Raw genomic sequence first — 54,152 nt, forward strand, 5'->3', positions numbered from 1 at the left:
AATGTCGCAGGGGGCATCATTTTACATCAAAAAATAAGAATATGTCGGCGCGAACACCGCTATTCCCTTCAAATCGCAGGCTTGTTACTCTTCACATAAATAACATGAACATGTATTGGATATGAGGAATACGATGGAACGGCAAGCAATGTCGCAAGGAATCTCGCATCATGAGCGATCAGATATCCAGGAAAACGCAGAACAACGCGCCACCGCCACCTTCCAACAAAATACCCGCCCAAAAACTTGGGCGGGTTAGTATGCCGCATCTCTTGTGCGACTCTGCATCGACGGGTTTCGTCATCCTTGCACGGATGAGCTCTGTATGACGCTAAAGCCGGGTCCCGGCCCGTGGCGGCAGCGCGTATAACGCGAGCCGCCCTTTTCGTCTCCACCGCCCAAAATCGGGCGATGGTCATTTGTTGTGTGCGAAAATGGACAGCTATTGTTCCAAAATGGTCAATTTATGCGTCCATTCACACCGAACTCGTCGCGCGCGGATCAGCTACAGCCGCTGGTCGCGCCGCATGTGTTGCACTTCATGCAGGTGCCGTTGCGCACCAGGGTGAAGTTGCCGCATTCGCCGCAGGGATCGCCCTCATAGCCCTGCATTTTCGCCTTGGCGCGCTCGTCCATCACCGCCGTGGCCGGGGCTTTGAGACCGGGCGCAGCGGCTTCGGCCATGCCGGTCGCTGCGGTCGTCGGGGACGGGACCGTGGCGCCAAAGCCCGAGAGATCCTGCGGCAGGCGCTTACGCAGATAGCCGGTGGAGGAAATCTCGCGGATCATGTCGAGCGCGCTGTTTTGCTGCTCGTCATCCTGCAATTTGCCTTCCGTCTCACCCGCGCCAAGCTCGGCAAAGGCCGCGCCTTGCGGTTTGACATGCGCCAGATCCGTACGGTCGAGATAGCTCACCGCCAGTTCGCGGAAGATGTAATCGAGGATCGAGGTCGCGTTCTTGATGCTGTCATTGCCCTGCACCATCCCGGCCGGTTCGAACCGGGTGAAGGTGAAGGCCTCGACGAACTCTTCAAGCGGCACGCCGTATTGCAGACCCACGGAGACAGCGATGGCGAAGTTGTTCATCATCGCGCGGAAAGCGGCGCCCTCTTTGTGCATGTCGATGAAGATCTCGCCGAGCGAGCCGTCATTATACTCGCCCGTCCGCAGATAGACCTTATGCCCGCCGACGATCGCTTTCTGGGTGTAGCCCTTGCGGCGCTCCGGCAGTTTCTCGCGGCCTTTGCGAATCTCGCGGATGACGATCTTCTCGGCCAGCGCTTCGGCGCGGGCGGTCGGCGTCGCTTCGAGCAGCTCTTCCGCCTCGTCCTCATCCTCGATCAGCGCGGAGGAGAGCGGCTGGCTCAGTTTCGAGCCGTCGCGGTAGAGCGCATTCGCCTTCACCCCGAGGGACCAGCTGAGCTCATAGGCCGCCTTACAGTCCTCGACGCTGGCGTCATTCGGCATGTTGATCGTCTTGGAGATCGCGCCCGAAATGAAGCTCTGCGCCGCCGCCATCATGGTGATGTGGCTCTCGACCGAGAGATAGCGCTTGCCGATCTTCCCGCAGGGATTGGCGCAATCGAACACCTTGTAATGCTCAGGCTTGAGGCCCGGCGCGCCTTCGAGGGTCATGGTCCCGCAGACATGGTTGTTCGCCTCTTCGATCTGCTGGCGGGTGAAACCCAGATGTTGCAGCAGGTTGAAGGACGGGTCGGTCAGCTTCTCGGCAGGAATGCCAAGGGTGCCGGTGCAGAACTCTTCGCCAAGGGTCCACTGGTTGAACACGAAGCGGATGTCGAAGGCCGTGTCGAGCTTGCTCTCGATCTTGTCGATCTCTTCGGGGCCGAAGCCTTGGGCCGCAAGGGTTGTGTGGTTGATGCCCGGCGCATTGCCCATGGTGCCGTGACCGACCGCATAGCCGATGATCTGCTCGATCTCGCTCTTGCCGTAACCGAGGTTCTCCAGCGCCTGCGGCACGGAGCGGTTGATGATTTTGAAATAGCCGCCACCGGCGAGTTTCTTGAACTTCACCAGCGCGAAGTCCGGCTCGATCCCGGTGGTGTCGCAATCCATGACAAGGCCGATGGTGCCGGTCGGCGCGATCACGGAGACCTGCGCATTGCGGTAGCCATGCTTTTCGCCAAGGGCGAGCGCGTCGTCCCACACCTTATGGGCGAGGTTGATCAGGCTGCCATCGGGGCAGTTGTCGTGATCGAGCGGCACCGGCGGCACGGCGAGCCCTTCATAGCCCGCCTCTTCGCCGAAAGCGGCGCGACGGTGGTTGCGCATGACGCGCAGCATGTGATCGGCGTTTTTCGCATAGCCGGGGAACGGCCCCTGCTCTTTCGCCATCTGCGCCGAGGTCTCGTAAGACGCGCCGGTCAGGATCGCCGTCAGCGCACCGCAGATCGCCCGGCCTTCGTCGCTGTCATAGCCATAGCCCATATTCATCAGAAGGCCGCCGATATTGGCGTAGCCGAGGCCGAGGGTGCGGAACTTATAGCTCAGCTCGGCAATCTTCTGGCTCGGGAACTGCGCCATCAGCACGGAGATTTCCAGCGTCACCGTCCAGAGGCGGGTCGCGTGGATATAGGCTTCCGCGTCGAATTTGCGGTCCTTGTAGAATTGCAGAAGGTTCAGCGAGGCAAGGTTACAAGCCGTGTCGTCGAGGAACATATATTCCGAACACGGGTTGGAGCCGCGGATCTCGCCATCTTCGGGGCAGGTGTGCCAGCTGTTGATCGTGTCGTGGAACTGGATGCCCGGATCGGCGCAAGCCCATGCGGCGTGACCGATCTGGTCCCACAGCTCGCGCGCCTTGACGGTTTTCGAGACTTTGCCATCGGTGCGGCGGATCAGCTCCCAATCGGCATCATCCTTCACCGCTTGCAGGAAGCTGTCGGTCACGCGGACGGAGTTGTTCGAGTTCTGGCCCGACACGGTGCTGTAGGCCTCAGAGTCCCAATCGGTGTCATAGGTTGGGAACTCGATGGAGGTGTAGCCCTGATTGGCATATTGCAGCACGCGGTTGATATAGGTCTCCGGCACCTGATGGCGCTTGGCCGACCGGATCGCGTCTTTCAGCGCTGCGTTTTTCTTCGGATCAATCGCGTCCTCTGCCTTGCCGTCCCATTTGGCGACGGCGGCGAAGAGGCCGTTCAGTTCCTGCTCGTGGATCTTGGAGCCCGCGACGAGGGACGCAACCTTCTGCTCCTCGCGCACCTTCCAGTTGATGAACTGCTCGATATCCGGGTGATCCATATCGCAGATCACCATTTTCGCGGCGCGGCGGGTCGTGCCGCCGGATTTGATCGCGCCCGCGGCCCGGTCGCCAATCTTCAGGAAGGACATCAGACCGGACGAACGCCCGCCACCGGCCAGCGGCTCATTGCCACCCCGGAGCGAGGAGAAGTTCGTGCCCGTGCCCGAGCCGTATTTAAACAAACGCGCCTCGCGGACCCAGAGATCCATGATCCCGCCTTCATTCACCAGATCGTCGGAGATCGACTGGATGAAGCAAGCATGGGGCTGCGGATGCTCATAGGCGGATTTGGAGCGGGTCAGCTTGCCGCTCTCGAAATCCACATAGAAATGCCCCTGCCCCGGCCCGTCGATGCCGTAAGCCCAGTGCAGACCCGTGTTGAACCATTGCGGGGAATTCGGCGCCGCCATCTGTTTGGCGAGCATGTAGCGCATTTCGTCGAAATAGGCGCGCGCATCGGCTTCCGTGGAGAAGTAACCGCCTTTCCAGCCCCAATAGGTCCAGGCCCCGGCCAGACGATCAAAGACATGGCGGGCGTCGGTCTCGCCACCGTAGCGCTGGTCTTCGGGAAGTTTCTTCAGCGCCGCCTCATCAGGCACCGAGCGCCAGAGAAACTCCGGCACACCTTTTTCCTCTACCTTCTTCAGCGCCCGCGCGACGCCCGCCTTGCGGAAATATTTTTGGGCCAGCACATCGGCGGCCACCTGGCTCCATGCGTTCGGAACCTCGAACTCTTTCAGAGCAAAAACGACGGAGCCGTCGGGGTTGCGAATCTCCGAGCTGGTCTTGCGGAATTCGATCTCGCTATAGGCATCGGCCTTCGCCTTGGTAAAACGGCGTTCAATTTTCATGGGTCCCCCGGTCCTTCATAAGACAGCCCTCCGGCCGCGCTCCTCGTTACAAACAGGCGAGCGCCTCGCCCGCTTGTCTTTGCCCTAAATCCTTGTCACTGCTCGCTTTTTAAGCTTTGTTGCTCTTTGCGCGTAACCTACTACATATAGTGGTCGGTCGCAGTGTGGACACAATCTGGCGTAGCCAAACGCGTGTTGCAACAAATTTATTATACTTCGATGTTGTGATTTGGTCTTGAAAATTTGTTATCCCTGAGTCTCGCCCGGCAGGTGATCGGGGGTCAGGTTTCACCCGTTAACTCTATCACCCTTGAAGGCTTGAGCAAAAGCGCAATGATGCAGGTGCGAAAGATTCGAATTTACCGCTTCTTAACCCGCGATGCGACTTCACGACACAGCTTGGCGAGGATGTGCGGAAACCGGCATGGCCGCAGCATCGCGGCCCGATTCCTGTTGCTAGGGCGTTATATTATCCAGTAACTTTTCATGAATATTTGTCAGAGGGAGTGTGTGATGATTGGAAAATGTTCGGCGCTGGTGGCGCTTGGTCTGGTGCTGGCGGCGTGCTCGAGCCCCGAAGCCTATGAGACGGAGCCGGTTGTGGTGAACACCGCCGCAGGCCCCGTGACCTGCCAGCTTTACACCCGCACGCTCCACAGTTGGGACCGCTCCATCGACCGCCCTGAGTCGATGGATGTGGACACCGCCGATGCGATCTGCCGCAAGGAAGGCCGCGAGCGCGGGTAAGTCCTGATGTCATCGTGAAAGCCGCCGGTTCTCCCGGCGGCTTTTTCATGCGCGTCAGGCCGGTGCCGCATTCTGCGCGCTGGTCCGGTTCAGCAAGATCAGCGCGATCAACACCACCGCGCCCGCCGCCTCGACCGGGAAGCTCGGCCAGAAGATCGCAACGATGGCGGGCAGCATCGCAAGGCGCTGCCAAACCGGGATCCGCGCGAAGAGGAAGCCTTCGAGACAGGCCGCGAAACTTGCCAGCGCCAGAATGGCAATGGCGCCGTTCCAGATCACGATATGCAGCGGCCCGCCGGCGATGATCGGCTCGTTATAGACCATGAAAAGCGGGATGAGATAGAGACCCTTGGCGTATTTCCACGCCTGCACGCTCGTCTCCATGGGCTTCGCGCCCGCCACCGCCGCCCCGGCAAATCCGGCGAGCGCCACGGGCGGGGTCACATTGCTGTCCTGCGAATACCAGAAGACGACGAGATGGGAGATCAGCAGCGGGATGCCGAACTCTTCCGTCAGCGCTGGGCCGACGAGGATGATGAGCACGATATAGGCCGCTGTGACCGGGAGGCCGAGGCCAAGCACAAGACTCGCGATCATCACGAGGATCAGCGCCATCAGCAGGTTGCCGCCGGAGAAGGCCAGCATCATCGCGGAGAATTTGAGGCCAAGCCCGGTTAGGCCCACCACGCCAACGATGATGCCCGCGACCGCACAGGCCATGGAGACCGCGACGGCATTGCGCGCACCAAGCTCCAGCGCGGCGAGCATCTGCCCGAGCCCCCGGCGGCACATGGCGATAAAGCCCGAGCTGCCGGAGCCGGAGCGCATCCAATCCCACAGCCCGCGCAGCGCCGCGACCACGACGACCAGCACGATCGCGTAGAACCCGACCCGCATGGGCGAGTAGCCCGCGACCAGCAGCCAGACCAGCGCCACCAATGGCAGCACGAAATGCCAGCCCTCGCGCATGACCTCGCGGACCTTGGGCAGCTCGTCCCCGGTCATGCCGGTCATGCCCTGTTTGACGGCGGCGATATGGACGAGCAGATAGACGACGCCGAAATAGAGGATCGCCGGGAAAATCGAGACCATGACGATGTCGATATAGGGCATCCGGGTGAACTCGCTCATCAGGAACGCGCCCGCGCCCATGAGCGGCGGCATGATCTGCCCGCCCGTGGAGGCGGCGGCCTCAATGCCGCCCGCCTGCGCCGGACGGTAACCGAGTTTCTTCATCAGCGGGATAGTGAAGGCCCCGGTGGTCACCACATTGGCGATGGCCGAGCCAGAGATCGACCCCATCCCGGCACTCGCGATCACCGCCGCTTTCGCCGGGCCGCCGCGTTGGCGACCCGTCGCGGCATAGGCCAGATCAATGAAGAACTTGCCCGCGCCGGTCACTTCAAGAAACGCGCCGAAGAGGACGAAAATAAAGATATAAGTTGCCGCAACGCCAAGGGCGAGACCGTAGATCCCTTCCGCCCCGAGGGTCATCTGGCTCGCCAGCCGGTCCATATCATAGCCGCGGTGATTGAGGATGCCGGGCATATAATCGGCGAGGAACGGCAGGCTCCCGCGTGAGCCGGAGAAGGCGTAGACAATAAAGAACACCCCGATCAGCGTCATCCCGAGGCCAACGGCACGGCGGGCGGCTTCCAGCACGATCAGCGTGGTGATGATGCCGACATTGATGTCGATCTGGCGCGGGATGATCTGGTTGGCGATGGTGTCGATATTCATCGGCAGCCACGCCCCCACAAGGATCGCGCCGAGGATCAGCGGCCCGTCGATCAGCCAGCCGATGAGCCCGCGCGGTTTGCCCCGCCCGGTGACGGGGTAGATCAGAAAACAGAGCGCAAGGATAAAACCGAGATGGATCGGGCGCTGATAGAACAGCCCCAGCGGTTTGATCCCGGCGGCGTAAAGCTGGAAGAACGACAGCGCGATGGCGACGCCGGAAATCAGCAGCAGGATCGCTTTCGGCTGCGCCGGATCGGGCGCGCCGGGACTGGTCAGCTCGGTCTGATCCGGCAGGTCGGTCTGGAGGGCGTCGTCTTGGGTCATGTCAGTCTGTCTCCAGCGCGAGGGTCACGGGGCGATGCTCAGAGGCCGCCGTGAGGGAAAGGGTCACACCCTCCGCGGCGATCCGGTGATCGACGGCGGGGCGTCCGGGCCGCAGCACATAGGCGTTGCCGGGCACAGGCTCGTCGATCTCTTCGATCCAGTAGCCGCCCTGCCCGTCCGAGACCTGCCGCCCGCGCCCCGGAATATGATCGAGCCCGGCGGCGAAATCCGGCAGACGCGCGCGGGTCAGCACCATGGCACCGCCTTGGTTTTCATAGCAATCCTCCACCTCGAAACCCTGCACGGAATGGCGCCAGAGGATGCACCAGCCCGCGCCTTCGGGCATGTCGATCGCGGCGAGCCGCTGCCCGTCATCGAGCGTCACGGTCAGCGCATCGGCGGCCACCGAAGATGCAAAAAGGAGGGCGAGCGCGCCGCCCCCCAGAACGCTGCGCATCAACGCTTACTCGCGCAGATCATCGGGGATCTCGGCCCCGGCTTCCTCGAAATAGCGGATCGCACCGGGATGGAGCGGCACCGGGGTCGCGCTCATGGTGAACTCGACCGTGGTTTCATTCGCCGCCGGGTGGACCGCCTGCATATCCGCCACATTGTCGAACATCGCCTTGGTCACATTATAGGCGACCTCTTCGGGCATTTCGGAGGAGACGGCGAGAACATTCGGGATCCCGATGGTCTGCACATCCTCGGCGATGCCTTCATAGGTGCCGGACGCAATGGTGGTTTCCGCGTAAATCCCGTTCGCCTCAATGGCGTTGGCCCGCTCCTCATCGGTGAGCGAGAGCATCTTCACGTCATTGGTGGTCGCAAGGTTCATGATCGACGAAGTCGGCGCGCCGACGGACCAGAAGCCCGCGTCGATATCACCATTGGCGAGCGCGTCGGCGGTTTCGTTGAAGTTGAGGCGCTGCACTTCGAAATCATCATAAGTGACGCCATTGGCCTCCAGCACGGTCTGCACATTGACCTCGGTGCCCGAGCCCGGTGCGCCGACGGAGACGCGCTTGCCCGCGAGATCGGCGAGCGAGGCGATATCGCTATCGGCTGGCACGACCAGTTGCAGGTTGTTCGCGTAAACCGACGCAATCGCGCGGATCATCGGCAGTTGCTGGCCCTCGAACGGTCCGCTGCCCGCAAAGCTCGCCTCCACCGTATCGGCGAGACCGAAGGCGATATCCGCATCGCCGGTCGCAATCAGGCCCATATTCTCGACCGACGCACCCGTGACTTCCGCCGTGGCTTGATAGCCCTCGACATTGTTGTTGATGACCTCGGCAATCGCGCCGCCCATCGGGTAATAGACGCCGCCCGTGCCGCCCGTCGCGATGGACAGCTGCTCTTGCGCAAAAGCGGGGGCGCCAACCGCAACGAGACCGGTGGCGACAATCATTTTCATCAGTTTCATACATTCCTCCCAGAATCTTATGACCCGAGCCTAGCGGATCATTCGGCAAAAACAATGCCCGCATTTTGGGCGCTTAGCGCCGCGCGGCCCGGAGCGCCGCCACGCCGCTCTGCGCCCGGCGAATAGCGGTTATGCGCAAATACCCCTAGGCCAGGTGGACCCCGCCGACTATCTGACAAAGCGTTAGGGAGGAAACCCAGTAACTGGATCAACGAGGTTTCCATGTCGTATCAAAGCACTATCGTCTCGCTCGACGAGACCATCACCAAGGCCGTCGATGCCTTCGCCGCCGATAAAGGCTTCGGCTTCAACGCTTACGCGCTCAAAATGGAGCGGATCGGGGAGCTGCGCCGCCTGTTCAGCAAGACCGACGCCCAACTGGCCGAGCTGTCCCTGACCCGCGACGCGATCACCGGTCACGTCTTTTCGGACATCGCCGCGTAACATCGCCCCCACCCGGATTTTTTGAACGCCCCCAAGCCTCGGGGGCGTTTTTGCGTTTGGCGGTTAGAAACCCTCTTGACCTGTGAATTGGAACGTTCCAATCTCTCATTAACGAACATAAGGGAGGATTCGATGCCGACACTCGGATGGGGCCTGATCGGGGCCAGCAACATCGCATCGCAATATATGATCGACGCCATCCGGGGCGCAGGCGGCGAGGTCCGCTCGGTGCTGAGTTCCGATAGCGAGCGCGGCGCGGAGTATGCGAAAAATCACGGCATCCCCGGCTCGACCACGGATCTCGACGCCATGCTCGCCGATGACAGCATCGACGTGGTTTATATCAGCACGACCAACGAGAAACATTTCGCGCAAGCCATGGCGGCGATCGCGGCGGGCAAGCATGTTGTTTGTGAGAAGCCGCTCGCCATGACCGCAAAGGACGCGGCGGAGATGGTGCGCAAGGCGGAGGCGGCGGGCGTGACCTTCGCCACCAATCATCACCTTCGCAATGCCGGTTCCCATCAGGCGATCCGCGATCTGATTGCCTCGGGCAAGATCGGCGAGGTGCTGAGTTTCAAGATTCACCACGCCGTCCATCTGCCGGAAAATCTCCGCGGCTGGCGGATCAACAATCCCGAAGCGGGCGGCGGTGTGATCGCGGACATTGTGGTCCATGACGCGGATACCGTGCGCTTCCATCTCGGCGAAGACCCGGTGGAGGTGGTCGCAATGAAAACCAGCGGCGGCATGGGCGAAGGCGTCGAGGACAGCAATATGTCGATCTGGTCCATGCCCTCGGGCGTGATGGTCTCGACACATGAGAGCTTCACCCATCCTTTCGCCAAAACCGGGATCGAGGTGAACGGCACCAAGGGCGTGATCCGCGCGACCAATGTGATGACGCAGGAACCGGCGGGCACGGTGATCCTCACTACTGAGACCGGCGACGAGGAAATCGACTTTCTCGACCATGATCTCTACGGCTTCGCGATGCAAAAATTCACCGACGCGGTGAATGGCACGGGCCGCCCGGCGGCGGATGGGGTGGACGGCGTGAAATCCCTCGCCGTCGCCGAAGCGGTGATGGAAGCGGCCACCAGCGGCCAGCGCACCCGCGTCGATTATCAGGGGTTCTCATGAGCAAGGTCGTCTCTTTCGCCGATGCCGCGTCGCGGATTGAGGATGGCGCGGTCGTCTCCGTCTCCTCCTCCTCGGGCCTCGGTTGCCCCGATGCGATGCTCCGCGCCATTGGCGAGCGGTTCGATGCGGAGGGCCATCCGCGGGATCTCACGACCCTGCACCCGATTGCCGCGGGCGATATGTATGGGATCAAGGGCGTCGATCACATTGCCAAGGATGGGCTTTTGAGCTGCATCATCGCGGGCTCCTACCCTTCCGGGCCGTCCTCCCTGCCGATGCCAGAGATCTGGAAGATGCTGACGGAAAACCGGCTCCGCGCCTATAATGTGCCCTCGGGCATTCTCTTTGACATGCACCGCGATGTGGCGGCGAACCGGCCCGGCGTGCTGACCCGTGTGGGGCTCGACACCTTCGTCGATCCGATCCGCGAGGGCTGCGCGATGAATGACGCCGCTGCCGCGCATCCCATCGTCAGCCGTGTGGAATTTGACGGGCAGGACTGGCTCCACTTCCCCAATATCGTGCCGACTGTCGCCATCATCCGCGCGACCACCGCCGATGAGCATGGCAACCTCACCTATGAACATGAGGGCGCTTATCTCGGCGGTCTCGATCAGGCCATTGCCGTGCGCAACCATGGCGGGCTGGTGATCGCGCAGGTCAAGCGGGTGACGACGCGCGGCTCGCTCCGCCCCCATGATGTGCGCGTGCCGGGCCATCTTGTCGATCTCATCGTGATCGACCCGGACCAGAAACAGACCACCGAAACGCTCCATGACCCCGCGATCTCCGGCGAGATCGACCGGCCTTGGGAGAGCTTTTCGCTCGCCGATCATAATGTCGAGAAGATCATCGCCCGCCGCGCGGCGATGGAGCTTTCCGCCGGGCAAACCGCCAATCTTGGCTTCGGCATCTCCGCCATCGTGCCGCGGATTTTGCTTGAAGAGGGCCATCCGCGCGCCGTCACATGGGTGATCGAGCAAGGCGCGGTCGGCGGCGTCCCCCTGACCGGCTTCGCCTTCGGCTGCGGCTCCAATGCCGATGCGTTCATGCCCTCGCCGAGCCAGTTCACCTATTTTCAGGGGGCGGGGTTCGACATGTCCTTCCTCTCCTTCCTTGAGGTCGATGTGGAAGGGAACGTCAACGTCTCAAAACTCGGCAAGAAACCCTATCTTACCGCAGGGTGCGGCGGCTTTGTCGACATCACCGCCCATGCGAAAAAGATCGTGTTCTCCGGCTATTTCGAAGCGGGCGCGGATCTTGCGCTGACCGACACGGGCCTCACCGTCAAAACCCCTGGGAAATTCACCAAGATGGTGGACAAGGTGGAGCATGTAACCTTCTCGGGCAAACGCGCCATCGAGCAGGGTCAGGATGTGCTTTATGTCACCGAGCGCTGCGTGATCCGGCTGACCCCGGAGGGCCTCGTCGCTACCGAAATCATGCCCGGCATCGACCCGGAGCGCGATATCGTCGCCGCCGCCGGTGGACGTGTGCGGGTGGCAGAAAACGCGGCCACCATGCCGATGGCGCTGCTCGCGCAAGGACCGATGGGGCTGAAACTATGAGCGTGCATCTTAACCGCGACGACCGCCTCGCGATCCTCCATCTCGACAATCCCGGCAAGCTCAATGCTTTCACCGTGGAGATGCTGGACCAGCTCGCCGCCCATTGCGACGCCATCGACCGCGACCCCGATATTCTCGGCGTTCTGCTTACTTCCGAGGGCGAGCGGGCCTTCTGCGCCGGTGCCGACATCACCGCTTGGGGAAAGCTTTCCCCCGACGATTTCGCCCGGATCTGGGTGCGCCACGGCCACCGCGTATTCGACCGTCTCGCGCGGCTCTCGAAACCCACCATCGCCGTGCTGCAAGCCCATGCCTTCGGCGGCGGGCTGGAACTCGCCACGGCCTGCGATATTCGCGTCATGGCCCCGATGGCGACGCTGGCTTTGCCCGAAACGCAGGTCGGGATCGTGCCCGGCTGGTCCGGCACGCAGCGGCTCGCGCGGCTTTTGCCGGAGCCGGTCATCAAGGAAATGGCGCTTTTCGGGCGGCGGCTCGATGCGTCCCGCGCCTGGCATCTCGGCTTTGTCGCCGCCGTCGAGGACGAGCCGCTGGAGACCGCCCGCGAGATTGCCGCGAAACTCAGCGAGACGTCGCCGCGCGCAACGGAAACCGCGAAATATATGATCCATGCCGGGGTGGGCGAGGATCGCGCCGCCATGATCGACGCGCTCGCCAGTGGGATGATTGCGGCGACAGAGGACAAGGCCGAGGGCGTCGCCGCTTTCGCCGCCAAACGCAAACCGGAGTTCAAAGGATAAGCGATGAACGAATTCACAGTCATCACCACCGCCGAGGCGCGCTTGCCGGAGACCCGCACCGGGCGGCATTATATCGACGGCGCTTGGCAGGACAGCGCGGATGGCGAAACCTTCACCCGCGTCTCCCCGTCCCACGGCGTGACGGTCAGCGAGAACGCGCGCGGCGGAAAGGCGGAGGCGGAAGCGGCCATTGCGGCGTCGCGCACAGCGTTTGATGCGGGAGACTGGGCGTTTTCCTCCGGCAAATCCCGCGCCGAGTTGCTCCTCAAAGTCGCCGATCTCATCGACCGGGAGCGCGAACGCATCGCCATGATCGAAGTGCTGGAAAGCGGCAAGCCGATCTCTCAGGCCATGGGCGAGATCGAAGGCGCGGCGGATCTTTGGCGCTACGCCGCCGCCCTCGCCCGCACGCTCCATGGGGAGAGCCACAACAGCCTCGGGCCGGACATGCTCGGGCTGGTGCTGAAGGAGCCGATTGGCGTCGCCTCCATCATCACCCCGTGGAATTTCCCGTTTCTTATCATCAGCCAGAAACTGCCCTTCGCGCTCGCGGCGGGCTGCACGGCGGTGGTGAAACCCTCGGAAATGACGCCCTCGACCACGGTGATCCTCTTCGAACTTCTCGCAGAAGCGGGCCTGCCAGCCGGGGTCGCCAATCTGGTGCTTGGATATGGTGATCCCGTGGGCGAGACCTTCTCGACCCATCCGGAAGTCGACATGGTCACCTTCACCGGCTCCACCGGGGTTGGCAAACGGATCGTCGATGCGGCCTCTGGCACGCTCAAAAAAGTGTCGCTGGAGCTTGGCGGGAAGAACCCGCAGGTGATTTTCCCCGATGCCGATCTCGACGCCGCCGCCGATGCCATTGTCTTCGGCGTCTATTTCAACATGGGCGAATGCTGCAATTCCGGCAGCCGCATCATCGTGCATGAGGATGTGGTCGAGACGCTGACCGAGAAGGTCGTGGCGCTCTCGAAGAAAGTCCCCTTCGGCGATCCGCTCCACAATGACACCCTCGTCGGCGCGATCATTTCGGACGATCACCAGCAAAAGATCGACGGCTATGTGAAGGACGCCGTCGCAGCCGGCGCAACCCTCGCCCTTGGCGGCGCGCCGCTGGAGGAGGATGCGCTCAAGGGCCGGTATTACCAGCCCACCGTCGTCACCAACGTCCGCGCGGATATGCCGATTGCCCGCGAGGAGGTGTTCGGCCCGGTGCTTTCGGTGCTGACCTTCCAAGACTTTGACGAGGCTGTCACTCTTGCGAACAACGCCTCTTACGGCTTGTCGGCTGGGGTGTGGAGTGTTAGCGTTCACACATGTCTGGATTTCGCCCGCAAAGTTCGTGCGGGCACGGTCTGGACAAACACCTGGATGGACGGTTTTTCAGAGCTGCCCTTCGGAGGTGTCAAGGAAAGTGGGCAAGGCCGCGAGCTCGGCCGCTATGGCTTGGAGGAGTTCTTGGAAGTCAAAACCGTTCAGATGCGCATCGGACAGACGCGCAGCGAATGGGTGCCAAGCTGACCACAGACTAACTTACGCAATCAGGGAGGATTATTATGCGTATGTTCAAAACCATGACCGCCACGCTGGCGCTCGCCACCACGGCAAGCTTCGTGCAGGCGCAGGAAGTTGAGGTTCTGCACTGGTGGACCGCTGGCGGCGAGGCCGCGGCGCTCAACGTGCTGAAAGAGGATCTCGAAACGCAAGGCATCACCTGGCAGGATATGCCGGTCGCTGGCGGCGGCGGTGAGCAGGCGATGACCGTGCTGCGCGCCCGTGTGACCTCCGGCAATGCGCCGACCGCCGTGCAGATGCTCGGCTTCGACATCACAGACTGGGCCAGCGAAGGCGTTCTGGCCGATCTCAACGCGATTGCCGAAGAAGGCGGTTGGGGCGATGTGGTGCCCGAAGCGCTTCAGGCCTTCTCCAAATATGAAGATCAGTGGGTGGCCGCGCCGGTCAATGTCCACTCGGTCAACTGGGTCTGGGCCAACAAGGCGGTGCTGGAAGAGAACGGCATCACCCCGCCCGAGACATGGGAAGAGTTTGAATCCGCCCTCGCCACCCTTCAGGAAGCGGGCGTGACCCCGATCGCACAGGGCGGCCAGCCCTGGCAGGAAGCCACCGTGATGGACAGCCTCATCATGGGCGTCGGCGGGCCGGAGTTCTATCAGGCGACGATGATCGACCTCGATCCCGAAGCGCTTGGCTCCGAGCAGATGGTCGAGGCGTTCCGCCGTCTCGGGGTGATCCGCGACAATGTCGATGACAACTTCTCGGGCCGCGACTGGAACCTGGCCACCGCCATGGTCATCAATGGCGAAGCGGCGTTCCAGATCATGGGGGACTGGGCCAAGGGCGAATTCGTCAAGGCCGAGCTGACCCCGGATGAGGATTATCTCTGCTTCCGTATGCCCGGCACGCAGGATCAGGTGATCTTCAATGCCGACCAGTTTGCGATGTTCGATCAGGGCGGCGAAGTCTCGGAAGAGCAAGCAGCGCTCGCCAATGCGATCATGTCGCCGGAATTCCAGTCCGCGTTCAACGTGGTGAAAGGCTCCGTCCCGGCGCGCACCGATGTCAGCGACGAAGCGTTTGACGCTTGCGGCAAGAAAGGCATCGCCGATCTGCAAGCGGCCAATGAGAGCGGCAATGTGTTCGGCTCCATGGCGCATGGCTACGGCGCACCGGCTTCGGTGAAGAACGCTTACTATGACGCGGTCACGGCCTTCTTCAACAGCGATATGGACCCGGAAACCGCGGCCGAAGAGCTGGTGTCGGCCATCGAGATCGCCCAGTAATCTTCGCTCCATAAAAACGGCGCGGGCGGCGTGTCACATGCCGCCCCACCCCATAACAATAAAATCTATGGGAGGACGTTATGGCCGCTGACACCAGCGCCGATTTCCGCACGCGACTGCAAGGCTGGCTCCCCAAGCTCGTGCTTGCCCCGTCATTCGCGCTCATCCTGTTTTTCGTTTACGGATTCATCCTCTACACGGTCTATCTGTCCTTCACCGGAAGCCGGATGCTGCCGAGTTACGACTGGGTGGGCCTCAAGAATTACACCAATCTTTTCAAGCTCAGTCACTGGGATGTGGCGATCGCCAATCTGGGGATCTTCGCCCTCCTCTATATCCTGATCTGCACGGTGCTGGGGCTCGGCCTCGCCATCCTGCTCGACCAGAAGATCCGCGGCGAGAATGTGCTGCGTCCGATCTATCTCTACCCGATGGCGCTTTCCTTCATCGTGACCGGGACCGCATGGAAATGGTTCCTCGATCCCGGCATTGGGCTGGAGAACACCATGCAGATGTGGGGCTGGGAAAGCTTCACTTTCAACTGGATCAAGGATCGCGAAATGGCGATCTATACGGTCGTCATTGCGGCTGTCTGGCAAAGCTCCGGCTTCGTGATGGCGATGTTCCTCGCGGGCCTGCGCGGCATCGACAACGAGATGCTCAAAGCAGCGCAGATGGACGGGGCGAGCAGCTTCCAGATGTATCGCCGGATCATCATCCCGCAACTGCGCCCGGCGTTCCTCTCGGCCTTCGTGATCCTCTGCCACCTCGCGATCAAGACCTATGACCTCGTGATCGCGCTGACCGGCGGCGGTCCCGGACGGGCGACCGAAGTGCCCGCGACCTTCATGTATAGCTACACCTTCGCGCGCAACCAGATGGGCATCGGTGCGGCCTCGGCCGTGATCATGCTCATGACCATCGCCGCGATCATGGTGCCCTATCTCTATTCCGAGCTGAAGGAGCGTAACTGATGTCAGTAGCCTCCCAAGATAACGCCATCAGCAGCACGTCGAAGATCACCCGGACCTTTATCTATCTTGTCCTCCTGCTCTTCGCGCTCTTCTACCTGCTGCCGCTCTTCGTAATGTTGGTGAACTCGGTCAAACCGCTCGATGAAATCACCAGCGGCAACATGATCGCCCTGCCCCAAACCTGGACCTTCGCCCCATGGAAAAGCGCATGGAACGAGGCGCAGGTCGGGGTCGAGGCCACGGGGCTTGCGCCCTATTTCTGGAACTCGATCAAAATGGTCGTCCCCGCCGTGGCGCTCTCGACGCTGCTTGGCGCGCTCAACGGCTATGTGCTGACGAAATGGAGCTTCAAGGGCGACAAGATCGTGTTCGGCCTGATGCTCTTTGCCTGCTTCATCCCCTTCCAGATCGTCCTCATCCCCATGGCCCGCGTGCTTGGCACCATCGGCCTTGCAGGGACGACATGGGGTCTGGTGCTGGTCCATCTCGTCTACGGCCTCGGCTTCACCACGCTCTATTTCCGCAACTACTACGCGGCTTTTCCGACAGAGCTGGTGCGCGCTGCGCAGATCGACGGGGCCGGGTTCTTCCGCATCTTCTGGCGGATCCTGCTCCCCTCCTCGGGGCCGATCATCGTCGTCTCGGTCATCTGGCAATTCACCAATATCTGGAACGACTTTCTCTTCGGCGCGTCCTTTGCCGATCAGGACAGCACGCCAATGACCGTCGCGCTCAACAATCTCGTGCAAAGCTCGACCGGGGTGAAGGAATACAACGTCCATTTCGCGGGCGCGATCCTCGCCGCCGCGCCGACGCTTCTCGTCTATATCGTCGCGGGCCGCTACTTCGTGCGCGGTCTGATGGCCGGTTCAGTAAAAGGGTGAAGCATGGTTTTGTGGAACAAAATGAAAGGCGCCAGTGGCGCGTTTCAAATGCGACACGCGCAGGGACACTTCCCTGCGCCGGGTTCAACTCCCGCAGGTGCTAAGGAGTAATTATGGGTTTTCTCGATATCAACAACGCCACGAAATCCTATGGGGCTGTCGAAGTCCTGCATGATGTGGACATCTCGATTGAGGAAGGCGAATTTCTCGTCCTCGTGGGCCCGTCGGGCTGCGGCAAATCCACTCTGCTCAACATGATCGCGGGGCTGGAGGACATCACCTCCGGCGAGATCCGCATCAAGGACCGGGTGATGAACGGCGTCCACCCCTCGAAACGCAACATCGCCATGGTGTTCCAGTCCTACGCGCTCTACCCCAACATGACCGTGGGGCAGAACATCACCTTCGGGCTGGAAATGCACGGCACACCCAAGGCGGAGCGGGATGAGGCGATGCGCAAAGTCGCGGAGCTTTTGCAGATCGAAAACCTGCTCGACCGCAAACCCGGCCAGCTTTCGGGTGGTCAGCGCCAGCGGGTCGCCATGGGACGCGCGCTCGTGCGCGATCCCGACGTCTTCCTCTTTGACGAGCCGCTCTCCAATCTCGATGCCAAACTCCGCGTCGATATGCGGACGGAGATCAAGAAGCTGCACCAGAAACTCGGCACCACGATCGTCTATGTGACCCATGATCAGATCGAGGCCATGACCCTCTCCACCCGCATCGCGGTGATGTATAAGGGCTATGTCCAGCAGCTTGGCACGCCGAAGGAGATCTATGACGACCCGGCGAATATGTTCGTCGCGACCTTCATGGGCAGCCCGGCGATGAACATCATGCCAGCGACATTGGTGGAGGAGAACGGCGCGGCCTATGCGGAGCTGCGCGGCGCGCATGGCGAGCCACTGCGGCTGCAACTCAGCCAGGCGCTCGGCCAGCTTCAGGCGCATATCGGCCGCGAGGTGGTGCTTGGCATCCGCCCCGAGGCGATCACCGATGCCGATGGCGCGGATCGCAACGCGCGCAATTTGCAGGAGCTGACCAATGAGGTGAGCGTCATCGAACCCTCCGGCGCGGACACATTTGTGACCACCCATCTCTCGGGCAAAGACGTGATCGCCCGGATGCGCGCAGACACCACAGCCGCCCCCGATACGCCTTTCACCTTCACCGTGAACATGGACAAGGCCGTTCTCTTCGATCCCGACACCGAAGAGCGCATCGCCTGAGATTTCGGCCCTAAGGGGCCGGAATGTATGCTGAAATTGGAACGTTCCAGACGTTGAGTTTTTATGACCGACCATAGCGACATTCTCATCATCGGCTCCGGCATGGGCGGGGCGAGCCTCGCCCGCGCCCACGCGCCAAGCGGTCTCAAGATCACCATCCTTGAGCGCGGCGATCACATGAAACACGGGCCCGAAGCCCGCGACACGGCGCAGATTTTCGGGCGCGGCCTCTACCGGATGAATGAGGAATGGCGCGACGGTGCGGGCAACGCCTTCAGCCCCGGCAATTATTACTATGTCGGGGGGAACACCAAGCTCTATGGCGCGGCGCTGATCCGCTACCGGGCCGAGGATTTCGAGCCGCGTGCGCATCCAGGCGGCGACACCCCCGGCTGGCCGCTCGCCTATGAGACGCTGGAGCCGTGGTATCAGCAGGCCGAGGAGATGCTGGAGGTGCGCGGCGGACTTGGCGAGGACCCGACCGAGCCGCCCCATTCCGGCCGCTACCCGTTCCCGCCCGTTCCCCATGAGCCGCCCGTCGCGGATCTCGCAGAACGGCTGCGCCGGGTCGGCCTTCATCCCTCACCCATCCCCCTTGGCATCGACATCGAGGGCTGGCTCGCGGGCGGGCAAACGGGGTGGGACTCCTTCCCCGGCACCACCCCCGCCAAGAAGGACGCGGAGAGCACCATGCTCGCCGCCGCCCTCGCCCATGACAATGTGCGGCTCATCACCAACGCCAAGGTCGAGCGGATCGCGGCGGAAAACGGCGTCGTCACCGGCGTGACCGCCACCGTGGAGGGCCAGCCGCGCAGCTTCACCGCCACCCGCTACGCCCTCGCGGCGGGTGCGGTGAACAGCGCCGCCCTGCTCCTGTCGAGCGCGAATGAGGCCATGCCCGAAGGGCTCGCCAACCGCTCGGATCAAGTGGGCCGCAATTTCATGAACCACAATTGCAGCGCCGTTCTCGCCCTGCATCCCTTCCGCAAAAACACCTCCGTCTATCAAAAGACGCTGATGGTGAATGATTTTTACAGCGGCGCGCGCCCCCTCGGGAACATCCAGATGCTCGGCAAGATCACCGGCGACATTCTGGCCTCGCAAACAAAATTGCCGCGTTCGCTGATCGACTGGATCACCGCCCGCAGCTTCGACATTTACGCTATGAGCGAGGATTTGCCCTCGCCCGACAGCCGCGTCACCGTGAAAAACGGCGTGATCCATCTCGACTGGCAGCGCTCCAATATGGCCGCACATGAGGAACTGGTGACGACGCTAAAGCGCCTCCTGCGCAAGGCGGGCTTCCCCATCGTCCTCTCCCGCCCCTTCGACCGGCGCACGCCGTCCCATCAATGCGGCACCGCCCGGATGGGCGACGATCCGGCGGCGAGCGTGGTCAACACCGATCTGCGCAGCCATGACCTCGCTAATCTCTACATCACCGACGCCTCCGTCCTGCCGACCTCGGCGGCTGTGAACCCGTCGCTCACCATCGCCGCACTGTCGCTGCGGGCGGGCAAAAAAATCGCGGAGGAGATGGCATGAAACGCGCCCTCATCACCGGCGGGAATAGCGGCATCGGCTTCGGCATCGCCAAGGCGCTGGCGGGCGCGGGATATGATCTCGCCCTCGCCGGGCTCGACACGCCGGATAGCGAGAGCGCGCAAGCCGCCTGCGCCGCCCTTCCCGGCGCGCGCTATTACCGTTTCGATCAGGCGGATCTTGCGGCGATCCCCAGCCTGCTCACCCAAATCGCCGCCGCGCAAGGGCCGCTCACCACCTTCGTTGCCAATGCCGGGGTGGGGGCGAAAGAGCGCGGCGACATGCTCGACCTTCCGCCGGAGAATTTCGACTTTGCCCTGAACATCAACCTGCGCGGCGCGTTCTTCCTCGCCCAAGCCGTCGCCAAAGAGATGCTGGCCGAGCCGAGCGATCATTACCGCTCGCTCCATTTCATCACCTCCGTCAGCGCCGAGATGCTCTCCATCGACCGCGCGGAATACTGCCTCTCCAAAGCCGCCGCCGCGAATATGGCGAAACTCTTCGCCCTGCGCCTCGCGCCCCACGGGATCGGCGTGTTCGACCTGCGCCCCGGCATCATCCGCACCCCGATGACCGAAAAGGTCGCCGCCAAATACGACGCGGCGCTCGCGGGCGGTCTCGTCCCCGAAGGCCGCTGGGGTCTGCCCGAGGACATCGGCGCGGCGCTCCTGCCGCTCGCCGAAGGGCAGATGGCCTTTTCCACCGGCGCGACCATCCCGGTCGATGGCGCGCTTAGCCTGCCGAGATTGTGAGGATTTATGCGCGATCAGTTTGACTTCATCATCATCGGCGGCGGCAGCGCGGGCTGCGTCCTCGCTGCCCGGCTCTCCGAAAACCCGGACACGCAAGTCCTGCTTCTGGAGGCCGGCGGGCGCGACCGCCACCCCTTCTACCACCTGCCCGCGGGTTTTGCGAAAATGACCAAGGGCATCGGCAGTTGGGGCTGGCGCACAACGCCGCAAAAGCACATGCAGGACCGGGTATTCATCTACACCCAAGCCAAGGTGATCGGCGGCGGCTCGGCCATCAACGCGCAGATCTACACCCGCGGCAACCCGGCGGATTACGATCTCTGGCGGCAAATGGGCTGCACCGGCTGGAGCTATGAGGACGTTCTGCCCTATTTCCGCAAGGCCGAGGATAACGACACCTATAACGACCGCTATCACGGCCAAGGCGGCCCGCTGGGGGTGTCGAAACCGATCGCGCCGCTGCCCATATGCGACGCCTATTTCGAGGCGGCGGCGAAGCTTGGCATCCCGTTCAACGCGGACATGACCGGCGCGGAGCAGGCGGGCGTCGGATACTACCAACTCACGCAGCGCAATGCCCGCCGCTCCTCCTCCGCCATGGCCTATCTCGCCCCGAATGAGGGCCGCGAGAACCTGACCGTCCGCACCGGCGCGCAGGTCCGGCGGATCACCGTTGAGGGCGGGCGCGCCACCGGGGTCGAGATGATGGACGGCTCGCGCATCCACGCGAGCGCCGAAGTCATTCTCTCCTCCGGCGCCATCGGCTCGCCGCGCCTGTTGCAACTCTCCGGCATCGGGCCGGGTGCGGATCTGCACGGTCTCGGGATCGACGTGGTGCTCGACCAGCCCGAAGTCGGCGCGAATTTGCAGGATCATCTCGATCTCTACTGCATCTGCGAGGTCTCCGGCCCCCACACCTATGACCGCTATGCCAAGCCGCACTATTCCGCGCTGGCGGCGCTGCAATATCTCTTCACCCGCAAAGGCCCGGTTGCCTCGTCGCTCTTCGAGACCGGCGGCTTCTGGTATGCGGACCCGAATGGCGCCACGCCCGATCTGCAATTCCACCTCGGCCTTGGCACTGGGATTGAGGCCGGGGTCGCGGCCATGCCGGACGGTGGGGTGACGCTTAATTCCTGCTATCTCAAACCACGCTCGCGCGGCTCCGTCCGGCTCGCCAGCGCCGACCCTGCGGACGCGCCGCTGCTCGATCCGAATTATCTGCAAGACCCGCAGGACCGGGAGATGTCGATCCGGGGCCTGAAACTGACGCAAGAGATCCTCGCCCAAGACCCGCTCAAACCCTTCATCCGGGCCGAGCGTCTGCCGGGGCCGGATGTGCGGACAGATGAGGACTATTTCAACTTCATTTGCGAGCATTCCAAAACCTCGCACCACCCGGCGGGCACCTGCCGCATGGGCGCCGATGAAACCGCCGTGCTGGACCCCCGCCTAAAATTCAACGGGATCGAAGGGCTGCGCGTCGCCGATGCGTCGGTCATGCCGGTCATCATCACCTCCAACACCAACGCCGCGAGCATCATGATTGGCGAGAAAGCCGCCGATATGATCCGCGAAGATCACGGGATAAGCTGATGAAACTGCCAACATATTCTGGAACGCTCGAAGACTACACGCTCACCGGGGAGCCGCTGACGCCGCGCGCGCCGGAGGTGCCGTTCACCCGCACCGCCTTTGCTGCCGCCCATGTGGTCTCCGACCCGCTGGCCGAGCGTGATCCGTGGCAGCCGCGCCCGGCGGTGGATTGGGACGCGACGCTGCGCTTCCGTCACACGCTATGGGATCAGGGTCTCGGTCTCGCCGAAGCCATGGACACGGCGCAGCGCGGCATGGGGGTGGATTGGCTGACCGCGAAAGAGCTGATCGAACGCACGATGAAAAACGCCAAGGCGCATCCGCAAAACCCGCGCGTCGCCTGCGGTGCCGGGACGGATCACAAAACCCTCGCCGAGCTTGCGACCGAGGACGCCATCATCGCCGCTTACGAGACGCAGATGGAAGCGATCGAGGCGGCCGGCGGGCAAGTCATCCTCATGGCCACCCGCGCCCTGCCTGCCATCGGCGCGGATGCCGCCGCCTATTCACGCGTCTATGACCGGCTCATCACGCAGGCGGCGGAACCGGTCATTCTCCACTGGCTCGGCGATATGTTCGACCCGGCCCTCAAGGGCTATTGGGGCGGCGATGTGGAGGCGGCCACCGAGGCCGTTCTCGATCTCATCACCCGCAACGCGGCGAAGGTCGACGGCATCAAAATCTCCCTGCTCGATCAGGACCATGAAGAATCCTTCCGCGCCCGCCTGCCCGAAGACGTCCGCCTCTATACCGGCGATGATTTCAACTATGCCCCGCTCATCGAGGGTGACGAGACGCATCACTCCCATGCCTTGCTTGGCATCTTCGCCGCCATCGCGCCCGCCGCATCGCAAGCGCTCGAAGCGCTCGCCAAGGGGGATCGCGGCCTCTACCACGCGCTGCTGACCCCAACGGTCCCGCTCAGCCGGGAAATCTTCAAAGCGCCAACACAATATTACAAAGCCGGGATCGCCTTCCTTGCGTGGCTCAACGGCGCGCAGGACCATTTCATCATGCCCGGCGGCTTCCAGTCCGCCCGCGAGATCACGCATTACGCCGAAGTCTTCCGCCTCGCCGATCAATCGCGCCTGCTGACCGCGCCCGATCTCGCCCAAGAAAGGATGCAGACCCTGCTCGCCCTTCATGGTATCGCCTGAGGGATGAGCAGAAGGGTCACCATTCTCGATGTTGCCAAAGCGGCGGGCGTGTCGAAAAGCACGGTCTCGCTGGTGCTGCGCGGCAGCCCGTCGGTGCGCGCGGAAACAGTGACAGCGGTGCGCGCCGCCATGGCCGAGATCGGCTATGTCTACAACCGCTCCGCGGCCACGCTGCGCGGCGCGTCGGTCGGGCTGATCGGCCTTGTCATCAACGATCTGCGCAACCCGTTTTTCACCGAATTTGCCGCCGCCGTGCAGGGCCATTTCAGCGCGAAGGGCTATGCCACGGTGATCGCGAACGCTGCCGAAGACCCCGAGGAACAGGCCCGCCAGATCGGCACCATGATCGAGCATGGCGTCTCGGCGATCATCCTCTCCCCCGCTTATGGCGATGAGGCGGGGCTCGCACGGCTCGCGGCGGCGGGTATTCCGACACTTCTGGTCCTCCGCGCGATGGAGGAGCCAGAGGGTTTCCCCTTCGCCAGTTTCGACTACCGCGATGGCGGCGAACAGGCGACGGCGCATCTTCTCGCGCAAGGCGCGAAAAACATTGCCTTTGTCGGCGGGATTGCCGGGCGCGGCGTGACCGAGGAACGCATGTCCGGCTATCTTTCCGTGCTGGGCAAGACGGGTCGCGACCCCTTCACGCTGCCCGGCCCCACAACCCGCGCCTTTGGCCGCGACGCCGCGCTGACCCTCGCGACAAAGCATCCCGAGATCGACGCGGCGCTCTGTTTCAACGATCAGATCGCCCTCGGCATGAGCGCCGGCTTCGCCGAAGCGGGCCGCATCGTGGGCCGCGATTTCCTGCTCGTCGGCTTCGATGATATCGAGGATTGCGCCCTCGTCTGGCCGCGCCTCTCCTCGGTCCATTGCGACATCGGCGCCTTTGGCAAAAGCAGCGCCGAGACCATCATCGCCTGGCTGGAACACGGCACCAAACCCGCGCCGCTGACCCGCGCGCCCGTCACCCTCTCCACCCGCGCCTCAACCCTGGGAGACCGCTCATGACCAACCCCGTTGCCCTGCTGCAAGATCTCTTCGACCACGCGGTCGCCGTGGCGGACCCGATGCTGAGCCTCAAAGACGCGCTCCCCGAAAAGCCCAAGGGCCGACTCGTCGTCATCGGCGCGGGCAAGGCGTCCGCGCGAATGGCCGAGGCGGTGGAGACAGAATGGGGCCCCTGCGAGGGTCTCGTCATCACCCGCTACGGCTACGCCCGCCCCTGCGAGGGCATCGAGATCGTCGAGGCCAGCCACCCCGTGCCCGATGAGGCGGGGCTGACCGCCACCACGCGGATGCTCGACTTGCTGCAAGGGCTTGGCGAAGACGATACGGTGCTGGCCCTCATCTCCGGCGGCGCGTCGTCGCTGCTGGTCCAGCCCGCGGGCGAGGTGACGCTGGCCGAAAAACAAGCCATCAACGAAGCGCTTCTGGCCTCCGGCGCGCCAATCGCCGCGATGAACAAGGTCCGCAAACATCTCAGCCGGGTGAAGGGCGGGCAGCTCGCCGCAGCGGCGCATCCTGCAAAAATGCTGGCGCTTCTCATCTCCGATGTGCCGGGCGACGATCCCGCCGATATCGGCTCTGGTCCCACGGTTGGCGATGCGTCCACCCCGCAAGATGCTGCGGATTTGCTGCGCCGATATACCATCGAAACGCCCCCCTCGGTTGCCGCCGTTCTGAGCGGCCCGCAGCAGGTCCTCACCCCCGATGATCCGCGCCTCGCGACCACCGAAACCCGCATCTATGCCGCGCCCTCGCAATCCCTCGCCGCCGCCAAGGAGCGGGCGGAGGCGGAGGGCATCGGCACCAAAATCCTCGGCGATGCGCTGGAGGGCGAAGCGCGCGATGTTGCCGCAGATCACGCGGCACTGGCCAAGAAACACCAGGCGGCGATGATCCCCGGCGATCCGCCGCGCCTGCTCCTGTCGGGCGGTGAGTTAACCGTCACCCGGCGCGGCAATGGCGTCGGCGGCCCCAATGCGGAATATGCGCTGGCGCTGGCGATTGCCCTGAACGGCGCGGACGGCATCTACGCGCTGGCGGGCGACACGGACGGGGTGGACGGCGCTGCGGAGGTCGCGGGCGCGTGGATCACCCCGGAGACTCTGCAAGAGGCGCAAGCGAAGGGCCTCGACCCGGCGGACGCGCTCGCCCGCAACGACAGCCACAGCTTTTTCGAAACCCTCGGCACGCAGCTCATCCCCGGCCCGACGCTGACCAATGTGAACGACTTCCGCGCCATCCTCATCTTCGGAGCCCCGTGATGCTGACCCATATCGTCATGCTGTCCCTCAAGGAAAGCGCCCGCGCGGAGGCGATTTCCGCCATCGAAAGCCTCGCCGGTCTCACGCAAGAGGTGGACGGAATGCACGCCCTCACCCATGGCGAGAACCGCGATTATGAGGATAAATCCGGGGCTTATGACTACGGCTTTACCGTCACCTTCCGGGACCGCGCCGCGCATCTCGCCTATGAGGCGCATCCCATCCATCAGGCGGCGGGCCAAACGCTCATAGCCGCCTGCAAGGGCGGCTATGGCGGGATTTTCGTGGTGGATCTCGAAAGCGCGGATTAACCCGCGCTCACATCGCACCCTTCGGATGAAAGCAGATAGGCAAAGCCATTGGCGGGCAGCTTCAGACGCTCGCCCTCCAGCACCGCATTTTGCGGCCCTTCGATGGAGACCTCGCCCGAGACAGCCACCTCGCGCCCCTCTTTCGAGAGGTTAAAGACGCAGGTCACCACTCCGTCTTCCCCCTTGCGGTGGAAGGCCAGAAGCGGCTCGGGCAGATCGAGAAACGCGATCTCGCCATAGCGCAGCGCGTCATGGGCTTTGCGGAAAGCAATCGTCTGCTGATACGCCTCCATCACGCTGCCCTGCCCCTGCTGATCGACGGCATTGGCGGCTTGCGGCGGCTTGACCGGGAGCCACGCCTCGCCATCCGAAAAGCCCGCATTGGCGGCGTCTTTCTCCCAGACCATCGGCGTGCGGCACCCGTCGCGGCCCTTGACCTCGGGCCAGAAGCGCAGCGCGGGCGGGTCGGTCAGCTCGGCATAGACCAGCTCCGTCTCCGTCTGCCCCAACTCCTCGCCCTGATAGAGCCCGATCGTGCCGGGGAAGGACAGGATCAGCGCCGCCGCCTGTTTCGCCAGCGTCTCGCGATCCTCCGCATGGGGCGCCCAGCGGGTCACATGGCGCGGCACGTCATGGTTGGAAAAACTCCAGCAGGAATGGCCATCCGGCGCGCCATCCCGCACACCCTTGATGGCATTGCGGAAATGCGCGGCGGTGAATTCCGGCGCGAGCAATTCGAAGGAATAGCACATATGCAGGCGGTCATTGCCGCGGGTGTAATCTGCCATGATGTCAATGGCTTGCTGGCCGCCATCGCCGACCTCACCAACCATCATCCGGTCGTCAAATTCGTCCGTCAGCGCCCGCAGACGCTTCAGGAAGGCGATATTGTCCGGCCGGTTCTTGGAATAGATATGCCGCTGATAGCCATAGGTTTCCGGCCCGTCATAATCGGGGTTCGGCGGATTGTCCCGCAGCTCCTGATCGTGGAAATAATAGTTCACTGTATCGAGGCGGAACCCGTCCACGCCGCGCTCCAGCCAGAAGCGCATGGTCTCCAGCAGCGCGTCCTGCACCTCGGTATTGTGCATATTGAGATCGGGCTGCTCGATCAGGAAGTTATGCAGATAATATTGCCGGCGGCGCGGCTCCCACTCCCATGCGGGACCGCCAAAGACCGACGGCCAGTTGTTCGGCGGCGAGCCATCGGGGTTCGGATCGACCCAGACATACCAGTCCGCCTTGGCATTGTCGCGGCTCTGGCGGCTTTCCTCGAACCAGGGGTGCTTGTCGCTCGAATGGCTGATGACCTGATCAATGATGACCTTGAGGCCCAGCTCATGCGCCCGCGCGACCAGTTGATCGAAATCGGCGAGCGTGCCGAACATGGGATCAATATCTGTATAATTTGAAACATCATACCCCATATCCGCCATGGGCGAGGTGAAGATCGGAGAGAGCCAGACCGCATCCGCCCCCAAATCTGCGATATGCGGCAAGCGGCGGATGATTCCCTTCAGATCGCCGATCCCGTCGCCGCTATCGTCTTGAAAAGACCGCGGATATATCTGGTAGATGATCGCGTCGCGCCACCATTCTGTCATCTCAAATCCCCCTTTTTGAGGCTGCATCCATCGCCCGCTCATAGCGGTTTGAGCCGCATCGAAAAACCCCTTAACGGGTGGGGTGCGACAAAAATGTTAGCGCAAACTCAATCATTGTGTGACGCGACGTTTCCATTAAGATACGGGCCATGAATGAGAAAGCCCTGCCCCCGCATCTCACCCCTTCCGATATTGAGCGTTTGCGCGAATCCCGCCACGATTCGCCCTTCGACGTGCTTGGCGCGCATGAGGCCGAAGGTGCCCTCTGGGCCGTCGCCAATCTGCCCGGCGCGACCGCTGTTGAAGCGGTGACCAACGGCGGCGATGCAGCCAGTTTGCGCCGGGTCGGGGCGGATGTGTTTGCGGGCGAAGTGCCGTCCCGCGACTATCGCCTCAAGGTGCGGTTTTCGGGTGGAAATGAGTTCACTTTCGACGATCCGTATCGGTTCGGCCCCGTCCTTGGCGACATGGACGCCTATCTCATGGGCGAAGGCACGCATCGCCAGCTTTGGAAGGCCCTTGGGGCGCATGTGATGGCCCATGAGGGTGTGGACGGCACGCACTTTGCCGTTTGGGCCCCGAATGCGCAGCGGGTGTCGGTTGTGGGGGATTTCAACGGCTGGGACGGCCGCCGCCACCCGATGCGCCGGGTCGGCGGGACCGGGTGCTGGGAGATTTTCCTGCCCGATGTGCGCGATGGTGCGGTGTATAAATACGAGATCATCGGCGCGGATGGCGGGCAATTCTTCAAGGCCGATCCGGTCGGCTTCGGCGCCCAGCACCCGCCGGAAAAAGCTAGCATTGTCCGCGACATATCCGGCTATGGCTGGAAAGACGACGCATGGATGAAGAGCCGCGCCGAGCGCAATGATCGCCGCGCGCCGATCTCGGTTTACGAGGTCCACTTAGGCTCATGGCGGCGGCGTTATGATGATGGCGGGCGGCCCCTGTCCTATAAGGAACTCGCAAAGGATCTGGTCAACTACGCCAGCTATATGGGCTTCACCCATCTGGAGTTTCTCCCGGTCAGTGAATTTCCCTTCGATGGGTCTTGGGGATACCAACCGGTCGGTATGTTTGCCCCCACCATCCGCTTCGGCCCGCCCCATGAATTTCGCGATCTGGTGGAGGCGGCGCATGAGGCGGGACTCGGCGTTTTGCTCGACTGGGTGCCGGGGCATTTCCCGACGGACGCCCATGGCCTCGCCCGGTTCGACGGCACGCATCTTTATGAACATGCAGACCCCAAAGAGGGCTTCCATCAGGACTGGAACACGCTAATCTATAATTACGGTCGGACCGAGGTTCAGAACTACCTCATCGCCAATGCGCTCTATTGGCTCGACGAGTATCATGTGGACGGGCTGCGGGTGGATGCGGTCGCCTCGATGCTTTACCGCGATTATTCGCGCAAGGAGGGCGAGTGGGTTCCGAACCAGGATGGCGGGCGCGAGAATTACGAGGCGATTGCGTTTCTCAAAAACATGAACATCGCGGCCTATGCGGAGACGCCGGGCATCATGACCGTCGCGGAGGAAAGCACCAGCTTCCCGCAAGTCTCGGCCCCGGTGGATGCGGGCGGGCTTGGCTTCGGGTTCAAATGGAATATGGGCTGGATGAATGACAGCCTGAAATACATGGAGAAAGAGCCGGTTCACCGGAAGTATCACCATGACCAGATGAGCTTCTCGATCCATTATGCGTTCTCGGAAAACTTCATCCTGCCGATCTCCCATGACGAGGTGGTCCATGGCAAAGGCTCTATGCTGCGCAAGATGCCCGGCAATGAGTGGGAGCAATTTGCCAATCTGCGCGCCTATTACGGCTTCATGTGGACGCATCCGGGCAAGAAGCTTCTGTTTATGGGCTGCGAATTTGCCCAGCCGGAGGAGTGGAACCACAATGGCGAGCTGAACTGGTCCGCCGCCGAGGCCGCGCCGCATAAGGGGGTGCAGACCCTCGTGCGCGATCTCAACCATCTTTACCGCGAGACCCCTGCTTTGCATGTGAAGGATTGCGAGGCGGATGGGTTCCAGTGGATTGCGACGGATGCGGAAAGCTCCACCTTCAGTTTCATTCGCCGCGGCGAGACCGGCGATGCGCCCGTGGTGGTGCTGTGCAATTTCACGCCCGTGGAGCGGAGCGCGTTCCGGGTGGGTGTCCCGCAGGCGGGCCGCTGGCGCGAGGCGCTGAACAGCGACGCGGCGGTCTATGGCGGCGGCGATCGCGGGAATATGGGCGGCGTCACGGCCGACGAGACGCCCCATGACGGACAACCGGCCAGCATCGAGATCACCCTGCCGCCTCTGGCGACGGTGATTTTCGTGGCTGAAGAGACAAAATAAGTGGGAGGGAAATTATGGTTGAAAACCGGAGACTGACCCAACGGTCGATGGCCTTTGTGCTCGCGGGCGGACGCGGAAGCCGCCTCAAGGAGCTGACGGATAAGCGCGTGAAACCGGCGGTTTATTTCGGCGGCAAGACGCGGATCATCGATTTCGCACTGTCCAATGCGCTGAATTCCGGCATCCGCAAGATGGCCGTGGCGACGCAATATAAGGCGCATAGTCTCATCCGGCATATGCAGCGCGGCTGGAACTTCTTCCGGGCCGAGCGCAACGAATTTCTCGATATTCTGCCCGCCTCGCAGCGGCTTGGCGATGAAAGCTGGTATAAGGGCACGGCGGATGCGGTGACCCAGAATATCGACATCGTGGACAGCTATGATGTGGATTACGTCATCATCCTCGCGGGCGACCACATCTACAAAATGGATTACGAGATCATGCTGCAACAGCATGTGGACAGCGGCGCGGATGTGACCATCGGCTGCCTCACGGTCCCGCGTCAGGAGGCCTCGGCCTTTGGCGTGATGGCGACCGATGAGACCGGGCGGATCACGTCGTTTCTCGAAAAACCGGCGGACCCGCCGGGCACGCCGGATGACCCGAATGTCGCGCTCGCCTCGATGGGGATTTATGTGTTCGACTGGAAATTCCTGCGCGAGATCCTGATGAAGGATTCCGAGGACCCCAATTCCAGCCATGATTTCGGCCATGACCTGATCCCGGAGATCGTCAAGAACGGCAAGGCGATGGCGCATCGCTTCGACGAGAGCTGCATTCGCGATGACGGCGCGCCCGCCTATTGGAAGGATGTGGGCACGGTCGATGCGTTTTGGGAGGCCAATATCGACCTCACCGATTTCACGCCGGAGCTGAATCTCTGGGATCACAACTGGCCGATCTGGACCTATTCGGAAGGCGCGCCCCCGGCGAAATTCATCCACAACGAAAAGGGCCGGCGCGGGATGGCGATCTCGTCCATGGTGTCGGGCGGCTGCATCATTTCCGGGACCGAGATCCGCAACTCGCTGCTCTTCACGCAGGTCCACACCAATTCCTATGCGGTCTTGGATCATGCCGTGGTGCTGCCCTATGTGACGGTCCACCGCTCTGCGCGGCTGCGCAAGGTGGTGATTGATCGCGGGGTGATCATCCCCGAGGGCTTGATCGTCGGCGAGGATCCCGAAGAGGACGCAAAATGGTTCCGGGTCAGCGAAAAAGGCACGACGCTGATTACGCAGGACATGCTGGACCGGCGCGCGGCGGAATCATGATCAAGGTTCTGTCGGTCACATCCGAGGCGGTGCCTCTCATTAAAACCGGCGGTCTGGCCGATGTGGCGGGCGCGCTTCCGGGGGCGCTCAAGGCGCATGGTGTGGAGATGCGCACGCTGATCCCCGGCTATCCGGCGGTGATGAAGGCGCTCGATGCTCCAGAAGAGGTCATTGATTTCGATGATCTTTTCGGCGGCAAGGCCCGGCTTCTCTGCGCCGAGGTCGCGGGGCTGGAGCTTTTTGTGATCGACGCGCCGCATCTCTATGACCGGCCCGGCGGGCCCTATCTGGGCGGCGACGGTTTGGACTGGCCCGACAATGCGGAGCGCTTTGCCGCGCTCTCCTGGGTTGGCGCCTATATCGCCGCCAATGGGGTGAGCGACTGGAAGCCCGCCATTCTGCACGGTCATGACTGGCAGGCCGGTCTCGGCCCCGACTATCTCGCGCAGATGGACGGGACCGCCAAGACCGTGATGACCATCCACAACATCGCCTTCACCGGCGGGACGGAGCCGCATAAGATCAACGAGTTGCGGCTGGATCCGGACCGGTTCCATCAGGGCGGCTATGAGTTCTGGGGCAAGGTCTCGGCGCTCAAGGCCGGGCTGATGATGGCCGATGCGCTGACGACCGTCTCGCCGACCTATGCCAAGGAGCTGATGACGCCGGATTTCGGCATGGGTCTCGACGGGGTGATGCGCTATCGCCGCGACGCGCTGATGGGGATTTTGAACGGGATTGATCTTGAGGTGTGGAACCCGGCGACGGACCCGGCGATCGCCACCTACAAAGACCCCAAGGGCAAGGCGAAGGCCAAGGCGGCGCTGCGCAAGGAGTTCGGCTTGCCCGAGGCGGACGGCCCGCTCTGCGTCGTCGTCTCGCGGCTGACGGGCCAGAAGGGGTTCGATCTGCTGCTCGAAACCCTGCCCGCGCTTCTGGAGCGCGGCGGGCAATTGGCGCTGCTTGGCTCCGGCGAGTTCTGGATTGAGGAAGCGTTCCGCAAGCTGGCCGAAGAGAACCCCAATGTCGCCGTTCATATCGGTTATGATGAGGCGATGTCCCACCGGCTGATCGCGGGCGGCGATGCGATCCTGGTGCCGTCGCGGTTTGAGCCTTGCGGGCTCACGCAGCTTTACGGGCTGCGTTATGGCACGGTCCCGCTGGTGGCGCTGACGGGCGGGCTGGCCGATACGGTGATCAACGCCTCGCCCGCCGCGATTGCGCAAGGGGTTGCGACCGGCATCCAGTTCGCGCCCGTCGCCGCCGAGCCGCTGCGCACGGCGCTCATCCAGCTTTGCGAGCTTTACGCAGACAAAGAAATCTGGTCACAGATGCAGCGCAATGCTATGGCCCAGCCCGTGGGCTGGGACCAATCCGCCGGTGCCTATGCCGCCCTCTATAAAGAGCTGACCGGAGCCGCATGAGCAGTAACATTTCGATCTCCGCCGGGCGTGCTTATCCGCTCGGCGCGACCTTTGATGGCGGCGGCGTGAATTTCGCCGTCTTTTCCCAGCACGCGACGCGGGTGACGCTTTGCCTTTTCGATGAGAAGGGAAACGAGCATTTGCTGGTCGATTTGCCGGAGCGGGACGGCCATGTCTGGCATGGCTATTTTCCGGGGATGGGACCGGGCCAGCGCTATGGCTACCGGGTGCATGGGCCGTATAAGCCGCAGGAGGGCCACCGCTTCAACCCCAACAAATTGCTGATCGACCCCTATGCCAAACGCCTGACGGGCCACCCGGAATGGAATGATGCGCTTTACGGCTACACGGTCGGCGACGAGGCGGGCGATCTGAGTTTCGATCCGCGGGACAGCGCGCCCTTCATGCCGAAATCCGTGGTGGTGGACCCCAGTTTCGGCTGGGGCGGCGACCGCCCGCCGCAAACGCCGATGACCGAAACGGTGATTTATGAGGCCCATGTCAAAGGCATGACCGCGCTGCGGCGCGATGTGCCGCGCCCTGGCACCTTCCTTGGCCTCGCCTCGGACCCGATGCTGGAGCATCTGACGGATTTGGGCATCACCGCGATCGAGCTTCTGCCCGTGCAAGCCTTCCTCAATGACCGGTTTTTGGTGGAAAAGGACCTCACCAATTACTGGGGCTACATGACCCACGGGTTCTTCGCCCCCGATCCGCGCTATCTCGATGGCGGCGGGATTGCGGAGTTCCAGCAGATGGTGGCGCGGTTCCATGATGCGGGGATCGAGGTGATCCTCGACGTGGTTTACAACCACACTTCCGAAGGGGCGGAGCTTGGGCCGACGCTGTCGTTCCGGGGTCTCGACAATCACGGCTATTACCGCCTCGCCGAAGACCCGCGCTACTACATCAATGACAGTGGCACCGGCAATGTGCTGGACCTCGACAAACCCTTCGCCCTGCGCCTCGTGATGGACAGTTTGCGCTATTGGGTCGAGGTGATGCATGTGGACGGGTTCCGCTTCGATCTCTGCTCGGTTCTGGGGCGCACCCGCGGCATGTTCGACCGCGACGGGCCGTTCTTCCGCGCCGTGCGGCAGGACCCGGTGCTGAACAAGGTGAAACTGATCGCCGAGCCGTGGGATATCGGGCCGGGCGGTTATCAGCTGGGCGCCTACCCGGCCCCCTTTGCCGAATGGAACGACAAATATCGCGATCAGGTGCGGCAGTTCTGGCGCGGCGATACGGGCATGGTGGCGAAGCTTTCGAAACGCATCGCGGGCTCGGCCAGCCGGTTCGACCATGACGGGCGGCCCGCGACCTCCTCCGTGAATTTCGTGACCGCCCATGACGGGTTCACCCTGATGGACACGGTCAGCTACAACGAAAAGCACAATGAGGCGAATGGCGAGAACAACAATGACGGCCATGCGCATAACTGCTCGCATAATCTCGGGGTGGAGGGGCCGACAGATGACGCGGCCATTCTCGCCGCCCGTGCCCGCCGCCGCCGCAACCTGATGGCGACGCTGCTGCTCTCCCAAGGCACGCCGATGATTTTGGCCGGGGATGAGCTTGGCAATTCGCAAGGTGGGAACAACAACGCCTATTGTCAGGATAATGAGATCGGCTGGATCAACTGGGATGAGGCCGATACGGAATTTCTCGACTTCTGCCGCCGGATGATCGCGTTCCGCAAGGCCCATCCGATCCTGCGGCAGAAGCGGTTCCTGCACGCCCGCTCGCGCCTGACCGACGGGTTCCCGGATCTTTTCTGGCGCCGCGCGGATGGCGAGCCGATGGGGGCCGCCGATTGGAACAACCCGACGCTGAAGCTGCTGGCCGCCGAGTTCCGCATGGCCTCCGGCACGCCCGAATACAACACCCGCAAGGGCGCGATGTTCGTGGTGTTCAATGCGGGCGGCGAGATGGAGGTGACGCTTCCGCCTGCCCCCGAAGGCAAGATCTGGAACCGCCGCCTCGACACCGCCGTCGAGGGCGACATTGACCTTGAGGCCGGACCGCGCGAGCGGATCGCGGGCGACAGTGTCGCGGTGTTCCTGCTTGGCGACGGCGCGGTGCAGCCATGAGCGCGGGCGATATTTTCGACATGCGCCTTCAGCGCAGCGCGGCTGATCTCTGGCCGATGCTGGAGCAGCTTTACGGCCAGCGCCCGGATTATCCCGAGTTCTGCGAGCGGCTGACGGAGCGCCTGCGCGCGGCATGGCGAAGCCGCCCGAAAGATCTCAAACAGCTCGATCTCGCCCGCGATCTGGAGCCGGACTGGTTCCAGCGCCCCGGCATGGTTGGCTATGTGTTCTATATCGACCGGTTCGCAGGCGATCTGGCGGCGATCCATGAACGGCTCGATTATCTCTCCGATCTCGGCGTCACTTATGTCCATCTGATGCCCTGCCTGATGCCGCGCCCGGGCGACAGTGATGGCGGCTATTCGGTGATGGATTACCGCCAGATCAACCCCGATTACGGCAAGATGGCGGATCTCAAACGCCTTGCCGCAGCGCTCAGGGCGCGCGGCATGTCGCTCTGCATTGATCTGGTACTAAACCACACCGCGAAGGAACATGACTGGGCACAGAAGGCGGCGGTGGGCGATCCGGACTATCAGGATTATTACCTGATGTTCGAAAGCGACACGCTCCCCAAAGCCTATGAGCAGACGCTGATCGAGATTTTCCCAGACACCGCACCCGGCAGTTTCACCCATTATCCTGACTTCGATAAATGGGTGTGGACGACCTTCAACGAGCATCAATGGGATCTCAACTGGGCGAACCCCCAGGTTTTTCTCGAGATTGTCGATGTGATGCTGTTTCTGGCCAATCAGGGCGTCGATGTGCTGCGCCTCGATGCGGTGGCCTTCATGTGGAAACGGATGGGGACGCGCTGCCAGTCGGAGCCGGAGGTGCATATGCTGCTCCGCGCGCTCCGGGCCTGCACAAGGATTGCCGCCAATGCGGTGATTCATCTCGAAGAGGCGATTGTCGGCCCCGCCGAAATGCTCACCTATTTCGGGCGCGGCGAGCATGACGGGCGGGAGGGCAATCTCGCCTATCACAACAATCTCATGGTGCAATATTGGAGCGCGCTCGCGACCCGCGACACCGCCATGATGCGCCATGTTCTCGGCACCCATTTCCCGCAAACCCTGACCAATGCGACCTATGCGACCTATATCCGCTGTCACGACGATATCGGCTGGGCGATCACCGATGAGGATGCGGGCGCGCTCGGCTTTTCGGGGGCGGCGCATCGGGCGTATCTGTCGGATTTCTACGAGGGCGGCTTTCCCGGCAGTTTCGCCCGCGGGGAGCTCTTTCAGGAGAATGAGGAAACCGGCGACAAGCGGATCTCCGGCAGCTTCGCCTCGCTCGCCGGTCTTGAAACCGCGCTCAAGGCAGACAACCCGGCGGCGGTGGACCGCGCCATTGACCGCATCCTGCTCGGCCATGCGCTGATCGCGAGTTTCGGCGGCATCCCCTTGATCTATATGGGCGATGAGCTCGGGCTGATGAATGATTACGGCTATCACGACCGGCCCGATCACGCCCATGACAGCCGCTGGCTGCACCGCCCGGCGATGGATTGGGACAAGGCCGTCCATGCCGAGGTGAACCCGGAGACGCCCGAGGGCCGCATCCTCGCCGGCACCCGCCACATTCTCCAGCGCCGCGCCGCGATCCCCGGTTTCCATGGCGGCCTGCCGACCGAAATTCTCCACGCGCCGGACCGGGCGATCTTCGCCTTTGCGCGGCGAACTCCGACCGGCCCGACCCTTTGCCTCTTCAACTTTACCGAGGACTGGCGCAGCGTGCCGGGCCAATGGCTCCGGGACCATGCTGCGCAGCATTTTTACGACCTTTTGTCAGACGCTTACGTCACCTTGCGCGACGACCACCTGGATCTTCCCCCCTACGGCCGTGTCTGGCTCAGCTAATCCCTGCCCTGCTAACAGAACGAAATTCCGATCATGACCCTCGATATTCAGCCTCAAACCGTTTCGGCCAACGATCTGCGCGACCAGATTTTGCATCATTTGACCTATACGATCGGCAAGGACGCCGATCATGCGAGCATCTATGACTGGCGCATGGCGACGAGTTTTGCGATCCGCGATCTGATCGTCACCCCGTGGTTCAACGCGACCCGCACGACCTATGGCAAGGATGCCAAGCGCGTCTATTACCTCTCCATGGAGTTCCTGATCGGGCGGATTTTGGGCGATGCGATCACCAATCTCGGCCTCGCGGGCGCGATGGAAGAGGCGTTTGACAGCCTCGGCCTCAACCGCAGTGAGATCCTTGAGGATGAGCCGGACGCCGCGCTCGGCAATGGCGGTCTGGGGCGGCTCGCGGCCTGTTTTCTGGAGTCGATGTCCACCCTGCAATGCCCCGCCCATGGCTATGGCATCCGCTATGAGCATGGCCTCTTTCGCCAGCGTTTCGAGGGCGGCTATCAGGTCGAGACCCCGGAGGATTGGCTCAACCAGCCCCATCCATGGGAATTCGCCCGCCCGGAATCGGCCTATACCATTGGGTTCAAAGGCTATGTGACCGAGAGCGGGGGCCGACGCATCTGGCATCCCGATGAAAGCGTTCTCGCCCGCGCCTATGACACGCCGGTCATCGGTTGGGGCGGCAACTGGGCCAATACGCTGCGCCTTTGGGGCGCGCTGCCGACGGAACTCTTTGATCTCAAACGCTTCAATTCCGGCGATTACACGGCGGCAGCGGAGCCGGAGGCGCTGGCCCGCACCCTCTCCCGCGTTCTCTATCCCGACGACACCACCGAGGCCGGGAAGGAATTGCGGCTGAAACAGGAGTATTTCCTCACCGCCGCCGCGCTCCAGGACATTCTGCGCCGCTTCCTCGCCGAGCATGACGACCTCGCCGCCCTGCCCGATAAGGTCGCGATCCAGCTCAACGACACGCACCCCGCCATTGCCGGGCCGGAACTGATGCGTCTTTTGATGGATGTGCATGGCCTCGACTGGGACCGCGCGCGGGACCTCACGACCCGCACCCTCAGCTACACCAACCACACGCTGCTGCCCGAAGCGCTGGAGCGCTGGTCCACCTGGCTCATGGGCCGCGTGCTGCCGCGGCATATGGAAATCATCGGCAAAATCGACGCGGAGCAGCGCGACGCGACCAGCGGCGCGCAAGGCGTGATTGAGCATGACGAGGTTCTGATGGGCCCGCTCGCCTTCATCATGGCGCATAAGGTCAACGGCGTCTCGGCCCTTCACACGGACCTCATGCGCGAGACGGTGTTTGCCGATCTGCACGCGCAAAGCCCCGAGAAAATCGTCAACCAAACCAATGGCGTGACGCCGCGCCGCTGGCTGCGCATGGCGAACCCGGCGCTCTCCTCGGTGATCGATGAGACCATCGGCACGAGCTGGACGGCGGATCTGTCCGAGCTTGAGAAGCTGGAGGCGCATGTCGAGGATGCGGCGTTCCTCAAGGCGCTCGACAATGCCAAACGTGCCAATAAGGTCCAGCTTTCCAATGGCTTGCTGGCGGGTCTTGGTGTGAAGGCCGACCCGGACGCGATGTTCGACACGCAGGTGAAACGCATCCATGAATATAAACGCCAGCTTCTCAACATCCTGGAGGCCGTCGCGCTTTGGCAGGAAATGCACGATGCGCCGAACGCGGACTGGACGCCGCGGATCAAGATTTTCGGTGGCAAGGCGGCGCCCGGCTATTGGCTGGCCAAGGATATTATCCACCTTATCAATGATGTGGCGGCGACGCTGAACAATGATCCGGTCACGTCGAAATGGCTCCAGATCGCGTATCCGGCGAATTACAACGTCTCGATGGCCGAAAAGCTGATCCCGGCGACGGATCTCTCGGAGCAGATCTCGATGGCCGGCAAAGAGGCGTCGGGCACCGGGAACATGAAATTCACCATGAATGGCGCGCTGACCATCGGCACGCTGGACGGCGCGAATGTGGAAATCCGTGAGCATGTCGGACCGGAGAATTTCTTTCTCTTCGGGCTGACGGCGGAGGAAGCGGCGAGAGAGGTTGCGAAACCCGGCCATGCCCGCGCCGCAATCGAGGCCAGCCCGCGCCTGAAAGCCGCGCTGATCGCCATCGCCGATGGCGCGTTTTCGGATGGCGTAACAGATCGTTATGGCAATGTTCTGGGCCGGACATGGGACGACGACCCGTTCCTCGTCGCCTCGGATTTCGATGCCTATTACGCATCGCAGCGCGAGGTGGACGCCGCCTTTGCCGACAAGCCCAAATGGGACCGCATGGCCGCTCTCAACATCGCCCGCTCCGGCTTTTTCTCGTCAGACCGCACGATCAAGGGCTATATGAACGACATCTGGGGCGCGCAGCCGGTTGAGATCGACCGCACATAAAAAAGGGGCGCATCGGAGCGCCCCTTCTTCTTTTCTCTCAAGCCTTTAGCTCGTCGGGCAGACCGCGCCGGTGTCGATCCATGCCCGCGTCAGGGCCCCGAAGGTTTCCTGATCGCCCGGAGCCGGGGTGCGGCCATCACCCGGATGCCATGCCCAACCGACAAGCCCGTCCTCGGCATTATGGTGATGCAGCTCTTCGAGATCCTTGCCGCCATTGCGCTCGGGATCTTTGATCTGCTCGCAAATCTCCGCAAGGCTCTTGCCGACCCAGCCCATGCTTTCAGGCGCCAGCGCCCAAGGCTCGTGACCGGGGATCGAGCCCGCGGCGGTCGGGAAGTTAAAGTTGTCCGGCCCGTGGCAGGTGATGCACTGCATACCCGGCGCGCCGAAATCGGCATCGCCGCGAATGACTGGCGGCTGGTGTGGCTGCATGTCGTCACCCTGCGTCGGCCCGCCCGTCACCGGGTGGCAGTTGAGACAGCGCGGATGCGTCAGCACCTTGCCCATTTCCTCGAACATCGCGGCGGAGCGCTCGCCCTCGTCAGCGATGGCGGAGAAACTGTCGGGGCCGTTGAGGGCGGTGTCCTGTGCGGGTGCGTCCGACGGGGTGGCGGCGTCTGTTGATGCGGCTTCATCCAAGGCGGCATCGGTGGCCGCTTCTTCGGTTGCCGCGTCATCAGTGGCCGCTTCGGCGCCGGTGGCGTCCGCTTCGGTGGACTCAGCGTCTTGTGCGTCGATAGCTTCACCTTCGGCAGCCGCGTCGCTCGCCTCAGCTTCTGCGCTTGCCGCAGCGTCGTCCGATTCGGCGCCCTCAGCAGGTGCCGCCTCTTCAGAAGCCGCGCCTTCAGCGTCGCCGCTATCATCCGAAGCTGCTGCGTCATCCTGCGCCGCACCGTCATCAGAGGTTTCACCCTCCTGAACATCCGAGTCTTCATTGGATGCCGCGTCTTCTGCGCCAGCCTCATCAGTTGCCGCAGCATCGTCAGCAGGAGCCACCTCTTCCGTGTTCGCATCGTCAGCCGGTGCAGCTTCACCCGCAGACCCATCCGACGATGCGTCACCTTCAGCAGACGCATCCGTTTCTGCCGAAGCATCGGCTTCAGCCTCAGCCCCCGCTTCCGCGTCAGCTTCCGTCTCACCTTCAGCCCCGACGTCCGCCTCGGCCTCCCCCGAAGCCGCAGCCTCGCCAACCGTTTCCTCCGGCGGCGCGGCCTCTTCGACCTGCGTTTCCGTGGCCGCAGAGTTCGCCGCGTCCGCCTCATCCGCCGCCTGATTGTCCTGCGCGAAGGCCGAAGCGGCGACGGTGAGCGCGAGCACCGCGCTCAGTGTTGTGATCTTAGTCATCTTTGTCACTCCTCTCAGACCATCGCCCGGACCATGGGAAGCTGGCGGACATTTTCGCCCTTCAGCTTGCGCCATGCGTTCATCACGGCGGGCGCAATCGGCGGCACGCCCGGCTCGCCGACGCCCGTGGGATCTTCGGTGCTGGCGATGATCTCCACCTCGACGGCGGGCATCTCGCCAATGCGGATCATGCGGTAATCGTTGAAATTGCTCTGCTGTACCGCGCCCCCTTGACCGAAAGTGATTTCGTCGAAAAGCGCCGCGCCGAGGCCGAATCCGATCCCGCCTTCCATCTGCGCGCGGATCACATTGGGATTCACCGGAACGCCGCAATCCACCGCGCACCAGACGCGGGTGACATGGGGCGATCCGCCGCGATCCTCGACCTCCGCGATTTGCGCGACATAGGTGCCGAAGCTCTTGGCATAAGCGAAACCGTAGGCCTTACCCTCCTCCGCGCCGCCCTGCCAGTTCGCCATTTCGGCGACCTTTTCGATCACGCCGCGCGGGCGGTCCTCGCCCTCCTTGAGCATGTCGAGACGGCCCTGAACGGGGTCCTTGCCCGCTTGGGTGAAGAGCTCATCGAGGAACGCTTCGACCGCGCCCGCCGTGTGGCTGGAGCCGACCGAACGCCACCAGAGGAGCGGGATGTCCACCATCGTCTCCGCCCAGCCGAGACGATGCGCGCCGAGATTATACGGGAGCTCATTCGCGCCCTCGAAGGCGGTCATGTCCACGCCATTCGGCATCATCATCGCTTCAAACTGCGTGCCGCGCATGATCGACGGGGTCGCGATGACCTGCTCCCAGCCGACGATATTGCCGTCCGCATCGAGCCCGCCGCGCATCTTGTGGACCGCCATCGGGCGGTAATAGCCGCCGCGCACGTCATCTTCGCGGCTCCAGACGAGCTTGTAAGACCCTTCGCCGCCCGCTTGCGCGACCTGCGCCAGTTCCACTGCGAAATGCATGGTTGGCTGGGCCCGGCGGCCAAAAGAACCGCCCGCAAGGGTGACGTTGAGCGTCACGTTTTCCGCCGGAAGACCGAGCGTCTGCGCAATGGCCGGATGCTCACCGCCGGGGAATTGCGCGCCATACCAAGCGGTTGCGCTGTCTCCGGTATACTCAATCACGCCATTCAGCGGCTCCATCGGGGCATGAGCGAGGAAGGGGAACACATATTCCGCTTCATGCAAGGTCACGCCCTCGCCGTCCATCACCGCGAGATCGCCTGCGGTTTCGATCTCGATCCCCGGCTCCTGCGCGGTCTCGGCGAAACTGGCAAGGATCTCATCGGTGCTGCGGGTCTCGGCACTGGCCATGTCCCACTCGATCTGGAGCGCTTCGCGGCCCTTCATCGCCGCGAAGGTGTTCTCCGCATAAACCGCGATGCCCATGGGCAACTGGCGCACCGCGCGCACGCCCGGCACCTCAAGCGCCGCCGCATCGTCATAGGATGCCACGGTCGCGCCGATCACATCGGGATGGGCGACGACAACGGTTTGCATCCCGTCGAGATAGTAATCCATCCCGAATTTGGCGGTGCCGTTGCTCTTGTCCGAGGTGTCGAGTTTTGGCGTGTCCGTCCCGATCAGGGTGAAATTCGCCGGGTCCTTGAGGGTCGGCTCGCCTTGCGGGGTCATCTCCGCCGCTGCCGCCGCGAAGGCGCCAAAGCCCGCTTCCTGACCGGAGCTGTGCTTGATGCGGCCTTTCTCGACGGTGATTTCTTCCGCCGGAACGCCCCATTCCTCGGCCGCCGCCGCCACGAGCATCGCCCGCATCGTCGCGCCGACCTGACGCATCTGGTAATAGGAGGACGGAATGGCCGTCGAGCCGCCCGTGCCCTGAAGGCCAAGCGCCGGATTCACATAGACCGGATTGGCCGGCGCGGGCTCGGCCCGCATCTGGCTCCAATCCGCATCGAGTTCCTCGGCGACGAGGGTGGTCAAACCCGTGAGCGGACCCTGCCCCATTTCGAGGTTGCGGATCATGACGGTCACGAGGTCATCCTCGCCAATGCGCACAAACGCATTCGGCTCCAGCGGCGCATTGCCGCCCGCGGCCTGCGCCCGCGCGCCCTTGACCGGCAGGGTCAGCGCCATCACGAAGCCGCCCGCTGCGGCCATAAATCCACGACGTGTTGTCTCAAAAGTCATGGCTTACCCCTCCAGCTTTCCGGCGGCGTCATGGATCGCCTGACGGATGCGCACATAGGTGGCGCAGCGGCAGACATTCCCGGCCATCGCGTTGTCGATATCCTCGTCACTCGGGGCGGGGTTGAACTGTAAAAGCGCCGTCGCGCTCATCACCTGACCGGACTGGCACCAGCCACATTGCGGCACGTCAATCGCTTTCCAGGCGTCCTGCACGGCGTCATATTCGGCGCCTTCCATCCCCTCGATGGTGGTGACTTCGGACCCCTCGATCATCGAGATCGGGGTCACGCATGCCCGGCGGGGCATCCCGTCGAGCATCACGGTGCAGGCCCCGCATTGCGCGATGCCGCAGCCGAATTTCGTACCGGTCAGTTGCAGTTGGTCTCGGATGGCCCAAAGAAGGGGGGTGTCGGGATCAAGGTCCATCGTGACCTCTTCCCCATTCACGTAGAATGTTGTCATGGCTCGCTCCTCGCTTGCTGTCCAGAAGCGTAACACCAAATCGATTAGGCGTAAGCCTAAATTAGTTAAAATATTTTGAGATCAGGGTCTTGAAGGTCGGATTCGCGGTCCACATCGGCGAGCATCCGGGGCGCGGCAACCCGTTGAGCCGAGGGCAAATCTTTGAGGAGCGCGCCTGCGCCGCGGTCGCCACTCATGGTCATCAACTCGGGGAATACAGCCTCAGGGAAGCAGGCGGGCGGCATAGGGCGCGTGCCGTCGCTCGCCGCCGCGATGCCGCCGTCCGCACGCAGGATGATCTCATAGAGCAGATCCGCCGTGACGAGCGGCATATCGCCTAGGGTGACGAGCAGTTTCTCCGCTTTCAGCTTCTGCGCGAGATGCACGCCCGCCTTGAGCGAGTCGGCCTGCAAACTGCCCTCCACCATTTCGATGACGATGAAGCCTTTGAGGAACGGGTGCAGCGCGCGGTCGCTGATCACCGCGATCCGCATGTCGAGCGGCGTCCAGCGCAGCGCGCCGGCGGCATGGGCGATCAGCGGGCGGCCCGCGAGTTCGGCCAGCAATTTGTTGTCCGGCCCGAAGCGCTCGGACCGTCCGGCGGCGAGCAAAAGCCCGGCGACGGTCATGTGCGCTTGCGGTCCGCGTCGAGAATTTCTGCGAGCACGGAGACGGCGAGTGTCACCGGGTCGCGCGCGGACGGGATGAGGCCGATAGGGGCGTGGATGCGGGCGATGGCATCCGCCGCCACACCGCGCGCCGCGAGGGCCGCGTTGCGCGCATCCCGCGCCCGCTGGCTGCCTTGCGCGCCGATGTAAAAAGCCTCGCTCGCTAGGGCGGCGGCGAGCAAGGGTGGCTCCCAATCATGATCGTGGAAAAACAGGACAATCGCCGTCCACGGGTCCGCCGTGATCTCAGGCACGGATCGCGGGGTCAGCAGCGGGGAGACCGCAACGCCTGCGGCACTCGCCACATCGCGGGTCTCACTGTCCGGCGAGGAGAGCGCGGCGTGATATCCGGTCGCGCGAGCCAGTTCGGCGAAATGTACCGCTTCCGGCCCTTTGCCGAAAATCTCGAAACGGAGCGGCGGCGGGAGGGGAATGGTCACATCATCCTCCGCGCCCGCTGCGTCCAGCGAGACGTGGCCATCGCTGCGCGCGATCCGCAAAGTTGCCGCCTGCCGCGCGCGATGCGCTGCTGCGAGTGCAGCTAAAACCGCCTCATCTGGTTGCGGCACCAGAAAAATATCAAGCCCGCCCCCACAGGGCAGTTCCAGATCCACCATCGCCGAGCCGCGCCCATAGCGGACCGCGACCGGCGCGCCCGTGCTTCGCACCTCATCGGCCCGGAGCGCCAGATCTGCCTCGATACAGCCCGAGGACAGCGAGCCGACCCGCCGCCCATCATCAAGGAAAGCCATCATCGCGCCGGTGCTGCGATAGCTCGGCCCCTCGGTGCCGGTGATGACCGCCAGCACACCGGGCGCGGCGGCGAGCGCATCGAGCGGTGCGTCCCGTTTCATGCTTTGACGTAGATCCAGCATCGAAAGGCTCCTTTACAGACCATTAGACATCGGCGAAGCCCGCCGCGCAATGTGAACTCTTTTAAAGGAAACTGGTCGGGGCGAGAGGATTCGAACCTCCGACCTACGGTACCCAAAACCGTCGCGCTACCAGGCTGCGCTACGCCCCGATCCCGCGCGTCATAGCCGAGCCGCGCGGCGATGGAAAGAGCGGACTGCGTTTATTGCGGAGAAATCGCGTCGTCCGGAAGGGCGCAGGACCACGCCGCATCGGCAATCGCCGGATGGCGCATTTCCGCGCCCTCTTCGATGCCGAGCATCTTGGCCATGCCGCCATTGATCTCCAGCACATATTGAATGTCGTCGCCGCCCGGAATGGGGGTGAGATCATGCGGGGTGGCCATCGGCGCGACGCGGCGCACAACCCCGTCGGACCCGGCGAAGATAATGTCGAGCGGGATTTCGGTATTCTTCATCCAGAAGGCGACCGACTGCGGCTCTTCATAGACAAAGAGCATTCCAGAGCGGCGCGGCATGTTTTCGACAAACATCAGACCCTGCGCGCGCTCTTCGGCATCATCGGCGACCTCGACGGTGAATTCCGCGCTCATGCCCTCATGGCGCAGATCGAGCCGCTCCTCGGCGCAGACCGCACCGGTTGCGACCTGCGCGGCCAGAACGCCCGCGAGCAGGCTCATTCGCCGTCCTCATTTTTCTTTTGCAGCGCGTCCCAAGGGAAAATCGCCACAGCCAGACGCCCGCGATCGCCGCTGCATGTGCGCACCGCAATGGCTTCGCCGGGCTGGAGATCCGCAAGACCGGCGGCCCGCAGCACCTCTTTATGCACGAACACATCCTCGCTGGAGCCGAACACATTGACGAAGCCGAAGCCGCGCGCCTTGTCGAACCATTTGACCCGCGCCGGCTCGCTCTCATCGAGATCGCTCGGCGAGATCTGCGCGGCACTGTCGCCCATGAAGGCAACCGTCTCGCTCATATTCGCTGTGATATTAAAGACTTCGGCAACCTGACGACCACGTGCCGTGTCCTTGAGCTCGAATTCGATTTCGGCTCCTTCCACGACGGAGGATCGTCCATATCCCCGCAAGATATTGGCATGGAGCAGCACGTCGCCGGATCCATCTCCCAAATCGACGAAGCCATATCCAAGCTCCGCATCAAACCATTTTACGCGACCAAACACCATATTACGTCAACCGGAGACTCGCCTATTCAACCAAAAGTGAATGCACTATTCTTAATAACGCTGCTTTAGGGATACAAGCGTTGAACGTGCCACGTGGTGCCTTGTCGCACCCAACGGAACCGATCATGCAGACGGAACGCGCCATCGGCCCAAAGCTCGATTTCGAAGGGGCGAATAAGGTAGCCGCCCCAGAACGGCGGACGGGGGGGATTGAGCCCGTGCTGCGCCGTCATTTTCGCCACCTTCCCCATCAGCTCGGCCCTGTTTTTTAAGGGTTTCGACTGCTCCGACGCCCAGGCCCCGATGCGGCTCTGCTGGGACCGGCTGGCGAAGTATTCATCGGCCTCCGCGCCCTCCACTTTCTCGACTTCACCGCGCACACGCACCTGACGGCGCAGGGATTTCCAGTGCATCACGAAGGCCGCAAAACCGGCGGATTTTAGCTCATCGGCTTTGACGCTCCCGTAATTGGTATAGAATCGGAACCCTTCGGGCCTGATATCCTTGAGCAAAACCATCCGCGCATTGGGCCGCCCCTCACTGTCCACCGTCGAGAGCGCGATGGCGTTAGGATCATTCGGCTCGGCTTTTTCTGCCTCTGCCAGCCAGCGTTTCGTGATCTCGATCGGGTCGTCCCCCGCGAAAATATCCGCCATTGAAAAGTCTCTCCCTTTGCATCCGGCTTGAAGCATCCTGTCCTTTGCCGTAATCCCGAATGATAGAGCGTTGCAATTGCGAGGATATACATGACCGGAATTATGGCAGGCAAACGCGGGCTTATCATGGGCCTCGCAAATGATAAAAGCATTGCCTGGGGGATTTCCAAGGCCTGTGCGGATCAAGGGGCCGAAATGGCCTTCACCTATCAGGGGGATGCGTTGAAAAAGCGGGTCGAGCCGCTGGCGCAGAGCCTCGGCTCCTCGCTGGTGATCCCCTGCGATGTGACTGATGCGGCGTCGATGGATGCGCTGTTCGAGACGCTGGAGAAGGAATGGGGCAAGATCGACTTCATCCTCCACGCCATCGGGTTTTCGGACAAGAACGAGCTGCGCGGCACCTATACGGAAAGCACAACGCGGCAGAACTTCCTCAACTCCATGGATATTTCGGTGTTCTCCTTCACCGATGTCGCCAAACGCGCCCTGCCGCTGATGAGCGAGGGCGGCTCGCTTGTCACCATGACCTATTATGGCGCGGAGCGGGTCATGCCACATTACAACGTCATGGGTGTGGTGAAAGCGGCGCTTGAGGCTTCCGTGCGCTATATGGCGATGGATCTCGGCCCGAAAAACATCCGCGTCAACGCGCTGTCGGCTGGCCCGATGAAAACGCTGGCCGCATCGGGCATCGGCGATTTCCGCTATATTCTCAAATGGAACGAGCTCAACGCACCGCTGCGCCGGAATGTGACGCTGGAAGATGTGGGCGGCGCGGGCATGTATCTGCTCTCCAACCTCTCCTCGGGCGTGACCGGCGAGACGCATCACGTCGATGCGGGCTATCATGTGGTTGGGATGAAGGCCGAAGACGCGCCGGATATCGACGTGGTCACGGGGCGCAAAGAGTCATGAGTGATCGTTTGCCCCATGAAAAAGGGTTCCATATTTCCTGGGACCAGCTTCACCGCGACAGCCGCGCCCTCGCCTGGCGTCTGGAAAACGAAAAGCCGACCGGCGGCGAATGGAAAGCCGTTGTCGCGATCACCCGCGGCGGGCTGGTCCCGGCGATGATCGTGGCGCGCGAGTTGGACATTCGCGTGGTCGAAACCATCGGCGCGAAGAGCTATGCCAACCAGTCGCAAGTCAGCGAGGTGCGGATCATGAAAGCCGCCGCCGCGGACATCATGGGCGACGGCACCGGCGTTCTCATCGTCGATGATTTGGTGGACAGCGGCAAAACCCTCGAAAAGATCCGCGAGTCCTATCCGAACGCGCATTTCGCCACCGTCTACGCCAAGCCCAAGGGCCGCGAGCAGGTGGACAGTTTCATCACCGAGGTGAGCCAGGACACATGGATCTTCTTCCCCTGGGACATGGCGCTGCAATATGTCCAGCCCTATCGCGGTGAAGATTGATATTGCTTAATCTAGATCGCAATCAAGAAGGACTGTATAATAGCTTTCTGAAGAATTTTCACTTAAATTCTTCATATGGCTTTGTAGCTGGCGTACTTTTATGTACCACCGGCAACTTAAGTCGTTCTATAGAAAGAATTTCTAAATTTAGATTAGGTCAAGATCCACTTTGCGCTTTTCTGCCTATAGCTGACCCGGAAACAATAACGCCTATTTTTTCCGCTATTTTACTTTCGTCAAGCCTCGCAATATTTCACTCGCGAGATGGGATTAGCCCCACCAGCTTCACTTATAGAATAACGACATCTTGTGTTTGCGCGTTAGGATTTCTTATCGGAGTCCTAATATCTTTGATAACATTCGAAGAAATATATCAATATTTTAAAAGCGATAACATTAAAATAAAAGAATTTACATTGGCAATATATTTAGTTATGTATGCAACATATTCGTTATTATTAATATCTTTGACTCCAATAATATTTCAATATAAAAAAATATACATTAAGTTCGCAGTTCTTATTTCAAGCTTTTCGATTTGCAGCATTTTCGGTCTATTAATGCTAAGCGAAGAGCGCCCTACTTTTTGCGAAGTTGCAACTGAATCTTGGATGAAAAACTAGTGATGACCGATATCGACCGTCTCCGCGACATCATGCGCGCGCTGCGTGACCCAAAAACCGGCTGTCCGTGGGATGTGGAGCAGACCCATAAGAGCATCGCCGGCTATGTGCTGGAGGAGGCCTATGAGGTCTATGACGCCATTGAAACCGGCGAGGATCTCGTCGGCGAGCTTGGTGATTTGCTGCTTCAAGTCGTGTTTCATGCGCAGATGGCGGAGGAAGCGGGCGCGTTCACGCTGGATGACGTGATCGCCTCGATCAGCGACAAGATGGTCGCGCGGCATCCGCATGTGTTCGGCGATGCGGGCGCGCGGGACGCCGAAGAGCAGCGGGTCGATTGGGAGCGGATCAAGGCGGAGGAGCGCGGCAGGGTGCGCACGCTCGACGGGGTCGCCCGCGCCCTGCCCGCGCTGACCCGTGCGCAGAAACTTCAAAAACGCGCTGCAAGGGTCGGTTTTGACTGGGATAACCGCGCCGATGTGATCGCCAAGATCGCCGAGGAAGCGGAGGAATTGGCGGACGCGCCCGAGGATCAGCGCCTCGCCGAATTTGGCGATCTGATCTTTGCCGTGGTCAATGCGGGACGTCATTACGGGCTCGACCCGGAGGCGGCGTTGCGGCTCACCAATGACAAGTTCGAACATCGTTTCGCCTATATCGAGGATCGGCTCGCCGAGGAGGGCCGCAGCCCGGCCGACGCCAGTCTCGATGAAATGGAAACTCATTGGCAGGCCGCAAAAACCCGCTAGCCGCTCACTGCATTTTGTGAACGCGCCCGCAATTGGAAATTGACGAAAAGGCACTTCGGCCCCATAGTCTTATCACCGTTTTTACGAAAACGGCCACCGCGCCGGTCTTGCGTGCGATGCGAGAGCCACCAGCGGATTTGGAAGAAGAGACCGTTCACGGTCGGGAAAGACAGGTTCGCGCCAGACGCGACCTGTCTTTTTTCTTGCGCCCTTCCCCCGTTTCGCCTTTTGCGTTACACCGCCCACAAACGGGGGAGCCATGCGTCAGACCATTATCGAACGCTGCGAGGCCAAGGGGCTTCGCATGACCGGCCAGCGCCGCGTCATTGCGCAGGTTCTGGAAAGCGCTGACGATCATCCTGATGTGGAAACCCTCTATGCCCGCGCGGCGGAGGCGGATCCGAATATCTCTCTGCCCACAGTCTACCGCACGGTGAAGCTCTTTGAAGAGGCGGGGATCCTGGAAAAGGTCGAATTTGGCGATGGACGTGCGCGTTACGAAGACGCCGACCGCGATCACCATGACCATTTGATTGATTTAACCACCGGGGATGTCATCGAATTTGTTGACCCCGAGATCGAGGCATTGCAGGAAAAGATTGCGAAGCGGCTTGGCTACAAGCTGCGTGGCCACCGCTTGGAACTCTATGCTGTTCCGCTCAAGAAGGAGAATTGAGATGAGCCTGATTATCGACATTACCGCCCGCGAAATTCTCGACAGCCGGGGCAACCCGACGGTTGAGGTTGACGTGCTTCTTGAGGATGGAACGCTTGGCCGTGCAGCGGTGCCCTCGGGGGCGTCGACCGGCGCGCACGAGGCGGTGGAACTGCGCGATGGCGACAAGGGCCGCTACATGGGCAAGGGCGTGACCAAGGCGGTTGCGGCGGTCAATGGCGAGATCGCCGAAGCGCTTGTGGGGGCGGATGCGACCGAGCAGGAAGAAATCGACGCCGCGATGATTGAACTCGACGGGACGGAGAACAAGGGCCGTCTCGGCGCCAACGCGATCCTCGGCGTGTCCCTCGCGGTCGCCAAGGCCGCCGCGCAATATACCGGCCAGCCGCTTTACCGCTATGTCGGTGGCACCCGTGCGCGCACCCTGCCGGTCCCGATGATGAACATCATCAATGGCGGCGAGCACGCGGACAACCCCATCGACATTCAGGAATTCATGATCATGCCGGTCTCCGCCACCTCGATCCGCGAGGCGGTTCGCATGGGCGCGGAAGTCTTCCACACGCTGAAAAAAGAGCTTTCGAGCGCGGGCCATAACACCGGGATCGGCGATGAAGGCGGGTTTGCTCCGGCCCTGAACTCGACCACGGACGCGCTCGATTTCATCATGAAGTCCATCGAAAAAGCGGGCTACAAGCCGGGCGAAGACATCTATCTCGCGCTCGATTGCGCTTCGACCGAATATTACGCCAATGGCAAATATGAGATGAAGGGCGAGGGCAAATCGCTCTCCTCGGAGGAGAACGCCGATTACCTTGCCGAACTCGTCAGCAACTATCCGATCATCTCGATCGAGGACGGCATGGCCGAGGACGACTGGGACGGCTGGAAGATGCTGACCGACAAGATCGGCGACAAGGTTCAGCTTGTGGGCGACGATCTCTTCGTGACCAACCCGAAACGTCTCGCTGACGGCATCGAGAAAGGCACGGGCAACTCGATCCTCGTAAAGGTCAATCAAATCGGCACCTTGTCGGAAACTCTTGAAGCGGTCGAGATGGCGCACCGCGCCTCCATGACCGCCGTGATGAGCCACCGCTCGGGCGAGACCGAGGACGCGACCATCGCCGATCTCGCCGTCGCGACCAATTGCGGGCAGATCAAAACCGGCTCGCTCTCGCGCTCGGATCGTCTCGCGAAATACAACCAGCTTATCCGCATCGAGGAAGAACTGGGCGAGACTGCGCGCTATGCCGGCACGTCGATCCTGAAAAAATAACAAACTGAAATCGGGTTCGGGGCGCCCTGCCCCGCCCTTTATCGAGTGTTCCCATGACTGACCCCCAAGACGCGCCGCAGATCTATCTCCTGACCCCGCCTTCGTTCTCGCTGGCCGATTTCTGCCCGCGGCTGGAGACGGTTCTGGACGGAGTGGACATCGCCTGTCTGCGCCTTGCCATGGCGACGCAGGACGAGGATGAGTTGACCCGCGCCGCCGATGCGCTGCGCACGATCTGCGATCCGCGCGACGTGCCGCTGGTGGTCGCCGAACATGTGGGGCTGGTCAAGAAACTCGCCCTCGACGGGGTGCATCTGAGCGGCACGCGCGGGCTGCGTGAGGCCCGCGACGAGCTTGGCGGCGATGCGATTGTCGGCTGTTACTGCGGCACCTCGCGCCATGATGGGCTGATCGCCGGGGAAGCCGGGGCGGATTATGTCAGCTTCGGCCCGGTCGGCGCGCCCGGTGCGCTTGGCAATGGCGAGCAGGCCGGGACGGAGCTCTTCCAATGGTGGGCGCAGATGATCGAGGTGCCGCTGGTGGCCGAGGGTCATCTGGGTCCGGAGGCCGTCGCCACCGTCGCGCCCTTCGCGGATTTCCTCGCCATCGGCCCCGAGATCTGGCGCGAGGATGACGCGCTCGCGGCCCTCAAGGTGCTGACCGCCTAAGCTTCCACAATCTCCGACCGCACCGCGCTTTCCGCCTGCGCCGTCAAGGCTTTTCGCCCGTCAAAAGCTTCGGGCGCGAGCGGTGTGTGAAACGTCACCTCCACGCGGCTCCCATGCCCATGGGCGAGCGCGTGTTTCAGATGCCGTCCGAAATCCATCTCCCCCCACCAGCCGAAAAAATCGCGGCGGAGCCCCGGTTTCGGCAGATAGCGCAGCGTCACCGGCTGGACCTGCACCGAGCCTTCGGGATGGCCCATAAACACCTGAAAGAGCGTCGAGCGGAACGGCAGCACGCGAAGCCCGTCCGTGCTGGTGCCTTCGGGGAAAAACGCGAGCTTTCGCCCCTTCTCCAGCTTCTCGCGCATCTGCGCTTCCTGCCGCTTGGCCTCGCGCGGATCGCGGCGGATGAACACCGTGCCAAACCGCCGCGCCATATAGCCAACGCCCGGCCAATCCGCGACCTCGGCCTTGGAGACGAGATCCACATCAGCGGTCGCAAACAGCACCCAGATATCCATCCAGGAGACATGGTTTGAAACCAGCGCACCGTGGGCGGCCATCGGCGCGCCCTTGGTGACGATCTTCACGCCCGCCAGCCACACCGCCAGCCGCGCCCAGCCTTTGACGATCCAATGCGCGTCGTGCTGGACCGGCCGCCCAAGCAAATCAACGAGGAAAAACAACGGGAAAGCAATGGCGAGGCTCACCGCAATCGCGGCCCCGCGGAGGAGAAAATTCAGCCAGCCCATCACCCCCATGGGCGGGAAATCGACCTCACCTTCGGGGTTCTCCCAAGTGACGCTCACGCCGCGCCCCGTTTGGCCCGCGCCTCGCGGGATTTGAGATAACGGTCCTTCATCGGGCCGGTTTCGACGAGGATGCAGACATCGGTGGTGTTGAAATCATGGTCGATCCACGCGCCATCCCCAACAACGCCGCCGAGGCGCAGATAGGATTTGATCAGCGACGGCGTCGCGCGCAGAGCGGCGGCCCGATCAAGCTGATCCTTCGCCACCCGGTCCATCTCCAGCCGCTGCGCCGGACGGGCCGGAACGCGGAGCGCCTCGGGCGCGGCGTGGTTGTAATGGAGATTGGCAAGCGGCTGCGCCAGCGCGTCCACATCGGTTCCGGGGAAGGATGCAACCCCGAAAAGCAGCGAAATCTCATGCTCCAGCACATAATCCGCCAACCCGTCCCAGAGCATCTGAAGCGCCATCCCGCCGCGATATTCCGGCGCGACGCAAGAGCGGCCCAGTTCGAGAATCTCCCCCGGCCAATCCGCCAGACGACTCAGGTCGTATTCATCATCCGAATAAAAACCGGGCCCCTGTTCTGCGACATTTCGGCGCAGCAACCGATACACCCCGACGATTTCGCCGCCCTTTTCATGATCGATCAGCAATAAGTGATCGAACACGTCGTCCCATTGGTCCACTTCCAGACGCGACTCATGATCTGCATTCACGGTATCCGCGCCCATCTCTTCGACAAAAACACGGTATCTAAGTGCCTGCGAGGCCGTGATTTCGGCCTTGTTTTGTGCTATACGGGTCTCGAAGCGGGAAAGATCAATCTGCATAACGCCCGGACACCTTCTCGCAAAAGTAAAGACCAACGGTTTCGATTTGGCGCAACATAAATCCCTTGTTTACAGGCATGGGCAGAGTTTTGCCGAGTATATGTTAACATTGTTCATATTAACCTTCCGTTAACACTTCACGCCTAGGTGGTTAATCCATAAGGCGATCAATTGTTAAAGTGACACGGTCCTCCACGATAACTTTCTTACCCGCCTCTTCAAAATTGACGGTCACCCTGCCGTCTATGACCGACTGAACCTGCCCCAATCCCCATTCCGGGTGGTCGGGGTGCCGCACAAGACAACCGGGTGTTAACAGGGATGCCATAGGCTGACCTCCAAACGCCCCCGACATGGAGAGCCATGATGAGCAAAGAGATACACGCCCTCCTCGCTTCGCGTATCTGCCACGATCTCATAAGCCCTGTGGGCGCGATCGGCAACGGTCTCGAAATGGCGAAGATATCGCCCTCGCCGGAACTGGACCTGATTACCCTTGGAAGCGACATGGCGCGGGCCAAGCTGGAATTCTACCGGGTTGCCTTCGGTGCAGGAGACGGCGCGAGCAGTATGCCGCCAGAAAAACTCGCCCGGATCGGGCAGGATTATTTCCGCGAATCCCGCTACACGCTGAGCTTCGATGCCATCGGGCTGGAAGATCGTGCGGATATTCGTCTGCATTTTCTGATCCTTATGGCGATGGAAACGGCATTGCCCTTTGGGGGGGACTTGCTGCTCAGGGCCGGTTTCATCTCTGGAACGGGCCGCCGCGTCAAAACCGAACTGCCGGTCTGGAAAATGCTCGATGGCGGCGAGATGCCGGAGGATATCCGTGCGGGCGATGTGCATATCGTCCTTCTCGCGCAAGAGCTGGAGAAGCAGAACAAGCGGCTCGAAATTTCCGCGGACGACACTCAAATTACGTTGCGGGTCGAGCCGCAGCGCGCGCGGGCCGTGGCCTGATCCACCGGCCCGCGCGGC

At 62.2% G+C, this 54,152-nt stretch carries 46 protein-coding genes and 1 tRNA gene; 30 read left to right on the top strand and 17 right to left on the bottom strand.

What is annotated here, in order from left to right:
- Window positions 1-501 precede the first annotated feature (501 nt).
- Window positions 502-4,116 carry a vitamin B12-dependent ribonucleotide reductase gene (locus tag ACMA5I_RS09415; protein WP_525886013.1) on the bottom strand — a complete coding sequence of 1,205 codons (3,615 nt, stop codon included), beginning with the start codon at window positions 4,114-4,116 and terminating at the stop codon, window positions 502-504.
- Between the two features lie 513 nt (window positions 4,117-4,629).
- Here ACMA5I_RS09415 and ACMA5I_RS09420 point away from each other — a divergent pair.
- Window positions 4,630-4,863 carry a hypothetical protein gene (locus ACMA5I_RS09420; RefSeq protein ID WP_525886014.1) on the top strand — a complete coding sequence of 78 codons (234 nt, stop codon included), beginning with the start codon at window positions 4,630-4,632 and terminating at the stop codon, window positions 4,861-4,863.
- 54 nt (window positions 4,864-4,917) lie between these two features.
- On the opposite strand, the gene ACMA5I_RS09425 is transcribed toward ACMA5I_RS09420, so the two are convergent.
- Genes ACMA5I_RS09425 through ACMA5I_RS09435 form a run of 3 tightly spaced genes read right to left on the bottom strand, consistent with a single transcriptional unit; the run spans window position 4,918 to window position 8,353 of the window.
- Window positions 4,918-6,927, bottom strand: a complete 2,010-nt coding sequence (locus ACMA5I_RS09425; protein WP_525886015.1) for a TRAP transporter permease — start codon at window positions 6,925-6,927, stop codon at window positions 4,918-4,920.
- 1 nt (window position 6,928) lies between these two features.
- On the bottom strand, window positions 6,929-7,384 hold the full coding sequence (locus ACMA5I_RS09430) for a DUF1850 domain-containing protein (protein ID WP_525886016.1): 456 nt from the start codon (window positions 7,382-7,384) through the stop codon (window positions 6,929-6,931).
- Window positions 7,385-7,390: 6 nt separating this feature from the next.
- Window positions 7,391-8,353: a TAXI family TRAP transporter solute-binding subunit gene (locus ACMA5I_RS09435; protein WP_525886017.1), complete on the bottom strand. Its 963-nt coding sequence runs from the start codon at window positions 8,351-8,353 to the stop codon at window positions 7,391-7,393.
- A 222-nt stretch (window positions 8,354-8,575) separates the two neighbouring features.
- Here ACMA5I_RS09435 and ACMA5I_RS09440 point away from each other — a divergent pair, with 222 nt between their 5' ends.
- The 16 genes from ACMA5I_RS09440 (at window position 8,576) to ACMA5I_RS09515 (ending at window position 25,785) form a co-directional block, all read left to right on the top strand.
- Complete coding sequence (locus ACMA5I_RS09440) at window positions 8,576-8,797, top strand: hypothetical protein (RefSeq protein ID WP_525886018.1); 222 nt, start codon at window positions 8,576-8,578, stop codon at window positions 8,795-8,797.
- A gap of 132 nt (window positions 8,798-8,929) precedes the next feature.
- Window positions 8,930-9,940 carry a Gfo/Idh/MocA family protein gene (locus ACMA5I_RS09445; RefSeq protein WP_525886019.1) on the top strand — a complete coding sequence of 337 codons (1,011 nt, stop codon included), beginning with the start codon at window positions 8,930-8,932 and terminating at the stop codon, window positions 9,938-9,940.
- Window positions 9,937-11,508: an acyl CoA:acetate/3-ketoacid CoA transferase gene (locus ACMA5I_RS09450; protein WP_525886020.1), complete on the top strand. Its 1,572-nt coding sequence runs from the start codon at window positions 9,937-9,939 to the stop codon at window positions 11,506-11,508. Before ACMA5I_RS09445 ends, ACMA5I_RS09450 begins: the two co-directional genes overlap by 4 nt.
- Window positions 11,505-12,266, top strand: coding sequence for an enoyl-CoA hydratase/isomerase family protein (locus tag ACMA5I_RS09455; RefSeq protein ID WP_525886021.1), 762 nt, complete (start codon window positions 11,505-11,507; stop codon window positions 12,264-12,266). The genes ACMA5I_RS09450 and ACMA5I_RS09455 overlap by 4 nt, the downstream gene beginning before the upstream one ends.
- Window positions 12,267-12,269: 3 nt before the next feature.
- Window positions 12,270-13,790, top strand: a complete 1,521-nt coding sequence (locus ACMA5I_RS09460; RefSeq protein ID WP_525886022.1) for an aldehyde dehydrogenase family protein — start codon at window positions 12,270-12,272, stop codon at window positions 13,788-13,790.
- A gap of 35 nt (window positions 13,791-13,825) precedes the next feature.
- Entirely contained in the window at window positions 13,826-15,070 is a 1,245-nt protein-coding gene (locus ACMA5I_RS09465; protein WP_525886023.1) for an ABC transporter substrate-binding protein, read from the top strand.
- Between the two features lie 80 nt (window positions 15,071-15,150).
- Window positions 15,151-16,044 (top strand): carbohydrate ABC transporter permease, encoded by an 894-nt coding sequence (locus tag ACMA5I_RS09470; RefSeq protein WP_525886024.1) that lies wholly within the window; start codon window positions 15,151-15,153, stop codon window positions 16,042-16,044.
- A complete protein-coding gene (locus ACMA5I_RS09475; RefSeq protein ID WP_525886025.1) occupies window positions 16,044-16,928 on the top strand; it encodes a carbohydrate ABC transporter permease in 885 nt (294 codons plus the stop codon). Before ACMA5I_RS09470 ends, ACMA5I_RS09475 begins: the two co-directional genes overlap by 1 nt.
- A gap of 113 nt (window positions 16,929-17,041) precedes the next feature.
- A complete protein-coding gene (locus tag ACMA5I_RS09480) occupies window positions 17,042-18,157 on the top strand; it encodes an ABC transporter ATP-binding protein (protein WP_525886026.1) in 1,116 nt (371 codons plus the stop codon).
- A 63-nt stretch (window positions 18,158-18,220) separates the two neighbouring features.
- Complete coding sequence (locus tag ACMA5I_RS09485; RefSeq protein ID WP_525886027.1) at window positions 18,221-19,702, top strand: FAD-dependent oxidoreductase; 1,482 nt, start codon at window positions 18,221-18,223, stop codon at window positions 19,700-19,702.
- Window positions 19,699-20,451, top strand: coding sequence for a 3-ketoacyl-ACP reductase (locus tag ACMA5I_RS09490; RefSeq protein WP_525886028.1), 753 nt, complete (start codon window positions 19,699-19,701; stop codon window positions 20,449-20,451). Before ACMA5I_RS09485 ends, ACMA5I_RS09490 begins: the two co-directional genes overlap by 4 nt.
- Window positions 20,452-20,457: 6 nt before the next feature.
- A complete protein-coding gene (locus tag ACMA5I_RS09495; protein ID WP_525886029.1) occupies window positions 20,458-22,047 on the top strand; it encodes a GMC family oxidoreductase in 1,590 nt (529 codons plus the stop codon).
- A complete protein-coding gene (locus ACMA5I_RS09500) occupies window positions 22,047-23,204 on the top strand; it encodes a DUF993 family protein (RefSeq protein ID WP_525886030.1) in 1,158 nt (385 codons plus the stop codon). Before ACMA5I_RS09495 ends, ACMA5I_RS09500 begins: the two co-directional genes overlap by 1 nt.
- A gap of 3 nt (window positions 23,205-23,207) precedes the next feature.
- Window positions 23,208-24,215 (top strand): LacI family DNA-binding transcriptional regulator, encoded by a 1,008-nt coding sequence (locus tag ACMA5I_RS09505; protein ID WP_525886031.1) that lies wholly within the window; start codon window positions 23,208-23,210, stop codon window positions 24,213-24,215.
- Window positions 24,212-25,474 carry a glycerate kinase type-2 family protein gene (locus ACMA5I_RS09510; protein WP_525886032.1) on the top strand — a complete coding sequence of 421 codons (1,263 nt, stop codon included), beginning with the start codon at window positions 24,212-24,214 and terminating at the stop codon, window positions 25,472-25,474. The genes ACMA5I_RS09505 and ACMA5I_RS09510 overlap by 4 nt, the downstream gene beginning before the upstream one ends.
- Window positions 25,474-25,785, top strand: a complete 312-nt coding sequence (locus tag ACMA5I_RS09515; RefSeq protein WP_525886033.1) for a Dabb family protein — start codon at window positions 25,474-25,476, stop codon at window positions 25,783-25,785. The genes ACMA5I_RS09510 and ACMA5I_RS09515 overlap by 1 nt, the downstream gene beginning before the upstream one ends.
- Here the strand turns inward: ACMA5I_RS09515 and ACMA5I_RS09520 are convergent.
- Window positions 25,782-27,389: an alpha-amylase family glycosyl hydrolase gene (locus ACMA5I_RS09520; RefSeq protein WP_525886034.1), complete on the bottom strand. Its 1,608-nt coding sequence runs from the start codon at window positions 27,387-27,389 to the stop codon at window positions 25,782-25,784. The two genes, ACMA5I_RS09515 and ACMA5I_RS09520, sit on opposite strands and share 4 nt — an antisense overlap.
- A 149-nt stretch (window positions 27,390-27,538) precedes the next feature.
- Here ACMA5I_RS09520 and glgB point away from each other — a divergent pair, with 149 nt between their 5' ends.
- Genes glgB through ACMA5I_RS09550 form a run of 6 tightly spaced genes read left to right on the top strand, consistent with a single transcriptional unit; the run spans window position 27,539 to window position 38,832 of the window.
- Window positions 27,539-29,734, top strand: coding sequence for a 1,4-alpha-glucan branching protein GlgB (gene glgB / locus ACMA5I_RS09525; RefSeq protein WP_525886035.1), 2,196 nt, complete (start codon window positions 27,539-27,541; stop codon window positions 29,732-29,734).
- A gap of 14 nt (window positions 29,735-29,748) precedes the next feature.
- The gene (glgC, locus tag ACMA5I_RS09530; RefSeq protein ID WP_525886036.1) at window positions 29,749-31,008 is read left to right on the top strand and encodes a glucose-1-phosphate adenylyltransferase; all 1,260 of its coding nucleotides are present in this window, start codon (window positions 29,749-29,751) and stop codon (window positions 31,006-31,008) included.
- Window positions 31,005-32,432 carry a glycogen synthase GlgA gene (gene glgA, locus ACMA5I_RS09535; RefSeq protein WP_525886037.1) on the top strand — a complete coding sequence of 476 codons (1,428 nt, stop codon included), beginning with the start codon at window positions 31,005-31,007 and terminating at the stop codon, window positions 32,430-32,432. Before glgC ends, glgA begins: the two co-directional genes overlap by 4 nt.
- Window positions 32,429-34,522, top strand: a complete 2,094-nt coding sequence (gene glgX / locus ACMA5I_RS09540; protein WP_525886038.1) for a glycogen debranching protein GlgX — start codon at window positions 32,429-32,431, stop codon at window positions 34,520-34,522. The genes glgA and glgX overlap by 4 nt, the downstream gene beginning before the upstream one ends.
- Window positions 34,519-36,390, top strand: a complete 1,872-nt coding sequence (locus ACMA5I_RS09545) for an alpha-amylase family protein (protein ID WP_525886039.1) — start codon at window positions 34,519-34,521, stop codon at window positions 36,388-36,390. Before glgX ends, ACMA5I_RS09545 begins: the two co-directional genes overlap by 4 nt.
- Before the next feature lie 33 nt (window positions 36,391-36,423).
- Window positions 36,424-38,832 (top strand): glycogen/starch/alpha-glucan phosphorylase, encoded by a 2,409-nt coding sequence (locus tag ACMA5I_RS09550; RefSeq protein ID WP_525886040.1) that lies wholly within the window; start codon window positions 36,424-36,426, stop codon window positions 38,830-38,832.
- Between the two features lie 45 nt (window positions 38,833-38,877).
- Here ACMA5I_RS09550 and ACMA5I_RS09555 read toward each other — a convergent pair whose 3' ends face one another.
- The 9 genes from ACMA5I_RS09555 to pdxH form a co-directional block, all read right to left on the bottom strand.
- A complete protein-coding gene (locus ACMA5I_RS09555; protein ID WP_525886058.1) occupies window positions 38,878-39,471 on the bottom strand; it encodes an Isoquinoline 1-oxidoreductase subunit in 594 nt (197 codons plus the stop codon).
- A gap of 719 nt (window positions 39,472-40,190) precedes the next feature.
- Window positions 40,191-42,332 (bottom strand): xanthine dehydrogenase family protein molybdopterin-binding subunit, encoded by a 2,142-nt coding sequence (locus ACMA5I_RS09560; RefSeq protein ID WP_525886041.1) that lies wholly within the window; start codon window positions 42,330-42,332, stop codon window positions 40,191-40,193.
- A gap of 3 nt (window positions 42,333-42,335) precedes the next feature.
- On the bottom strand, window positions 42,336-42,794 hold the full coding sequence (locus tag ACMA5I_RS09565; protein WP_525886042.1) for a (2Fe-2S)-binding protein: 459 nt from the start codon (window positions 42,792-42,794) through the stop codon (window positions 42,336-42,338).
- A 65-nt stretch (window positions 42,795-42,859) separates the two neighbouring features.
- The gene (locus ACMA5I_RS09570) at window positions 42,860-43,423 is read right to left on the bottom strand and encodes a nucleotidyltransferase family protein (RefSeq protein ID WP_525886043.1); all 564 of its coding nucleotides are present in this window, start codon (window positions 43,421-43,423) and stop codon (window positions 42,860-42,862) included.
- Window positions 43,420-44,337, bottom strand: coding sequence for an XdhC family protein (locus ACMA5I_RS09575; protein WP_525886044.1), 918 nt, complete (start codon window positions 44,335-44,337; stop codon window positions 43,420-43,422). Before ACMA5I_RS09575 ends, ACMA5I_RS09570 begins: the two co-directional genes overlap by 4 nt.
- 72 nt (window positions 44,338-44,409) lie before the next feature.
- A tRNA-Pro gene (locus ACMA5I_RS09580) sits at window positions 44,410-44,486 on the bottom strand.
- A gap of 51 nt (window positions 44,487-44,537) precedes the next feature.
- Window positions 44,538-45,014 carry a DUF192 domain-containing protein gene (locus ACMA5I_RS09585; RefSeq protein ID WP_525886045.1) on the bottom strand — a complete coding sequence of 159 codons (477 nt, stop codon included), beginning with the start codon at window positions 45,012-45,014 and terminating at the stop codon, window positions 44,538-44,540.
- Window positions 45,011-45,523 (bottom strand): cold-shock protein, encoded by a 513-nt coding sequence (locus ACMA5I_RS09590; RefSeq protein ID WP_525886046.1) that lies wholly within the window; start codon window positions 45,521-45,523, stop codon window positions 45,011-45,013. The genes ACMA5I_RS09585 and ACMA5I_RS09590 overlap by 4 nt, the downstream gene beginning before the upstream one ends.
- A 65-nt stretch (window positions 45,524-45,588) precedes the next feature.
- On the bottom strand, window positions 45,589-46,179 hold the full coding sequence (pdxH, locus tag ACMA5I_RS09595) for a pyridoxamine 5'-phosphate oxidase (protein ID WP_525886047.1): 591 nt from the start codon (window positions 46,177-46,179) through the stop codon (window positions 45,589-45,591).
- 90 nt (window positions 46,180-46,269) lie between these two features.
- On the opposite strand from pdxH, the gene fabI reads away from it, so the two are divergent.
- The 6 genes from fabI (at window position 46,270) to ACMA5I_RS09625 (ending at window position 51,592) form a co-directional block, all read left to right on the top strand.
- The gene (fabI, locus tag ACMA5I_RS09600) at window positions 46,270-47,094 is read left to right on the top strand and encodes an enoyl-ACP reductase FabI (protein ID WP_525886048.1); all 825 of its coding nucleotides are present in this window, start codon (window positions 46,270-46,272) and stop codon (window positions 47,092-47,094) included.
- On the top strand, window positions 47,091-47,597 hold the full coding sequence (gpt, locus tag ACMA5I_RS09605) for a xanthine phosphoribosyltransferase (protein ID WP_525886049.1): 507 nt from the start codon (window positions 47,091-47,093) through the stop codon (window positions 47,595-47,597). Before fabI ends, gpt begins: the two co-directional genes overlap by 4 nt.
- Before the next feature lie 625 nt (window positions 47,598-48,222).
- Window positions 48,223-48,969: a nucleoside triphosphate pyrophosphohydrolase gene (gene mazG / locus ACMA5I_RS09610; RefSeq protein WP_525886050.1), complete on the top strand. Its 747-nt coding sequence runs from the start codon at window positions 48,223-48,225 to the stop codon at window positions 48,967-48,969.
- A 259-nt stretch (window positions 48,970-49,228) separates the two neighbouring features.
- Complete coding sequence (locus ACMA5I_RS09615; RefSeq protein ID WP_525886051.1) at window positions 49,229-49,645, top strand: Fur family transcriptional regulator; 417 nt, start codon at window positions 49,229-49,231, stop codon at window positions 49,643-49,645.
- 1 nt (window position 49,646) lies between these two features.
- On the top strand, window positions 49,647-50,924 hold the full coding sequence (gene eno, locus ACMA5I_RS09620; RefSeq protein WP_525886052.1) for a phosphopyruvate hydratase: 1,278 nt from the start codon (window positions 49,647-49,649) through the stop codon (window positions 50,922-50,924).
- A gap of 53 nt (window positions 50,925-50,977) precedes the next feature.
- Window positions 50,978-51,592 carry a thiamine phosphate synthase gene (locus tag ACMA5I_RS09625; RefSeq protein ID WP_525886053.1) on the top strand — a complete coding sequence of 205 codons (615 nt, stop codon included), beginning with the start codon at window positions 50,978-50,980 and terminating at the stop codon, window positions 51,590-51,592.
- On the opposite strand, the gene ACMA5I_RS09630 is transcribed toward ACMA5I_RS09625, so the two are convergent.
- The 3 genes from ACMA5I_RS09630 to ACMA5I_RS09640 form a co-directional block, all read right to left on the bottom strand.
- On the bottom strand, window positions 51,589-52,398 hold the full coding sequence (locus tag ACMA5I_RS09630; protein ID WP_525886054.1) for a lysophospholipid acyltransferase family protein: 810 nt from the start codon (window positions 52,396-52,398) through the stop codon (window positions 51,589-51,591). The two genes, ACMA5I_RS09625 and ACMA5I_RS09630, sit on opposite strands and share 4 nt — an antisense overlap.
- Window positions 52,395-53,171 carry a GNAT family N-acyltransferase gene (locus ACMA5I_RS09635; RefSeq protein ID WP_525886055.1) on the bottom strand — a complete coding sequence of 259 codons (777 nt, stop codon included), beginning with the start codon at window positions 53,169-53,171 and terminating at the stop codon, window positions 52,395-52,397. Before ACMA5I_RS09635 ends, ACMA5I_RS09630 begins: the two co-directional genes overlap by 4 nt.
- 151 nt (window positions 53,172-53,322) lie before the next feature.
- Window positions 53,323-53,499, bottom strand: a complete 177-nt coding sequence (locus tag ACMA5I_RS09640) for a DUF3553 domain-containing protein (RefSeq protein WP_525886056.1) — start codon at window positions 53,497-53,499, stop codon at window positions 53,323-53,325.
- Window positions 53,500-53,537: 38 nt separating this feature from the next.
- Between ACMA5I_RS09640 and ACMA5I_RS09645 the strand changes: the two genes are divergently transcribed.
- A complete protein-coding gene (locus tag ACMA5I_RS09645) occupies window positions 53,538-54,134 on the top strand; it encodes a histidine phosphotransferase family protein (protein WP_525886057.1) in 597 nt (198 codons plus the stop codon).
- Window positions 54,135-54,152 lie beyond the last annotated feature (18 nt).

This window comes from Jujubicoccus corallicola (assembly GCF_047345645.1).
Taxonomy (GTDB): domain Bacteria; phylum Pseudomonadota; class Alphaproteobacteria; order Rhodobacterales; family Rhodobacteraceae; genus JBLEFH01.

Excerpts from the sequence above, each read along its gene's own strand:
- ACMA5I_RS09615 (WP_525886051.1), top strand. The coding sequence starts at position 49,229 with ATGCGTCAGACCATTATCGAACGCTGCGAGGCCAAGGGGCTTCGCATG.
- glgX (WP_525886038.1), top strand. The coding sequence starts at position 32,429 with ATGAGCAGTAACATTTCGATCTCCGCCGGGCGTGCTTATCCGCTCGGC.
- ACMA5I_RS09515 (WP_525886033.1), top strand. The coding sequence starts at position 25,474 with ATGCTGACCCATATCGTCATGCTGTCCCTCAAGGAAAGCGCCCGCGCG.
- ACMA5I_RS09465 (WP_525886023.1), top strand. The coding sequence starts at position 13,826 with ATGCGTATGTTCAAAACCATGACCGCCACGCTGGCGCTCGCCACCACG.
- gpt (WP_525886049.1), top strand. The coding sequence starts at position 47,091 with ATGAGTGATCGTTTGCCCCATGAAAAAGGGTTCCATATTTCCTGGGAC.
- mazG (WP_525886050.1), top strand. The coding sequence starts at position 48,223 with ATGACCGATATCGACCGTCTCCGCGACATCATGCGCGCGCTGCGTGAC.
- ACMA5I_RS09425 (WP_525886015.1), bottom strand. The coding sequence starts at position 6,927 with ATGACCCAAGACGACGCCCTCCAGACCGACCTGCCGGATCAGACCGAG.
- ACMA5I_RS09625 (WP_525886053.1), top strand. The coding sequence starts at position 50,978 with ATGACTGACCCCCAAGACGCGCCGCAGATCTATCTCCTGACCCCGCCT.
- ACMA5I_RS09635 (WP_525886055.1), bottom strand. The coding sequence starts at position 53,171 with ATGCAGATTGATCTTTCCCGCTTCGAGACCCGTATAGCACAAAACAAG.
- ACMA5I_RS09570 (WP_525886043.1), bottom strand. The coding sequence starts at position 43,423 with ATGACCGTCGCCGGGCTTTTGCTCGCCGCCGGACGGTCCGAGCGCTTC.
- glgA (WP_525886037.1), top strand. The coding sequence starts at position 31,005 with ATGATCAAGGTTCTGTCGGTCACATCCGAGGCGGTGCCTCTCATTAAA.
- ACMA5I_RS09585 (WP_525886045.1), bottom strand. The coding sequence starts at position 45,014 with ATGAGCCTGCTCGCGGGCGTTCTGGCCGCGCAGGTCGCAACCGGTGCG.
- ACMA5I_RS09475 (WP_525886025.1), top strand. The coding sequence starts at position 16,044 with ATGTCAGTAGCCTCCCAAGATAACGCCATCAGCAGCACGTCGAAGATC.
- ACMA5I_RS09505 (WP_525886031.1), top strand. The coding sequence starts at position 23,208 with ATGAGCAGAAGGGTCACCATTCTCGATGTTGCCAAAGCGGCGGGCGTG.
- ACMA5I_RS09450 (WP_525886020.1), top strand. The coding sequence starts at position 9,937 with ATGAGCAAGGTCGTCTCTTTCGCCGATGCCGCGTCGCGGATTGAGGAT.
- ACMA5I_RS09640 (WP_525886056.1), bottom strand. The coding sequence starts at position 53,499 with ATGGCATCCCTGTTAACACCCGGTTGTCTTGTGCGGCACCCCGACCAC.
- ACMA5I_RS09420 (WP_525886014.1), top strand. The coding sequence starts at position 4,630 with ATGATTGGAAAATGTTCGGCGCTGGTGGCGCTTGGTCTGGTGCTGGCG.
- ACMA5I_RS09510 (WP_525886032.1), top strand. The coding sequence starts at position 24,212 with ATGACCAACCCCGTTGCCCTGCTGCAAGATCTCTTCGACCACGCGGTC.
- ACMA5I_RS09415 (WP_525886013.1), bottom strand. The coding sequence starts at position 4,116 with ATGAAAATTGAACGCCGTTTTACCAAGGCGAAGGCCGATGCCTATAGC.
- ACMA5I_RS09520 (WP_525886034.1), bottom strand. The coding sequence starts at position 27,389 with ATGACAGAATGGTGGCGCGACGCGATCATCTACCAGATATATCCGCGG.
- ACMA5I_RS09440 (WP_525886018.1), top strand. The coding sequence starts at position 8,576 with ATGTCGTATCAAAGCACTATCGTCTCGCTCGACGAGACCATCACCAAG.
- ACMA5I_RS09575 (WP_525886044.1), bottom strand. The coding sequence starts at position 44,337 with ATGCTGGATCTACGTCAAAGCATGAAACGGGACGCACCGCTCGATGCG.
- ACMA5I_RS09645 (WP_525886057.1), top strand. The coding sequence starts at position 53,538 with ATGAGCAAAGAGATACACGCCCTCCTCGCTTCGCGTATCTGCCACGAT.
- ACMA5I_RS09435 (WP_525886017.1), bottom strand. The coding sequence starts at position 8,353 with ATGAAACTGATGAAAATGATTGTCGCCACCGGTCTCGTTGCGGTTGGC.
- ACMA5I_RS09565 (WP_525886042.1), bottom strand. The coding sequence starts at position 42,794 with ATGACAACATTCTACGTGAATGGGGAAGAGGTCACGATGGACCTTGAT.
- ACMA5I_RS09495 (WP_525886029.1), top strand. The coding sequence starts at position 20,458 with ATGCGCGATCAGTTTGACTTCATCATCATCGGCGGCGGCAGCGCGGGC.
- ACMA5I_RS09470 (WP_525886024.1), top strand. The coding sequence starts at position 15,151 with ATGGCCGCTGACACCAGCGCCGATTTCCGCACGCGACTGCAAGGCTGG.
- eno (WP_525886052.1), top strand. The coding sequence starts at position 49,647 with ATGAGCCTGATTATCGACATTACCGCCCGCGAAATTCTCGACAGCCGG.
- glgC (WP_525886036.1), top strand. The coding sequence starts at position 29,749 with ATGGTTGAAAACCGGAGACTGACCCAACGGTCGATGGCCTTTGTGCTC.
- ACMA5I_RS09550 (WP_525886040.1), top strand. The coding sequence starts at position 36,424 with ATGACCCTCGATATTCAGCCTCAAACCGTTTCGGCCAACGATCTGCGC.
- ACMA5I_RS09485 (WP_525886027.1), top strand. The coding sequence starts at position 18,221 with ATGACCGACCATAGCGACATTCTCATCATCGGCTCCGGCATGGGCGGG.
- pdxH (WP_525886047.1), bottom strand. The coding sequence starts at position 46,179 with ATGGCGGATATTTTCGCGGGGGACGACCCGATCGAGATCACGAAACGC.
- ACMA5I_RS09590 (WP_525886046.1), bottom strand. The coding sequence starts at position 45,523 with ATGGTGTTTGGTCGCGTAAAATGGTTTGATGCGGAGCTTGGATATGGC.
- ACMA5I_RS09445 (WP_525886019.1), top strand. The coding sequence starts at position 8,930 with ATGCCGACACTCGGATGGGGCCTGATCGGGGCCAGCAACATCGCATCG.
- ACMA5I_RS09560 (WP_525886041.1), bottom strand. The coding sequence starts at position 42,332 with ATGACTTTTGAGACAACACGTCGTGGATTTATGGCCGCAGCGGGCGGC.
- ACMA5I_RS09490 (WP_525886028.1), top strand. The coding sequence starts at position 19,699 with ATGAAACGCGCCCTCATCACCGGCGGGAATAGCGGCATCGGCTTCGGC.
- ACMA5I_RS09460 (WP_525886022.1), top strand. The coding sequence starts at position 12,270 with ATGAACGAATTCACAGTCATCACCACCGCCGAGGCGCGCTTGCCGGAG.
- ACMA5I_RS09480 (WP_525886026.1), top strand. The coding sequence starts at position 17,042 with ATGGGTTTTCTCGATATCAACAACGCCACGAAATCCTATGGGGCTGTC.
- glgB (WP_525886035.1), top strand. The coding sequence starts at position 27,539 with ATGAATGAGAAAGCCCTGCCCCCGCATCTCACCCCTTCCGATATTGAG.
- ACMA5I_RS09500 (WP_525886030.1), top strand. The coding sequence starts at position 22,047 with ATGAAACTGCCAACATATTCTGGAACGCTCGAAGACTACACGCTCACC.
- ACMA5I_RS09455 (WP_525886021.1), top strand. The coding sequence starts at position 11,505 with ATGAGCGTGCATCTTAACCGCGACGACCGCCTCGCGATCCTCCATCTC.
- ACMA5I_RS09430 (WP_525886016.1), bottom strand. The coding sequence starts at position 7,384 with ATGCGCAGCGTTCTGGGGGGCGGCGCGCTCGCCCTCCTTTTTGCATCT.
- ACMA5I_RS09545 (WP_525886039.1), top strand. The coding sequence starts at position 34,519 with ATGAGCGCGGGCGATATTTTCGACATGCGCCTTCAGCGCAGCGCGGCT.
- fabI (WP_525886048.1), top strand. The coding sequence starts at position 46,270 with ATGACCGGAATTATGGCAGGCAAACGCGGGCTTATCATGGGCCTCGCA.